Annotated in this window: 34 protein-coding genes and 3 tRNA genes (1 of these 37 running past the window's edge); 21 read left to right on the top strand and 16 right to left on the bottom strand. The window is 73.0% G+C overall.

The window, feature by feature from the left end; all coding sequences use genetic code 11:
- Nucleotides 1–256 precede the first annotated feature (256 nt).
- The 4 genes from ABZT03_RS11655 to ABZT03_RS11640 all read left to right on the top strand — a co-directional run bounded on the left by ABZT03_RS11655 (nt 257) and on the right by ABZT03_RS11640 (nt 3,881).
- The gene (locus ABZT03_RS11655) at nt 257–1,036 is read left to right on the top strand and encodes an HAD-IIA family hydrolase (RefSeq protein ID WP_356036971.1); all 780 of its coding nucleotides are present in this window, start codon (nt 257–259) and stop codon (nt 1,034–1,036) included.
- A gap of 200 nt (nt 1,037–1,236) precedes the next feature.
- Complete coding sequence (locus tag ABZT03_RS11650) at nt 1,237–1,839, top strand: hypothetical protein (RefSeq protein WP_356036968.1); 603 nt, start codon at nt 1,237–1,239, stop codon at nt 1,837–1,839.
- A gap of 6 nt (nt 1,840–1,845) precedes the next feature.
- Complete coding sequence (locus ABZT03_RS11645; RefSeq protein ID WP_356036965.1) at nt 1,846–2,511, top strand: class F sortase; 666 nt, start codon at nt 1,846–1,848, stop codon at nt 2,509–2,511.
- A gap of 293 nt (nt 2,512–2,804) precedes the next feature.
- Nucleotides 2,805–3,881 carry a glycoside hydrolase family 6 protein gene (locus tag ABZT03_RS11640; protein ID WP_356036963.1) on the top strand — a complete coding sequence of 359 codons (1,077 nt, stop codon included), beginning with the start codon at nt 2,805–2,807 and terminating at the stop codon, nt 3,879–3,881.
- Nucleotides 3,882–4,123: 242 nt separating this feature from the next.
- Here ABZT03_RS11640 and ABZT03_RS11635 read toward each other — a convergent pair whose 3' ends face one another.
- The 3 genes from ABZT03_RS11635 to ABZT03_RS11625 form a co-directional block, all read right to left on the bottom strand.
- Nucleotides 4,124–6,061, bottom strand: coding sequence for a kelch motif-containing protein (locus ABZT03_RS11635; RefSeq protein WP_356036960.1), 1,938 nt, complete (start codon nt 6,059–6,061; stop codon nt 4,124–4,126).
- Complete coding sequence (locus ABZT03_RS11630) at nt 6,058–8,088, bottom strand: glycosyltransferase family 2 protein (protein WP_356036957.1); 2,031 nt, start codon at nt 8,086–8,088, stop codon at nt 6,058–6,060. Before ABZT03_RS11630 ends, ABZT03_RS11635 begins: the two co-directional genes overlap by 4 nt.
- Before the next feature lie 489 nt (nt 8,089–8,577).
- Nucleotides 8,578–8,651 (bottom strand) — tRNA-Lys (locus ABZT03_RS11625).
- Nucleotides 8,652–8,842: 191 nt separating this feature from the next.
- On the opposite strand from ABZT03_RS11625, the gene ABZT03_RS11620 reads away from it, so the two are divergent.
- The 5 genes from ABZT03_RS11620 (at nt 8,843) to ABZT03_RS11600 (ending at nt 14,688) form a co-directional block, all read left to right on the top strand.
- Nucleotides 8,843–10,180: a peptidoglycan-binding protein gene (locus ABZT03_RS11620; RefSeq protein ID WP_356036954.1), complete on the top strand. Its 1,338-nt coding sequence runs from the start codon at nt 8,843–8,845 to the stop codon at nt 10,178–10,180.
- A gap of 293 nt (nt 10,181–10,473) precedes the next feature.
- Nucleotides 10,474–11,619: an SPFH domain-containing protein gene (locus tag ABZT03_RS11615; RefSeq protein WP_356036952.1), complete on the top strand. Its 1,146-nt coding sequence runs from the start codon at nt 10,474–10,476 to the stop codon at nt 11,617–11,619.
- 121 nt (nt 11,620–11,740) lie between these two features.
- Nucleotides 11,741–12,346, top strand: a complete 606-nt coding sequence (locus ABZT03_RS11610; protein ID WP_356036949.1) for a lytic polysaccharide monooxygenase — start codon at nt 11,741–11,743, stop codon at nt 12,344–12,346.
- A 153-nt stretch (nt 12,347–12,499) separates the two neighbouring features.
- Nucleotides 12,500–12,964 (top strand): hypothetical protein, encoded by a 465-nt coding sequence (locus ABZT03_RS11605; RefSeq protein WP_356036946.1) that lies wholly within the window; start codon nt 12,500–12,502, stop codon nt 12,962–12,964.
- 77 nt (nt 12,965–13,041) lie between these two features.
- On the top strand, nt 13,042–14,688 hold the full coding sequence (locus tag ABZT03_RS11600) for an AMP-binding protein (RefSeq protein ID WP_356036943.1): 1,647 nt from the start codon (nt 13,042–13,044) through the stop codon (nt 14,686–14,688).
- Nucleotides 14,689–14,770: 82 nt separating this feature from the next.
- Here ABZT03_RS11600 and ABZT03_RS11595 read toward each other — a convergent pair.
- The 3 genes from ABZT03_RS11595 to ABZT03_RS11585 form a co-directional block, all read right to left on the bottom strand.
- Nucleotides 14,771–14,844: transfer RNA gene (locus ABZT03_RS11595), tRNA-Lys, on the bottom strand.
- Between the two features lie 128 nt (nt 14,845–14,972).
- Nucleotides 14,973–15,731, bottom strand: coding sequence for an IclR family transcriptional regulator C-terminal domain-containing protein (locus tag ABZT03_RS11590; RefSeq protein ID WP_356036941.1), 759 nt, complete (start codon nt 15,729–15,731; stop codon nt 14,973–14,975).
- Nucleotides 15,732–16,359: 628 nt separating this feature from the next.
- Entirely contained in the window at nt 16,360–17,319 is a 960-nt protein-coding gene (locus ABZT03_RS11585) for a D-2-hydroxyacid dehydrogenase (protein ID WP_356036938.1), read from the bottom strand.
- A 323-nt stretch (nt 17,320–17,642) separates the two neighbouring features.
- Between ABZT03_RS11585 and ABZT03_RS11580 the strand changes: the two genes are divergently transcribed.
- On the top strand, nt 17,643–18,374 hold the full coding sequence (locus ABZT03_RS11580; protein WP_356036935.1) for a decarboxylase: 732 nt from the start codon (nt 17,643–17,645) through the stop codon (nt 18,372–18,374).
- Nucleotides 18,375–18,549: 175 nt separating this feature from the next.
- Entirely contained in the window at nt 18,550–19,638 is a 1,089-nt protein-coding gene (locus tag ABZT03_RS11575) for an LLM class flavin-dependent oxidoreductase (protein WP_356036932.1), read from the top strand.
- A gap of 12 nt (nt 19,639–19,650) precedes the next feature.
- On the opposite strand, the gene ABZT03_RS11570 is transcribed toward ABZT03_RS11575, so the two are convergent.
- Complete coding sequence (locus ABZT03_RS11570; RefSeq protein ID WP_356036929.1) at nt 19,651–21,504, bottom strand: EAL domain-containing protein; 1,854 nt, start codon at nt 21,502–21,504, stop codon at nt 19,651–19,653.
- Nucleotides 21,505–21,831: 327 nt separating this feature from the next.
- Between ABZT03_RS11570 and ABZT03_RS11565 the strand changes: the two genes are divergently transcribed.
- A complete protein-coding gene (locus tag ABZT03_RS11565) occupies nt 21,832–23,196 on the top strand; it encodes a M6 family metalloprotease domain-containing protein (RefSeq protein WP_356036927.1) in 1,365 nt (454 codons plus the stop codon).
- Nucleotides 23,197–23,268: 72 nt separating this feature from the next.
- Here ABZT03_RS11565 and ABZT03_RS11560 read toward each other — a convergent pair.
- From ABZT03_RS11560 to ABZT03_RS11530, 7 genes are all read right to left on the bottom strand, one after another.
- Nucleotides 23,269–23,342, bottom strand: a tRNA-Lys gene (locus ABZT03_RS11560).
- Complete coding sequence (locus ABZT03_RS11555) at nt 23,333–23,950, bottom strand: bifunctional DNA primase/polymerase (protein WP_356036924.1); 618 nt, start codon at nt 23,948–23,950, stop codon at nt 23,333–23,335. The genes ABZT03_RS11560 and ABZT03_RS11555 overlap by 10 nt, the downstream gene beginning before the upstream one ends.
- Nucleotides 23,951–24,189: 239 nt before the next feature.
- A complete protein-coding gene (locus tag ABZT03_RS11550) occupies nt 24,190–24,558 on the bottom strand; it encodes a hypothetical protein (RefSeq protein WP_356036921.1) in 369 nt (122 codons plus the stop codon).
- Nucleotides 24,559–24,697: 139 nt separating this feature from the next.
- Complete coding sequence (locus ABZT03_RS11545) at nt 24,698–26,038, bottom strand: AAA domain-containing protein (protein ID WP_356036918.1); 1,341 nt, start codon at nt 26,036–26,038, stop codon at nt 24,698–24,700.
- Nucleotides 26,035–27,681 carry a hypothetical protein gene (locus ABZT03_RS11540; protein WP_356036915.1) on the bottom strand — a complete coding sequence of 549 codons (1,647 nt, stop codon included), beginning with the start codon at nt 27,679–27,681 and terminating at the stop codon, nt 26,035–26,037. Before ABZT03_RS11540 ends, ABZT03_RS11545 begins: the two co-directional genes overlap by 4 nt.
- The gene (locus tag ABZT03_RS11535; protein ID WP_356036912.1) at nt 27,672–28,970 is read right to left on the bottom strand and encodes a hypothetical protein; all 1,299 of its coding nucleotides are present in this window, start codon (nt 28,968–28,970) and stop codon (nt 27,672–27,674) included. Before ABZT03_RS11535 ends, ABZT03_RS11540 begins: the two co-directional genes overlap by 10 nt.
- Complete coding sequence (locus tag ABZT03_RS11530; protein WP_356036909.1) at nt 28,867–29,820, bottom strand: phosphatase PAP2 family protein; 954 nt, start codon at nt 29,818–29,820, stop codon at nt 28,867–28,869. Before ABZT03_RS11530 ends, ABZT03_RS11535 begins: the two co-directional genes overlap by 104 nt.
- A 214-nt stretch (nt 29,821–30,034) precedes the next feature.
- Between ABZT03_RS11530 and ABZT03_RS11525 the strand changes: the two genes are divergently transcribed.
- Nucleotides 30,035–30,631 carry a histidine phosphatase family protein gene (locus tag ABZT03_RS11525; protein WP_356036907.1) on the top strand — a complete coding sequence of 199 codons (597 nt, stop codon included), beginning with the start codon at nt 30,035–30,037 and terminating at the stop codon, nt 30,629–30,631.
- Between the two features lie 222 nt (nt 30,632–30,853).
- Here the strand turns inward: ABZT03_RS11525 and ABZT03_RS11520 are convergent, their stop codons facing one another.
- Complete coding sequence (locus tag ABZT03_RS11520; protein WP_356036903.1) at nt 30,854–32,359, bottom strand: tetratricopeptide repeat protein; 1,506 nt, start codon at nt 32,357–32,359, stop codon at nt 30,854–30,856.
- Nucleotides 32,360–32,629: 270 nt separating this feature from the next.
- Between ABZT03_RS11520 and ABZT03_RS11515 the strand changes: the two genes are divergently transcribed.
- Together ABZT03_RS11515 and ABZT03_RS11510 are read left to right on the top strand one after the other, a co-directional pair.
- Entirely contained in the window at nt 32,630–33,049 is a 420-nt protein-coding gene (locus ABZT03_RS11515; protein WP_356036901.1) for a hypothetical protein, read from the top strand.
- Between the two features lie 52 nt (nt 33,050–33,101).
- Complete coding sequence (locus ABZT03_RS11510; protein WP_356036899.1) at nt 33,102–33,971, top strand: fused MFS/spermidine synthase; 870 nt, start codon at nt 33,102–33,104, stop codon at nt 33,969–33,971.
- Nucleotides 33,972–34,011: 40 nt separating this feature from the next.
- On the opposite strand, the gene ABZT03_RS11505 is transcribed toward ABZT03_RS11510, so the two are convergent.
- Nucleotides 34,012–34,557 carry a hypothetical protein gene (locus ABZT03_RS11505; RefSeq protein ID WP_356036897.1) on the bottom strand — a complete coding sequence of 182 codons (546 nt, stop codon included), beginning with the start codon at nt 34,555–34,557 and terminating at the stop codon, nt 34,012–34,014.
- 109 nt (nt 34,558–34,666) lie between these two features.
- On the opposite strand from ABZT03_RS11505, the gene ABZT03_RS11500 reads away from it, so the two are divergent.
- The 6 genes from ABZT03_RS11500 to ABZT03_RS11475 all read left to right on the top strand — a co-directional run.
- Complete coding sequence (locus tag ABZT03_RS11500; RefSeq protein WP_356036895.1) at nt 34,667–35,368, top strand: response regulator transcription factor; 702 nt, start codon at nt 34,667–34,669, stop codon at nt 35,366–35,368.
- A complete protein-coding gene (locus ABZT03_RS11495) occupies nt 35,365–36,762 on the top strand; it encodes a HAMP domain-containing sensor histidine kinase (RefSeq protein ID WP_356036893.1) in 1,398 nt (465 codons plus the stop codon). The genes ABZT03_RS11500 and ABZT03_RS11495 overlap by 4 nt, the downstream gene beginning before the upstream one ends.
- A gap of 138 nt (nt 36,763–36,900) precedes the next feature.
- Complete coding sequence (locus ABZT03_RS11490; RefSeq protein ID WP_356036891.1) at nt 36,901–38,373, top strand: cellulose binding domain-containing protein; 1,473 nt, start codon at nt 36,901–36,903, stop codon at nt 38,371–38,373.
- Nucleotides 38,374–39,168: 795 nt separating this feature from the next.
- Complete coding sequence (locus ABZT03_RS11485) at nt 39,169–40,491, top strand: ABC transporter substrate-binding protein (RefSeq protein ID WP_356036889.1); 1,323 nt, start codon at nt 39,169–39,171, stop codon at nt 40,489–40,491.
- Nucleotides 40,488–41,471, top strand: coding sequence for a sugar ABC transporter permease (locus ABZT03_RS11480; RefSeq protein ID WP_356036887.1), 984 nt, complete (start codon nt 40,488–40,490; stop codon nt 41,469–41,471). Before ABZT03_RS11485 ends, ABZT03_RS11480 begins: the two co-directional genes overlap by 4 nt.
- Nucleotides 41,468–41,779: the 5' portion of a carbohydrate ABC transporter permease gene (locus tag ABZT03_RS11475; RefSeq protein WP_356036885.1), read on the top strand. 582 nt of this gene lie beyond the right edge of the window; the window shows 312 of its 894 coding nt (coding positions 1–312); its start codon is at nt 41,468–41,470; its stop codon lies beyond the right edge, outside the window. Before ABZT03_RS11480 ends, ABZT03_RS11475 begins: the two co-directional genes overlap by 4 nt.

Raw genomic sequence — 41,779 nt, 5'->3', positions numbered from 1 at the left:
CCCCGAACGCGCCGCGGAACTCGGGCTGCGCCCGCTGGGCCGCCTGGTCTCCTGGGCCGTCGTGGGTGTGCCGCCGGAGACGATGGGCATCGGCCGCCCACCCGGGCGCAGGAACGTGGATTGCGCACCCCTGGGCGCTGGACCGTGGAAGCGCACCCCCGGGTTCGCCGCGAGGGGGCATTCCCTCAAGATCCGGCCATGCTTAGGCTGGGGCGACGCGGCACCGCGCACTCGCGTACGGCAGGAGATCCAGCACATGTCAGACCGCAGGCCCATCGAGTCGTGGCTCACCGACATGGACGGTGTGCTCATCCACGAGGGCGTACCGATCCCCGGCGCCGACGCCTTCCTCAAGAAACTGCGTGAGTCCGGGAAGCCGTTCCTGGTCCTCACCAACAACTCGATCTACACCCCGCGTGACCTGCACGCCCGCCTGCGGCGCATGGGCCTGGACGTGCCCGTCGAGTCCATCTGGACCTCCGCGCTGGCCACCGCCCAGTTCCTGGACGACCAGCGGCCCAACGGTTCGGCGTACGTCATCGGCGAGGCCGGTCTGACCACCGCGCTGCACGACATCGGCTACATCCTCACCGACCACGAGCCGGACTACGTCGTCCTCGGCGAGACCCGGACGTACTCCTTCGAGGCCATGACGAAGGCCGTACGGCTGATCCAGGCCGGCGCCCGCTTCATCGCCACCAACCCGGACGAGACGGGACCCTCCACCGAGGGCCCGCTGCCCGCGACCGGCGCGGTGGCCGCGCTGATCACCAAGGCGACCGGCCGGAAGCCGTACTTCGCGGGCAAGCCGAACCCGCTGATGATGCGGACCGGGCTCAACGCGATCGGGGCGCACTCCGAGACCAGCGCGATGATCGGCGACCGCATGGACACCGACGTGCTGGCGGGCATGGAGGCCGGGATGCGGACGTTCCTGGTGCTCACCGGCCTGACCCGGCCCGAGCAGGTCGAGGACTTCCCGTACCGGCCCTCGCAGATCGTGGACTCGATCGCGGACCTCGTCGACCGCGTCTGACCCCGGGCCGCCACCCCTCGGCCCGGCCCCGGGCCTCGGCTTCCGCCCCAGCCCCCGACCCCTCCGTCCTCCCGGCCGAAACCGAGCGCCCGTGGCCGAAACCGCTCGTCTCCGCCGCCACCCGATCGGAGCAGCGGGGGGCGTCAGGGGATGCGGGGCCGGAGTGGGCGGGGGAGCCTCCAAGTGACTGGAGGTTCACGATGGGTTCAATGAAAGTCGCTCTCTGTGCAGGGTTCCTCGCGGCCGTCGCCGTCGCACCGGCGGCGTACGCGCAGGACGGCGGTGTGTCCGTCAGCCCGGCGTCCCCCGCCCCCGGCGGTGACATCGCGATGCGGGTCACCGGCTGCGCGCAGAAGACCGGCATCGCCGTCTCGGCGGCGTTCGTCGCGGACATCCGGCTCACCGACACCGACGGCATGCTCGTCGGCGAGAGCCGCATCCGCTCCACGGTCACCGCGGGCACGTACGACGTGAAGATCCGCTGCGGTGGCGCCGAACACAAGGCCAGGATCACCGTCGGGCACGGCCAGGACCAGGGCCGGGACCAGCGGCGGGACCAGGGGGAGGAGCCGGCCATCGTGGAGCCGCCCGTCCCCTCCGCGCCTTCCGAGCCTTCCGCACCCTCTTCGCCTGTTGCCCCCGTGCACGCGGGCGGCGGCGGCACGGCACCCCGTGTCACCGCCGCGCACGCCCGCTCCGCGGGTGTCGGCACCGGGCACGCGGTGACCGGGCTGGTCCTCGCCGGCGTCGCCGCGGTGGCTGTCGCGCTCCGCAGCGTGCGCCGGAGCCGCGGGACGGGCTGAGGTGCCATGTCCGATCACGAGCGTTCCTCCGGCAGCGGCCGGCTCCTGACCGGCGTCGCCTGGGCGGTCCTGCTGCTCGGGCTGTGGCTGTGGGGCCGGGAGGTGACCGAGGGGCAGGACGGGACGTCGGCTCCCGCCACCGGTGACATGGCGGCGGTCGGGCGGCCGCCGGACGTGCGGCTGCCGCCCGCCGTCCGGCCGCTCGGCGACGCCGTGCCGCAGCGCATCGACATTCCCGACCTCGCCGTCCAGGCGCCGGTGGTCGCCCGCGGTCTCGACGGGCAGGGGGCGGTCGATCCGCCCCCGTTCGACCAGCCCGGGGTCGTCGGCTGGTACGCGGCCGGTGCGAAACCGGGAGCCGTCGGCACCGCGCTGATGGTGGGACACGTCGACACCGAGACGCGGCCCGCGGTCTTCTACAAGATCAGCGCGATGAAGCCGGGCGAACGGGTCCGGGTGGTGCGTGACGACGGCAAGGTCGCCGAGTTCACCGTCGACGACGTCCGGGTCGTCGCCCGCGACCACTTCGACGCCCGTCAGGTGTACGGGCCCGGGAAGGCCGGGCGCGCCGAACTGCGGCTCATCACCTGCGGCGGCACCTTCGACCGGGCGAGCCACAGCTACACGGCGAACGTCATCGTCTCCGCCTACCTCACGGGAACCGCCCTCTAGCCCGGTCCGGTCCGGCCCGGACCGCGCCACAGAGGCCGGCCACACGGGCGCCCGCCCCACGGAGGCCAGCCCCCAGACGCACCCCACAAGGGGCGTGCGACACCTCGTCGCACGCCCCTTCCCGCACGCCTACCCCCTTCTGGCGATGCCCGCCACCTTCCGCACGCCCACCCCTCTCCCGCACGCCCACCCTCGCCCCGGAGATCCGGACGATCCCGTGGGCATGCGTCGCGTATGCCAGGATTGGGACCGGGACCGGTGCACCCAAACCGGTACAGCCGAGGGGGAGTTGGATGCACGGCAGCAGGGGGGCCGCCATGGTTTCGGCGGTGCGGGCGTCCGCGGTGGTGCTGGGGGCGGCACTGCTCGTCACGGGGTGTTTCTCCGGAGGCGGAGGGAGCGGAGGCGGCGGCGCGGGCGCGGACGGGAAGCGGGGAACCGGAGCCGCCACGGGCGGCAGCGGAGGCGCGCGGATCACCCAACAGCCCAAGGAGGCCGACCCGTTCTGGGTCAACCCGGACGGCAACGCGGCCCGGCAGGTGGCGGCCTACGCGAAGGCCGGCCGGGACCGCGACGCCGAGCGGATCAGGAGGATCGCCGAGCAGCCGACGGGGGAGTGGATCGGCGCGGAGAACCCCGAGCGGGAGGCCCGCGGCTTCACCGAGGCCGCCGACCGGGTCGGCCGGACCGCGCTGCTCGTCCTCTACAACATCCCGCACCGCGACTGCGGCCAGTACTCCCGGGGCGGCGCCGCCGACGGGGACGCCTACCGCGCCTGGATCGACGGCGTGGCCGCGGGCGTCGGAGACCGGCCCGTCACGGTGGTCCTCGAACCGGACGCCGTCCTGCACCTGGTCGACGGCTGCACGCCCGACCGGTTCGACGAGGAGCGCTACGCCCTGCTCAAGGACGCCGTCACCCGGCTCAAGGCGCTGAAGAACGCCAAGGTCTACCTCGACGCGGGCAACGCGGGCTGGGGGCACCCCGACCAGATCTTCGGGCCGCTGCGCCGGGCCGGTCTCGACGCGGCCGACGGCTTCGCGGTGAACGTGTCCAACTTCTACTCCACGGAGGAATCCCTCGCGTACGGACGGGAGTTGTCAGCGAAGGTCGGCGGGAAGCACTTTGTGGTCGACACCAGCCGCAACGGCAACGGCCCCTACACGGGCGGGGATCCGGACGAACGCTGGTGCAACCCGCCGGGCCGCGCGCTCGGCGAGACCCCGACGACGAGGACCGCCGACCCGCTGGCGGACGCCTACCTGTGGGTCAAGCGGCCGGGCGAGTCGGACGGCACCTGCAAGGGCGGCCCGAAGGCGGGGGACTGGTGGCCCGCCTACGCCCGAGCTCTGGCCGGGTCCACCGGTTGACGCCCGCCTACGCCCGAGCTCTGGCCGGGTCCACCGGTTGACGCCCGCCTACGCCCGAGCTCTGGCCGGGTCCGGCGGTTGACGCCCGCCTACGCCCGAGCCCTGGCCGGGTCCACCGGTTGACGCCCCACCCCTTTCCGCGCGACCCCCACTCCCGCCCCGCGCCACACGCAGGGGCACGGAACGCGAATGACCGGCCATCCCACCGTCAGGCGGGGTGGCCGGTCACCGTGGGTGTGGGGCTACGGCACCTTCACCCACTGTGCCTTGCTCGGCGTGCCCCGCCCGTCGTCCACGAAGAGCATGTACCACCCCGACGGGACGAGGTTCCTGTTCCGCGGCACCGTGACCGTGATCCGGTCGCCCGAGGTCGTGAAGTCCAGCGCGACGGAGCGCTGGTCGACGTCGGTGACGTGGGTGGACGCGCTCGGCCTGATCAGCCGCGCCTTCCTCACCCCGGACGCGTGCCGTGAGGTGAACGTGCCGGACCCGCCACGGGCGATGGTGCGCGGGCCGCCCGAGAGGTCGGGCCGCGGGCCGTGGAAGAGGTACGGCGGGGTGTAGATCTCGATGCGCTGCTCGAACTCGCCGGGCTTGGTGTCGGCCTTGTCGCCGTAGAGCGAGTCGGAGCCGAAGAACATCACGCGGCCGTCGGGCAGCAGGATCGAGCCCGAGTGGTAGTTGCGGCCCACCGCCGGGTCGGCGACCCGGTCGAAGCTGCCGGTGGACGGCCGGTAGATGCGGGCCTGGAGGATGTCGGAGTCACCGCGTCCGCGGTAGTCCCGCGAGCCGCCCGACACCAGCACGGTGTCGTCGGGCAGTACCGAGGACTGCGGGTACCGGGTGCCCTTCTCCAGCCGGGGGCCGTCGGTGAACGTGGGGTTCTCGGCCTTGAGGTCGATGATCCGCGTCCGGTTGCTGGACAGCCTGGACTCGCCGACCCCGCCGCCGCCGATCACCATGAACCTCTCGTCCTGCGCCGGGGGCAGCAGTACGGTCCCGGACGTCTCCATCCGGTCGGCGTCGCTCAGCCCGGGCAGCTTGGTGAAGCGGTTGCTGTCCACGTCCCAGACACCGGGGTCCCGCCCGATGTCGTCGGGCCCGTACCCGGCGTTGGAACCCGAGTAGAAGACCTTGCCGTTCTGCATGAGGAACAGCGCGGGGTAGGTCGGGAACTGGCGGATCGTGCGGGTGTACGTCCATTTCCGCGTCGTCGGGTCGAAGGTCTCGTTCTTGCCCGGGACGAGCTGGCCGATGTCGTCGAGCCCGGAGACGCTGAGGACGCGGCCGTCGCCCAGGGTGGTGAGCGTCGGGTACCAGCGGGCCTCGTTCATCGGGTCGACCTTGATGTACCGCTCGGCGACCGGGTCGAACTCGAAGGCGTCCCGGATGCCCTGGAAGTCCTTCTTGTCGAGGGCCAGTTTCTGGGCGATGCCGTAGGTGTTGCGGGCGTCGGCCCCCGTCAGGCCGCTGATCCGGTAGTTGTCCTGGGTGCCCGTCTCGTAGCGGGAGCCCTTCCGCTGCGCCTCGACGTAGATACGGCCGAGCCCCGGATCGTTGCGGAGGAACTTCCCGGTCTTCGGGTCGAAGACCTTCTTGGCGCGGGGCACCAGGACCGGGTCCTTCGACAGGAACGTCCTGCCGTTCTCCCGGCCGGTGAAGCGGGTGCCCGCGGGCAGGGTGACGGGCCGGTCCGGGTTCTCGTTGTGCACGATCATCAGGCCGCCGGCCTTGGTGACGTCACCCTTGAGCTTCTCGTACCGCTTGGTGCCACCCGCGATCAGCAGCCTGCCGTCGGCGAGCTGGGTGTGACCGGTGCAGAACAGGTCCTTGGGCGTCGGGACCTTCTTGACGGTCCCCTTGACGGGGTCCCAGATCCGGGTGTCGAACTTCTTCGCGTCGAAGTTGGCCTGCTTGTTGCCCGAGCCCGCGATGAGCAGCACCCGGCCGGTGCGCAGCAGCGCCGCGTGGATGGTGTCCTGGCGGTACTCCTTCGGGAACTCGAGCACGTCCCAGTGGCCGTTGGCCGCCTTGTACTCGGGCTTGTTGATCACGTACGTGTGGTACTTCTCCGTCCCGAAGCGGTAGGCCCACGGCCCGTTCGTCCCGGCCAGCGCGAGCACCACCGCGCCGGCGATCGCGAAACGACGGACCCTGCGGTGTCCGGCGCGATCCCTCATTCCTTACGGCCCCCCACTCCGCCCGCGGCGATCGTCACGGTCGGTTCGCCCGCCGTCCCGTCCGCTGTGGTCCGGCCGGTCCGGTGCGCCGGTCCGTTGTGCTGCTCGGGTCCTGGCTGCGCGTACGGCGAGGTCGCCGGAGCGGAGACCACGGCCGGGGCCGGCACCGCGTCCCGTGGCTGCTCCGGTACCGGGCCGGCCGGCCGCCGCCTCGCCGCCCGCAGCGACCACCGCCAGGCGAGGATGGGCGAGGCGGTGACCAGCAGGGCGAAGGAGGCCCAGGTGAGCATCGCGGGGTGGGCGTGGCCGAGGGCGAGTCCGGCGGCGATCGAGCCGCCGAAGACCCCGACGAAAAACAGGTGGATCCGGAAGGTCCCGAACAGGGTGTCCGGGCTGGCCGAGTCGCCCTTGGGTGTCACCACGAACCGGCTTCTGCGGCGCAGCACGGTGTCCATCAGGGAGCGGGCGTAGATCGGCGCGGACAGGGCCGACATCACCATGCCCGCCACCCCGCCCGACCCCTCCGGCTCGTGCGGGGAGACGTTGTGCCGGCGGTTCCAGACGTAGAGGCCGATCTGGAGCGCGGAGGCGTTGCCGTAGAGCATCAGCCACACCGTCGGGTCGATGTTCACGCCCGAGGCGCCGAGACCCAGGAACAGGGCGCAGCTCAGGGCCGCCAGAATCCAGTTCAGGGCCGACATCGGATAGAAGATGATCATCATCGTGTAGTTGAAGAGCTTGCCGGGCGGCAGCGAGAAGATGCCTTTCCAGTACTGCTTGAGGATCGTCTCGTACGTCCCCCGCGACCAGCGCAGCTGCTGGGTGAAGAAGTCCGTCCAGGCACCCGGCCCCTCACCGACCGCCAGCACGTCCGGCGTGTAGACCGACCGCCACTTCCGGCCGGTGGCCGGGTTCTTCGCGCGGTGCATCTCGAAGCCGGTCGCCATGTCCTCGGTGATCGAGTCGTACAGGCCGCCGATCTGCTTGAGCGCCTTGATCCGTACGGCGTTGGAGGTGCCCACGAACATCGGGCTGCCGTAGCGGTTGCCGGCGCGCTGGATCAGCGCGTGGAAGAGGAACTGCTGCGACTCCGCCGCCTTGGTGATCGGGTTGTCGTAGTTGCCGTACACCTGCGGGCCGATGACGAAGCCGACGTCCGGGTCGCGGAAGAAGCCGAGCATCCGCTCCAGGTAGTTGGGCAGCGGCACGTGGTCGGTGTCGACGGAGGCGAAGTAGTCGTAGTCGTCGCCGTGCGCCTCCAGCCAGGCGTTGTAGTTGCCGTGCTTCGTCCTGGCCCGGTGCGGGCCGCTGGGGCGGTTCCACCGGGCGACGCCCTTGCGGGAGAAGTGGTGCACGCCGAGGCGCTCGCAGACCGCCTTCACCGCGGGGTCGTCGCCCTCGTCGAGGAGCCAGACGTGCAGCAGGCCCCGGTGGCGGACCCGGACGGCCGCCTCCAGGGTCCGCGTGACCATCTCCAGGGGCTCCGTGCCGGGCACGAACGAGGTCAGGAAGGCGACCCTCGTGCCGGTCTGCGGCACCACCGGGACCGGGTCGCGGGCGACCAGGGTGGCGTGTGCGTTCGACAGCACGTTCAGGCAGCGGAAGAACTCGATCAGACCGATCGAGACCAGCATCACGATGTCGAGGGCGGGCAGCCAGCGGAAGGCCGGGTAGTCCCGTTCGGTCCAGTGTTCGGGCTGGAGCAGCCAGCCGAGCAGGACCAGCGAGAGCAGCGGTGCGGCGGCCAGCATCAGGGCGACCCGGACGCGGTGCGGCTCCTGCGAGATCAGGGAGCGGTACCTGACCTTGTACGGCGTGTGCGGATCGGGCTGGGTGAGGGGTCCCGCCAGTCGGCTGTAGTGCTCGTAGTCGTAGGTCGGCGGTGCGGCCGCGGTCCGGTGCGAGGCTCCGGGGTCCGCGGTGTGGTGCGATCCTCCGGTGTCCGCGGTGTGGTGCGAGGTCTTCCCTGGTCGAGCGGTCTGAGCTGGGTCGGAATTCTGCCGGGCGCCCGTCGGCGTCGACGTCATGAGTCATCCCCCCAACACGCGGGTCAACGCGTGTTCGTCGGTTCCTCACGCCTGGTCGGACCCCCCTCGGCCCTCGCAGGCGCGTCCTTGATGGGCCACAGTCGGCACACGGTGCGCACGTGGGGACACGGACTGTGACCAGCGGATCGCGCGACGCCCCCCTCGGCATCCTTCGGCTACGGGGCCCCTCTTCCCCGCATCACCGGCAATCCGCTCGCTGTCCCCCCAACTGCCGCGAATCCACGGCAGCTTGGTGGCCAGGGTTCTACGGCGTCCGTCATGATCGCAAGCTGCGAAACGCGGTGTTTACCGGTGATACGCGCTCATTGTTGCCCGCGTGCGGACCTTGTGGAGTCTTTGTGTTCAGACGGGCGGAGAAGTTACGGAAATGCCTTCTTCTGCCTTTTTCGCGCTCGTAACTGATCACCGCGTCGCGCCGCGCCGAAAAGCAGCAGGCCCCCCGCGTGAACGGGGGGCCTGCTCTGTCTGTGCGCCGCCAGGGACTCGAACCCCGGACCCGCTGATTAAGAGTCAGCTGCTCTAACCAACTGAGCTAGCGGCGCCTGCTGACCTGCACAACTCTACCCGACGTCCGCACGTGCTCCGAACCACCCGCCCCGGCGCCGGCCGGGCCGCCCCCGCCCGCTCGCCGTACATCATTCGGACCGTCAGCATGCGCGTGCGGACCACAGTTGGGAAACTGGCGAATGTGCACACTCGCGTACATTTCCACCCGGATCATGAGGGGCGTCGCATGGAGACTGCGGTATTCGAGGAAGTCGATCCCGCGAGCGACTGCGACTGCCCGGGCTGTGTCCACTGGCGGCGTGTGCTGCCGTACTCCCGCACCGGTCGCACCGGCGGCCACCCCGCGGCCCACCGGGCGGTGATCCTGGCGGCCGCCGCCGCGGCCTCCGCGGGCCTGGGCGTCGGCCAGGCGGCACCGGCCGTGGCCGCCCCGGTCACCACCGGCCGGGCGGCCGTCCCCGCGGACGACGGACCCGACACCCCGCAGGGCCACCAAGCCCCGTTGCACGGTCCGGCGGGTGCTCCGACGAGACCGGGCGGCGCGGTCAAGACGCCGGCGACCACCCGCGCGGAGATCATCGGGCGGGCCATGGCGTGGGTCGCGGCGAAGGTGCCGTACAGCTTGTCGGAGTACTGGTTCGACGGGTACCGGCAGGACTGCTCGGGCTACGTCTCGATGGCCTGGAACCTGCCGGGCAACGAGTGGACGGGCAGCCTCGGCCAGTACGGCGTGCGGATCGCCAAGGACGACCTGCAGCCCGGCGACATCCTGCTCTTCCACAACCTGGACAACCCGGAGGAGGGCTCCCACGTCGTCCTCTTCGGCGGCTGGACGGACTCCACCCGCACCTACTACACCGCCTACGAGCAGACCCGCCCCACCACCCGCCGACAGTCCACCCCCTACGCCTACTGGAGCCACTCCGACGACTACCTCGCCTACCGGTACAAGGGGCTCGAGGGCGGCACGGCGGGCGGGGCCCCGGACACCGCGACGCCCGACCCGAAACCGGGCCCCGGCAAGGCTGCGGCGCCCTACCCGGGAGCGGCCTACTTCGGGCCCGGCGCCCACAACAAGCACGTCACCGAACTCGGCCGGATGCTCGTCGGACGCGGTGCCGGGCCCTACTACACCTCGGGCCCCGGCCCGCGCTGGTCGGACGCCGACCGGCGGGCCACCCAGGCGTTCCAGCGGGCCCAGGGCTGGACGGGCGCGGACGCGGACGGGCTGCCGGGCACCCGCACCTGGAACCTGCTGGCCACCGGTACGGGCCGGAGCCTCGCGCCGGGAGCGGCCGGCCCCGCGGTGCCCTCCTCGCACGGGGTGCCCGGCTATCCGGGGCGGGCGATGTTCCGGCCCGGCGCGGTCAACGACCACGTCACCGATCTCGGCCGGCAACTCGTGAAGAAGGGCTTCGGCAAGTACTACACGACCGGCCCGGGACCCCGCTGGGGCGAGGCGGACCGGCGCAACGTCGAGGCGTTCCAGCGCGCCCAGGGCTGGCGAGGCGGCGCCGCGGACGGCCACCCGGGCCCGGAAACCTGGCGCCGCCTCTTCCTCTGACCGCCCCCCCCACCGGCGGCCGACGCGGGGAACGCGCGAAAGCCCCAGCCCCAACGTCCCCGCACGGGACATCCGGCCGGCTCAAGAAGGGGCGCGGGGAACTGCGCAAAGACCCCAGCCCCAACGGACCCGCACCGGACATCCGGCCGGCTCAAAAAGGGGCGCGGGGAACTGCGCGAACGACCGCAACCGCGACGGACCCGCACCCGAGACCCCACCTCACCTCACCTCACCCCACCTCACCGCAGGGCCCCGCACCGGACACCCGCGAACGCCGAAGGCTGGAGGCAGGAATGAGCACCACCACCCCCCACCCCCCCGAGTCCGAAGGACAGGCTCCCGCCACCCCTCCCGCCCAGGCGGACCCCCCACCCAGGACCGCCCGTCTCATCCAGAACGAGGCGACCACGGAGATCCCCGTCCACCTCCTGTTCCGCGACGAGCCGCTCCCCTCGACCGTGGCCCTCGCGCCCGCGGTCGTGGGGCGAAGGCAGGGCACGGGGGAGCAGCCCCGGCTGCGGCGACCGGCGGTCACGAAGGCGCGCCTGGTGCCGCAGGTCGATCCCGCGCTGGTGGAGCGCCCGGCGCGGGTGCTGCCCGGCGCGGTGGGGGTGCTCGCCGGCGTCTGCGGGCCGGCGGGCTGCGCGGTCACCTCGTGGTGGGCGGGCGAGCTGCCGTCCCTGGTGACGCGCGCGCTGCGGCTGCCGTCGTACGCCGGAGCGGGCCTGGGTCCGGCGCAGTGGGCGGCGTACGCGGGTGCCGTGGCGCTCGGCCTGTTCGGTTTCGGCGGGCTGGCCCGCGGCCGGACCGGACGCGCGTGGGTGCTCGGCCTGTTCGGCCGCTACCGGGGCACGGTCCGTCGCACCGGGTTGATGTGGGTGAACCCGCTGGTGCTGCGCCGCCGGGTCGACGTACGGCTGCGGCACTGGCGCAGTGAGCCGATGCCGGCGGTGGACGGGAACGGGGTCGCGCTGCGGGTGGTGGTCCTGGTGGTCTGGCGGGTGCGGGACACGGCGCGGGCGACACTGGGCGTCGACGACCACGAGACGTATCTGCGGGAGTGCGTGGAGGCGGCGCTCGTCCGGGTGCCGGTGGAGCTGCCGGGGACCGCGCGGGGGTCCGTCGACGCGGCCGGGGAGACGCTGACCAGGCTGGTCACGGCGGACGCGGCGCCGGTCGGGCTCGAGGTGTTCTCGGTGCAGCCGGTCCGGGTCGATTACGCCCCCGAGGTGGCCGCGGCGATGACCCGCCGACGTATCGCCGCGCTGGACGCGCAGCAGCGGGCGACGGTGCTCAGCTCGGTGGTCGACTCGGTCGAGGACACGGTGACCAGGCTGACCATGCGCGGGCTGGTCGAGCTCGACGACTACGAGCGCACGGCGCTGGTGAAGGACCTGACGGTGGCGTTCTGCTCGGGGCGGGGGGAAACGGCGTCCTGACGGCCCGCCGAACACGTCTCCCGATTGGTATGGACATGTTCAAGAGGCCGCAATAATCTGGGACTTGGTCTAGACCTGCACGGCTCACAGAACCTCCCCCACGTTCTCCAGGAGCGGCAGCATGCGCGAAAAGACCAGGTTGTATGCCGCCGTGGTGGGCCTCGCCACCGCCGGAGCCTTCGTGCTCTCCTCCGGTGGTGCCAGCAGCCACGGCTACACCGATCTCCCCATCAGCCGGCAGAAGCTCTGCCAGAACGGCACGGTGACCGACTGCGGTGACATCCAGTGGGAGCCGCAGAGCGTCGAGGGGCCGAAGGGCTTCCCGGCCGGCGGCCCGGCGGACGGCCGGATCTGCTCCGGCAACAACACCCGCTTCGCCCAGCTCGACAGCCCGAAGACACCCTCCGGTGGCGCCTGGCCGACCACCAGGGTGACGGGCGGTCAGAGCTACACCTTCCGCTGGCAGTTCACGGCGATGCACGCGACGACCGACTTCAAGTACTACGTCACCAGGCAGGGCTGGAACCAGAACCACAGTCTCGCCCGCTCCGACCTCAACACGACACCGTTCCTCACGGTGCCGTACAACGGGCAGCGCCCGCCCTCCACGCTCTCCCACAGCGGCACGCTGCCGACCGGGCTCAGCGGTCGTCATGTCGTCGTCGCCGTGTGGACGGTCGCGGACACCGGCAACGCGTTCTACGCCTGCTCCGACGTCACCTTCTGACCGTCGTCCGGCAGGGCCCGCGGACCGACGGCCCGGGCGCGCTCCACGGGCGCCCGGGCCATCGGCACAGTTCTGAGCCTTACTTGAGTCAGTCCGGCACCCCCGGCGGGTAAGTTCCCCTCACCGGACGCACCTGACCTCGGGGGAAGCTCAATGGACGTAATCTTCTATCTCTTGCCCGGTCTGATCATGGCCGGCGCCCTCTTCGCCGCGTACCGCGTGGTCCGCCGCTGGCTCCAGGTGCGCGGCGCCTGGAACAGCGGGCTCACCGCCGAGGGGCACTGTCTGCGGACCTTCACGACGACCTACGGCGGCGGCGGCGACACCTCCGTGCGCACCGCGCTGCACCACGTCTACGAGTTCACCGCGCGCGACGGCCGGGTGGTCCGGTTCGAGGAGGAGGACGGCCCGGCGACCGTGGTGGAGGGAGACTACGTGACGGTCTACTACACCGACGGCCGTGACGTGGTGGCCACGGCGCACGAGCCGAGGCGGGGCAAGCAGGCGGCGGCCACCTTCGGCATCCTGGCGTTCCTCGGCGTCATCGTCGTGTTCTGCGTGGGCTTCATGGTCCAGTACGCGGAGGTCTTCGGAACCTCGGACGCCTCCGGCTTCTGAGAGTCGCCGCCCGGACGGGGTGGAACGGGCGGCACGCCTCTCCCTATCTGACGGTACGTCAACTACCGTGCGCGCTCATGGAGTCCACGAGGCGTCGTACGACCGTCGCGGAGTTGGTCGGACAGGGGTGGGGCGACCACCGGCCGGGGTTGTGGTCGGAGGAGGGGACCCTCACCCGGCACCAGGTCACGGCCGGGGCGGCGGCCCGTGCCGCCCTGCTGGCGGACCTGCTGCCCCCGGACGCCGAACCGAACTTCGGCGTCCTCCTCGACAACACCCCCGAATTTCCCCTGTGGTTGAGCGCCGCCGCCCTCGCCGGGGCCGCGGTCGCCGGGATCAACCCCACCCGCCGGGGGCCCGAACTGGCCCGTGACATCCTGCACACCGAGTGCCGCGTCCTGGTCACCGAACCGGCCCACCTGCCGCTCCTCGCCCACCTCGAACTGCCGGGCGTACGCATGCTGGTGACCGGAACCGAGGAGTACGACGACCTCCTCGCCCCCTACGCTGGCGCCGAACCGGACGTCTCCCGGGCCGCGCCGGGCGACCGGCTGCTTCTCTACTTCACCTCCGGCTCCACCGGCGCCCCCAAGGCCGCGATCTGCACCCAGGGCCGCCTGGCCGCCGCCGGCCGCTCGCTCGCCGACCAGTTCGGGGTGCGCGCCGACGACGTGCACTACATCTGCATGCCGTTGTTCCACGGCAACGCGGTGATCGCCGACTGGGCGCCCGCTCTCACGGCGGGCGCCGGCATCGCGCTGCGGCGGCGCTTCTCGGCCTCACGTTTCCTGACGGACGTACGGGCCTACCGGGCGACGTACTTCACCTACGTGGGCCGGGCGGTGCAGTACATCCTGGCCACCGAGCCACGCCCCGACGACCGGGACCACCCGCTCCGCCTCGGCTTCGGCACCGAGGCGGGCGCGGTGGACGCGGCCGCCTTCCGGCGCCGGTTCGGGGTGCGGCTGGTGGAGGGGTACGGCTCCTCGGAGGGCGGGGCGGCGATCCAGTGGACGCCCGGCACACCGGCCGGCGCGGTCGGCCGGGCGACACCCGGCCTGGTGGTGCTCGACCCGGCGACCGGGGCGGAGTGCCCGCCCGCCGCGTTCGACGGGAGCGGGCGGCTGCTCAACGGCGACGAGGCCATCGGCGAGCTGGTGAACCGCGGCCCCAACCCCTTCGAGGGCTACTGGCGCAACCCCGAGGCGGACGCGGCCCGCCGCCGCGACGGCTGCTACTGGACCGGCGACCTCTTCTACCGGGACGCCGACGGCTACCTCCACTTCGCCGGCCGCGCCGACGACCGGCTGCGCGTCGACAGCGAGAACCTGGCTGCCGCGGTGATCGAGAACATCCTCGCCCGCTACGACGGCGCGGCCGCCGTCGCCGTCTACGCGGTGCCGGACCCGGTGGCCGGCGACCAGGTGATGGCGACGCTCGCCGGGACCTTCGCCCCGCTGGAGTTCGCCGAGTTCCTGCTCGCCCAGCCGGATCTGGGGACGAAGATGGCACCCCGGTTCGTCCGGGTCGTCGAGCGGATGCCGGTGACCGCCACGAACAAGATCCACCGCGCGGGCCTCCGGCGGGAGGGCTTCCGCTGCGCCGACCCGGTGTGGTGGCGGCCACCCGGGGAGTCCGCCTACCGGAGGCTGACCGGGCAGGACGCGGAGAAGCTGGTGACGCGGTACCGGGAACGGGGGCGCGAGGACCTGCTGGGCAGGTAGGCGACCCCTCGCGGCGGTGTCCCGGACACGACGAAGGCGGGCCCTCTCGCGTCACCCGCGACCGGACCCGCCCTCTTCACTGTGCGCCGCCAGGGACTCGAACCCCGGACCCGCTGATTAAGAGTCAGCTGCTCTAACCAACTGAGCTAGCGGCGCATGACCCTCGCCGTCCGCTTCACGCGGTCGGCGACGGAAAAATACTACCTGCTGTACGGGGGTGCCTCCGACCATTTCCCGAGGGGTCCCGGGGGGTGCCCCCGGGACCCCCGGGACCCCGTACGGCCCTAGATCGCCAGTGACAGGAGGACCGGTGCCGCGCTGCGGTTGAGGGCGTCGGCTGCCTGGCGCAGCCGGTGGGCGTGCTCGACCGGGAGGGACAGCGCCAGGCAGCCGACCGCGGAGCCGGCCGTGATCGGGACGGCCGCGCAGACCGTGCCGATCGCGTACTCCTGGAGGTCCAGGTGGGGCACGGTGGGCGGCTGGGACTCCAGGCGGGACAGCAGCAGCCGGTCGCTGGTGATGGTGCGCGAGGTGAGGCGCGCCATCTTGTGCCGGGAGAGGTGGTCGCGGCGGCCGTTGTGGTCGAGCTGGCCCAGGAGGCTCTTGCCGACCGCGGTGGCGTGGGCGGAGTGCCGGAAGTCGACCCACTCGTTGACCGAGGGGGCGGCGGGGCCGTCGGCGTACTGCGAGATGGTGACCTCTCCGTCGACGTACCGGCTGATGTAGACGGCGGCGCCGAGCGAGTCGCGCAGCCGGTCGAGGGTGGTCTGGAGCTTGTCGCGCAGCGCCGTGTCCCGGTCGTGCGCGGAACCCAGGCGGGTGAGGGCGTCGCCGGTGACGTACGCCCCGTCGGCGCCCTGCTCGACGTAGCGTTCCCGGCGCAGCATCCGCAGGAGCGCGGTCAGTCGCTCCGGGCTGAGGCCGGTGTGCCGGGCGAGGCCGGCGTCGGTGACTCCGGTGGTGTGCCGTGCCACGGTCTCCAGGACGCGCAGTGCGTCCTGGGCCGAGTGGTACGGCGCGGTCGGCTCGTGCTTCAGCGCCACGGTGTTTCCCCCTGCGCTCGCTTCTTGGGCCGTGATCCGGACAGCGGATCAGTTCCACGATAACGGCCAAAAGGCTGGTTCGGAGCGGGTGTTGACGAGATTCCGACCTCCTCAGCAGCGACGTCGGCACTCTGGCACATGCCAGGGTCATGACCCAGGCGACCGACCTCGCGTCTTGGCGCCTTCACTTCCTGTAGCCATGGGATCGCGATCCCGGAATTCCCGGCTGGCCGCGAGCCGCGAGCCGCGAGCCGCGAGCCGCGAGCCGTGAGCCGCGGGCCGTGAGCCGCGAGGTGCGGACCGGCGGCGGCCGGTGGGCCGGCCGCGCGGGTGGCCCCGGGTCCGCCCGGCGGGCTCCGGGCGGCTCGGTGCGCCGGGGAGTCGGCGCGTCGGCGTCGTGCCCCAGCGCCCCGCCCCACCGCCCCGCCCCAGGGCTCCGGTGGCCTACGGTCGTCGACCCGGCCGGTGGCGCCTGCTTCGGTCCGGCGCACCTCGGGGCGGCCTGCCGCACCCCCGGTCGGTTCGTGCCCCGCAGGCCGCCCGGCCGCCTGCAAACCTGTGTCGGCCTGTGCTCGCGGCCGCCGGGCCGGCTCCGCATCCAGGTCGGCCGGGGGCCGGCGGTGCCCGTTCAGCGCCCCCGTACGTAGCCGCGTTGTTTGTCGACCGTGTTCGGGAGGGGGCGGCCCGCCTCCCAACGGTCGTAGAAGTCGACGAACTGCGCGCCCAGTTCGTCTCGCCAGCCGACCGTGTCGCCACTCATGTGGGGGGACACCAGCAGGTTGGGGACCTGCCACAAAGGACTGTCGGGCGGCAGGGGTTCGGTGGCGAAGACGTCCAGCGCCGCGCCCGCGATCCAGCGCCGGGTGAGCGCGTCCACGAGCGCCTCCTCGACGACGAGCTGTCCCCGGCCCACGTTGACGAAGCGGGCCGAGGGCTGCATGACTCCGAACCGGTGCCGGTCGAACATGCCGCGGGTCGCCTCGGTGAGCGGCGCGGCGGCGATCACCCAGTCGGCGCGGGCCATCAGACGGTCCAGGTCCTCGGGGCCGTGGATGCCGGTGGCCGGGGCGCGTCCCACCAGGGCCGTCCGCAGGTCCAGCGCCCGGAGCGTGCGGGCGATCGCGCGCCCGACGGGGCCGGACCCGACGACGACCGCGCGGGTGCCGGCCACCCGCTGCGACTCGCGGTGGCGCCAGGTCCCCTCCCGCTGGAGGTCCCACGTCCTCGGCAGGTCCTTGGCCATCGCGAGGACCAGACCGGCGACGTACTCGGCGACGGGCTGGTCGAAGATGCCGCGCGCGTTGGTCACCACGGTGTCGGCGGCGGTCAGTTCCGGGCACAGCAGGTGGTCGACGCCCGCGCTCGCCGTGTGCACCCAGCGCGGCCGGCGGCCCTCGCCGGGCCAGGCCGCGCGGACGGCGTGCGAGGTGAAGTCCCACACGAGCAGCACGTCCGCCCGTGGCAGCCGGGCGGCCAGTGTCGACTCGTCGGCGTGCTCGATCCGGGCCCGGCCGGTGAGCCGGCCGAGGCGGGGGAGCGGGTCGGCGTCCAGGACGAGAACCGTGGGGAGGGGAGCGGGATCGGCCATACGGAACCGTATCTCCAGGTGGCGGGCCCTCTGGCGGGCGGCGCGGAGCGACCACGTTGGCACCCGGACCTCCGGCCGTCAACACACGCGTGCGTACGTTCCGTTGCCCACCGGCTGCCCACCGTGAGCCCAGGGGCCGAGTACCGGGGCTGTCGGACGCCGGCCCCGACAGGACACCGGGAAGGGGGCGCGGCGCCGCGCCGACTGGGTACCCGAGTCGTGGGGCCGTGCCGGGCGCCGCTCGATCCGGCGTCGCGACCCGGCCCCGTACTGCCGGAAGTGCCAGAAGTGCCGGACGAAGAACAGCAGCGGGAAGGCTGGACATGACAGCACTCGGACTCCTCTACCCGGGCCACGCCGCGGAGGACGACTACCAGCGCATCGAACAGCTCCTGGCCAGCGACATCCGGATGGACGTGGTCCACACCGACCTGGGTGAGGACGCGCTCGGGGTGGACGCGCTGCGCGAGACGGGGGCACCACAGCGGCTGGCGGCGGGCGTCGAGCGACTGCGGATGTCGGGCGCCGAGGCCGTCGTGTGGGCCAGTACGAGCGGCAGCTTCGTCCACGGCTGGGAGGGCGCGCAGGACCAGGTGCGCGCCCTCGCCCTGGCGGCCGGCCTGCCCGCCTCCTCCACCGCGCTCGGCTTCGTGCACGCGGCGCGGGAGCTCGGGGCGCGGCGGGTCGCGGTCGGGGCGACCTACCCCGACGACGTGTCGGCCCTGTTCGCGGAGTTCCTGCGGGCGGGCGGAGTCGAGGCGGTCTCCGTGCACGGCGCCGGGACCTCCTCCGCGGCGCGGGCCGGGGCATGGGGCGAGGCCGAGCTGTTCGCGCTGGCGCGGGCCGCCGACCGTGAGGACGCGGAGGCGGTCCTCCTCCCGGACGCGGCCCTGCACACGGCGGCCCACCTCCCCGCCCTGGAGAAGGAGGTGGGCAAGCCGGTCCTCACCGCGAACCAGGTCACGGTGTGGGAGGGGCTGCGCCTGGCGGACCGGCGGGTGAACGCGCCGGCGATGGGCGCGCTGTTCACCCGCGAACCGCTCGTGCAGGCGTGAGACCCGCCGGGGCCCGGAGCGCGAACTCCGGGCCCCGGTGGGCTCGGCCCGGTGGGCTCGCGGAGGCGGCCCCCCGGCACCGCACGCCGCCGTCCCGCTCCCGGGAATAAAGCGGAGTCACCCTCCTGTTAAGCGGCGAGGACCGCACACGCCCGAGCAGCAGGAGGCATCCACCGTGACCGCAGACGAGATCCGGGGCACCGCCCACGGCAGCGCCCCCACCCCCCTCTCCGTCCTGGACCTGGTCACCGTCGGCGCGGGCCGCACCGCCGGCGACGCCCTCCGCACCAGCGTCGCGCTGTCCCGCCTCGCGGAGTCCCGCGGCTTCCACCGCTACTGGGTCGCCGAGCACCATTCCATGCCGGGTGTCGCCTCCTCCTCCCCGGCCGTGATCCTGGCCCACCTCGCCGCCCACACCGACCGCATCCGCCTCGGCTCCGGCGGCGTCATGCTGCCCAACCACGCGCCGCTCGTCATCGCCGAGCAGTTCGGCACCCTGGAGGCCATGGCCCCGGGCCGCGTCGACCTCGGCCTCGGCCGCGCCCCCGGCACCGACGGCGCCACCGCCGCCGCCCTGCGCCGCTCCGAGCGCCTGGACGAGCAGGCCGACGACTTCCCGCAGCAGCTCGCGGAACTCGTCCGCTTCCTGGACGACGACTTCCCCGACGGCCACCCCTACCGCCGTGTCCACGCCGTCCCCGGCCCTATCCAGGCGACCTCGCCCGGCGGTGTCCAGTCCCCGCACCGGCCGCCCGTCTGGCTGCTCGGCTCCTCCGGTTTCAGCGCCCGCCTCGCCGGAGTCCTCGGCCTGCCGTTCGCCTTCGCGCACCACTTCTCCGCGCAGAACACCGTCCCGGCCCTGGACCTGTACCGGGAGTCGTTCAAGCCGTCCGCCGTCCTCGACGAGCCGTACGCCCTCATCGGGGTCTCCGCGCTCGCCACCGAGGACGAGCGGGAGGCTCGCCGCCAGGTCCTCGCCGCCTCCCTGAACATGGTCCGCCTGCGCACCGGCCGGCCGGGCCTGGTCCCCACGCCTGAAGAGGCCGAGGCGTACGAATTCAGCCCGATGGAGCGGGAGTTCATCAACTCCTGGAACGCCAACGTCGTCCACGGCACCCCCGACGAGGTGCGCTCCGGCCTCGACGACCTGCACAAGCGCACGGGTGCCGACGAGTTGATGATCACCTCCCACGCGCACGACGGCGACCTGCGGCTGCGCTCGTACGAACTGATCGCGGACGCCTACGGCCTGCCCGCCCTCTGAGCCCGCCGGGGGTCAGACCTGCGGGCAGGCCCGCACGCCCAGCAGTCCGGAGATACGATCCGGCGGCACCGGTCGCGAGTACAGCCACCCCTGACCGGTGTCGCAGCCGATCCGGCGCAGCCGTGAGGCCTGCGCCGACGTCTCCACGCACTCCGCGGTCACCGTCAGCCCCAGCCGGTGGGCCAGCTGGATCATCGCCTCGACGATGACCTCGTCGGCCGGGTTCGGCGCGACACCCGACCCCTCGTACTGGAAACCCCGGACGAAGGACCCGTCCAACTTCAGTACGGACACCGGCAGTCGGCTGAGGTAGGCGAGGTTCGAGTAGCCGGTGCCGAAGTCGTCGATCGCGATCCGCACGCCCATGTCGCTGAGTGCCTGAAGCGCCTGCAACGGCCGGCCCGCCGAGCCCATCACCGCGGACTCCGTCAGCTCCAGTTGCAGCAGATGCGGCGCGAGGCCCGTCTCCTCCAGGATCTCCGCCACGTCCGCGACCAGGTCGGAGTCCCACACCTGGCGGACCGCCACGTTCACGCTGACGAAGATCGGCGGCTCGTCGGGGTGGTCCACCTGCCAACTGCGGGCCTGGCGACAGGCGGTGGCCAGGACCCAGCGGCCCAGCGGCACGATCGAGCCGTCCTCCTCGGCCAGTGCGATGAACCGATTCGGCGTCAGCATCCCGAACTGCGGGTGCCGCCAGCGCACCAGCGCCTCCACCCCGCGCAGCCGGCCGTCCTCCATGCCCACGAGCGGCTGGTACTCCAGGGCGAACTCGCCGCGCTCGATGGCCGGTCGGAGCGTGGAGACCAGCGCCTGACGGGTCATACGGTGGGCGTTGCGCTCCGGATCGAACAGCGTCCAGCGGGACTTGCCGTCGGCCTTCGCCCAGTACAGCGTCGTGTCGGCGGCCTGCATCAGACCCGTGGCGCTGGTGCCGGCCGCGTGCCGTTCCACCACCCCGATCGACGCCGACAACGACAGCCGCTGCCCGGCGATGTCGAACGGCGCCTGGAGCGACCTCAGTACGGCGTCGGCGAGGTCGGCGAGCTGCTCGGTGCCCGTCGAGTCCTCGACCAGCAGGGCGAACTCGTCGCCGCCCAGCCGGGCGACCAGCGGGGCGCTCGTGCGGGCGTGGCCCGCCTCGTCGGCGCAGCGGGTGAGGCGTTCGGCCACGGCGGCCAGCAGCCGGTCGCCGACCCGGTGCCCGAGCGTGTCGTTGACGGCCTTGAACCCGTCCAGGTCCAGGTAGCAGAGCCCGATGCGGCCGGTGCCGCTCTCCTCGTACGACTCCGCCTCCAGGGCGGCCGAGAGGCGCTCGAAGAACAGGGTGCGGTTGGGCAGTCGCGTCACCGGGTCGTGCATCTGCAAGTGCCGTAGCCGCGCCTGGAGTTCACGGCGGCCGCTGATGTCGGCGACGGACAGCAGGACGCCCTGCTCCTCGTCCGGCAGGGGGGCCACGGTGACCTGCACCCACAGGGAGTGCCCGTCGGGATGCTTGAGCCGGCGGGTGCAGCGCAGTTTGGCCTGGCGGCCGCGCAGCATCTCGCGGTAGGCGTGCCAGGTGCGGGCGTCGGAGGCCAGGTCGACCAGGTCGGCGGCCACGCACCCGGTGAGGGTGTCCGCGCCGGTGCCGAGCAGGGTGCCGAAGGCGGTGTTGGCGCTGACCACCAGGCCGTCCCGGCCGACCACCGCCATCGCCAGCGGGGCGGCGGAGAAGGCCGACCGGAAGCGCGCCGGTGAGGCCGGTGCGGCGGAGGGCGCCGGTGGGGCGGACTCCGTACCTGATGGTGGCTCTACGTGACTCTCTGTGACGGCCGGCCGGATGAGGTCTGCCGCGGGCGTCGGCCCTTCGGACGTTCCGCTCACCGCTCACTCCCGCAGTGCACTCGGTCTTCGGATGGATCTCGTCGGGTTGGCCGGCCGGGTGGGGGATCGGCCGCCCGGGCCGTGTCCGTGCAGGAAAGCTCAGGAAAGTGTGCCGATCATAGAGGTTGGCCCCCGGGCCTTCCAGCCACTGTCCAGTGTCGCCGAAGCGGCGGCCGTTCTGACAGATCGTTTCTGCCCGCAGCTGGACGGGTTCTTCGGCCCTCCGACCAGTTGTGACGTTCCGTGAGCGTTTCGGGGGTGTCGTTTCCGACGGTCAGGGCGTCCTCTCACTCTTCTGGTGCAGACAAACAGGACGTAGTACTACAAATGCACACAGGCTGGGTGGCGGTGTCCCGCGAACCGCTCCCGGAGGTCCACGTGCCGCGTCAGCTCCCTCTCAGGGCTCTCACCCGTGAGGCCGTCGAGCGGTTGGGCCGAGTGGGTGCCCGGCCCCGACTGCGCAGCACCGCGGCCGTGTTCACCACCATGTCGGCGCTGGCCGCCACCTCGATCCTGACCGGCCCGTCGGTCGCCGAGCCGTTCGCCTCGTCACCGTGCGCCCTGCGGCGGACGACCGCCCACCACTCGGAGGGGCTGGACACCTGGAACGCGGCCTATCCGCGGCCGGCCCGCGCCCTGGACGCGGTGATGGTCTTCCTGTCCTTCCCGGACGCGGCCCCGCGCACCACCCCCGCCGAACTGGCCGCCGACCACTTCCCGGCCACCAGCCGCTTCTTCGCCCACGCCTCCTACGGCAAGTTCACCCTGCGCCCGCACCCGCAGCGGCGGTGGATCCGGATGCCCCGGCCCTCGACCTCGTACGCCATACGGCGGGACTGGAGCCCCGTCCACCGGGCCGCCTACCTGCGCGACGCGCTCGCCGCGGCCGACCCGTACGTCGACTTCTCGCGCTACGAGGTCGTCTACTTCGTCGCCGACCCGGACGCGCCCGGCGTGGACTCGGACGCCACGAAGGTGGTGAACCTGGACACCCCGCTGCAGGCGGACGGCACGGACATCCGGCGGGTCGTCACGGTGTTCGAGAAGCACCCGCCGGACCGGCTCGTGCTGGCCCACGAGACCGGGCACGTCTTCGACCTGCCCGACCTGTACCACCGGCCGGTGGACGGCAAGGGCGACTGGGACACCTACGTCGGCGACTGGGACCTGATGGGCAGCCAGTTCGGCCTGGCACCCGACCTGTTCGCCTGGCACAAGTGGAGACTGGGCTGGCTGGAACCCCGTCAGGTCGCCTGTGTACGGGGACCCGGCCCCACGCTGCTGACGCTGGAACCGCTGGGCGAGCGGCCCGGCGTCCCGGTCGTGGGCACCGCCGGGGCGCCGGCCTTCGGCCCGGGGCGCGGCCTCAAACTCGCGGTGGTGCGGACCGGCCCCGACAGTGTCCTCGCCTTCGAGGCGCGCGGGCCGGTGGGCGACGACGCAGCCGCCTGCCGGCCGGGCATCCTCGTCTACCGGGTGCGCGCCGGGGAGGACTCCGGCGGCGGACCGGTCCAGGTGATCGATGCCCACCCGCGCACCGAGGCGTGCTGGGAGAACTCCGTCTACCCGCCGCTCGCGGACGCGCCCGTCGCGCTCGGCGAGACCTTCACCGTGCCGGGCGACGGTGTCCGCGTGACGGTGGCGGGCCGGACGCCCTCGGGAGCGTGGACGGTGAGCATCACACCCCGCTGAGACACGACCGCGCGACAACGCGGAAGGCGGGGACGGTTCGCGTTACCGCGAACCGTCCCCGCCTTCGTCATGTGCGCCGCCAGGGACTCGAACCCCGGACCCGCTGATTAAGAGTCAGCTGCTCTAACCAACTGAGCTAGCGGCGCCTGCTGACGTCGTAGACCTTAGCATCCTGATCGGCGGGAGGAAAAATCGAAATCCGCACCGCCGCGCGGGCCGCCCCGACGGCCGCCCACAGCAGGATCTCCGGGCCCGGCAGCCAGGGACGACACGTGTCCGGGGCCACCAGCCAGCGGCCGTCGAGCCGGGTCCGGGAGCCGGTGGCGACCAGGGGCGGCGGCACGGTCACCGCGTCGCCGGTGCCGTGGCACAGCAGGGCCGGGATCGCGCCCGTGCGGGCGGACTCACCGTCCGGGGTGCCCCACTCCTCCCAGCGCATCAGGGACGGCAGCCGCTGCGCCGTGCCCGGCGCGGCGAACAGCAGCATCCGCCCCCGGTCCACCGCGACCGGCCCCGACCCCGGGCCCTCGCCCCACAGCCGGTCGACCATGCGGCGCCCGAACACCACGGGCGCGCTGACCACGTCGAAGACCGCGCCGCAGGGGAGCACGACCGGCGCCTCCGGCCGTTCCGCCCACAGCGACAGCGTGCTGCGGGGATGGGTTCCCGCCGACGCGAGCCAGGCGGCACCGTCCGGGGTGACCCCCGAGGTGTCGGAGCGGTCGGCGAACGACTCGACGCGTGTGCGGCTCATGCCGACAACATCTACCGGCAGTGAGCACACGGTTCCCGAGGGTTGCGGGAAACCGGGACAGGGGAGGGTGGAAGGGAGTATCTTGCCCGCCTGGCATATGCCATATGGGGATTGCCCGAGGGGTCGGACTCCCGGCGGCCCGGTAGGGGCAAACCCGCTGCGGGCTTTCCCGGTGCGGGTACGGGCTTGTGCGGCACGGGGGTTATCCCGGTACGGGTGCGGCGCCCGCAGTCCTGGGCTCACACGGGGTCGACGTGCCCCGTGCCCTCGACGGCGCCGCTCAGCAGATCCCGGCCGAACTCGACCATCCGCTTCGCGTAGTCCTCGGTCCACTCGGCCCGCTCGGCGATGTCCGCCGGGGTCAGCCGGTCGAAACGGCGGGGGTCCGCCAGCTGCGCCGCGGCGATCGCCTGGAACTCGACCGCGCGGTCGGTCGCCGCGCGGAAGGCGTGTGTCAGCTCCGTCGCCCGGGTCAGCAGCGCCCGCGGGTCGTCGATCGACTCCAGGTCGAAGAAGTGCTCCGGGTCGTCGGCCACCTGGGTGGGCTCGAAGAGCAGGGGCGCGGGGCGTAGCCGCGGTTCGTTCCGACGCGGCGTGGGCTCCGCCATGTCTTCTCCTCCTCGTGTGTTGCCGGTGGCCCGTCTGCGGAGCGGACCACCGTCCATTGTCCCGCGTCCGCGCAAGGGCACCCGGGACGCTCCGGCACTCTCAAGCCCGCGGGCCCCCGGAATTGTTCCCCGGCCGGGGTCAGGGCCGCCACACCACCCGGTGCTCCGCCAGCCTGGCCAGCACGGAGTGGTTGGCCTCCCAGCCGTCCGGGAACTTCACGACCGTGCCCAGCTGCACCGGCTCGGTCGACGGATAGTCGTCCAGCAGCTCGCTCACCCCGGCCCGGCACACCACGATGCACGCGTGCCGGTGGCGGGAGGCCAGGACACACAGCCGGCCCGTCTCCAGGTGGAAGGCGGTGGCGTCGGGGCGGCCGGAGAGGGGATGCAGGACGACCGTGACGTCGTACTCGCGGCCCTGGAGGCGGTTGGCGGTGTCCACGGTGACGTCGGCGACACCGAGTTCGGCCAGGGCCGCCCGGACCGCCGCGGCCTGGTCCCGGTGCGCGGTGCCGACCGCGATCCGGCCTGCGGTCAGGGGAGCGGGGTCGGTGGAGCGTTCCGAGGTGGCCGCGCCACCCCTCTCCAGCAGGCGCCGTACGACCGTCGCCACCGCCCGGACCGCCTCCGGGTCGGTCCGCGGGGTGTGCCGCGCGGGCAGTTCCAGCAGGCCCCAGCCCGCCTCGGCGGCCTCGTCGATCACGCGGTCGGGGCCGGAGCCGTCCGAGGGGACGGCGAAGGCGAGCCGCCGGTCGTCGTGGGAGGTGCCGCTGCGGAACGGCGTGTACGGGTAGAAGGCGTCCGAGACCAGGGGCGCCGCCGACGCGGGCAGGCGCCAGGACACCGGCAGCCGGTGCTGCGGCAGCTCGGGGTTGTGCGCCAGCAGGGTGGTCACGGCGGAGGCCGAGGGGTCGTACGACAGGCCCGCCCACTGCTCGGCGCCGACGATCGAGAACGGGTCCAGCTGGCCCGGGTCGCCCACGAACAGGGCGTGTTCGAACAGACCGGCGACGGCGAGCAGGGCGTCCGAGCGCATCTGGTACGCCTCGTCGACGATCGCGTGCCGCCACGGCTCGTCGACCTTGACGTGCGCCCACTTCGCGGCCGTGGAGACGACAACCGGGAGCCCGGCGAGGTCGGCCGCCTTGGCCGAGGCACGGACCGCGGGCAGCGTGTCGAGCACCTTGTCGTAGGCGTCGGCGTCGCTGCTGTGCAGGCGGCCCACCGGCAGGTCGGGACTCTTCTCGGCGAGGCGGACGACCAGGTCGTCGACCTGGGCGTTGGTCTGGGCGACGACCATCAACGGGCGCCCCGCCTCGGCGAGTTCCAGAGCGGCGCGCACCACGAGCGTGGACTTCCCGGCGCCCGGCGGGGAGTCCACCACCACGCCCCGGTGGGCGCCGTGCAGGGTGTCGCGGAGGATCGCGTCGGTGGCCCGGCCGGCCTCCGTCCCGGGATCGAAAGCGGTCCGGGCGGTCACAGGACGTCCTCCGGGGTCGGCGGGTCGGCGGGTTCCGGTACGGCCGCGGCCTCGCCCGGCGGGCCGCCGTGCGTCCACGGGGTCTGCTCCGGGTCGGGCAGCTTCGCCCCGCCGCGCTGCTCGTGCTCGAAGAGCGTGAAGCAGACCGGGTCGCCCTTCTCGGGCACCGACCCCGTCTCGGGCTCCTTGCCGCGGCCCATCTTGTCGACGATCCGCAGCACCAGGAGGACCGTGTCGTCGGCCCGCTCCCCGGGACCGCCGGGTCCTTCCCCGGTGCCCTCCGCGGGCTCCAGGCCGACGAACTCGGCCGCCTGCGGCTTGCCGCCCAGCGAGCGGAACACCTTGGCGCGCTCGGCGAGGTGCGGCCGGTCCTGCGTGCGCACGGTCACCAGCGGGCGCGGGCTGGGCCGCTTGCTCTCGCTGTACGCCATGACGACATCGGTGACCTCCCCCGCGAACGCCTCCCCGGCCAGCCGCCGCCCGGCCATCACCAGCGGATCGTCCAGCGCCTCCTGGGCCTCCAGTCGGGCCTGCTCGCGCTCGCGCGTGGCCAGCTTGTTCGCCGCGGTGACCGCGTCGTCGCGGCGCGGCTGCGGCGGCTCCCCGGCGACGACCCGGTCGCGGTGGCCGGTGAACGACCAGCGGTCGCGCGTCCACCGCTCCTCGACGTGCGCCCCCTGCGGCAGCTCCCGCAGCAGGTCGAGGCCGTGCCAGACCGCGTCCCAGGTGGGCCGGGTACGGCTTTCGACCAGGTCGCGGATCGCGCGCTCGGCGGCGGTCAGCGCGCCGAACCGGTCGTCCGCCTCCAGACCGTCCTCGGCGGCGGCCAGCGCGGTGCGGGCACGGTCGTAGCGCTCGATGGCGGGGGCGAGCAGCCTGTTGTCGAACGCCGGGTCGGTGGCGGGCCCCGCGGGCGGGCACAGCAACTGGCCCCGCGCGTCCCGGGCCAGCTCGGCCTCGCGGGCGGCCTCCGCGCCCGACCGTCCCTCCGGCGGGTCGATCCAGGCGAGCAGCGCGCCCAGGTGCTGGTCCTCCAGCGTGGACTGGCCCGTCGCCCAGTGCCGCGACAGCAGGTCCGTCATGGCCACGAGCAGCGAAGAGCCGGGCACCCGGGCCCGCTCCCCGAAGTGGGTCAGCCACCGGCCCAGCAACGGCACGCGGGGCGGCGCGGGATGCGGCGCCTCCGGGTCCTCGTCCGCCGTACGCCGGAAGCGCGTGGAGCGTCCGAGCAGGCGGACCAGCTCGATGCCCGCGCGGCTCGGAAGAATCAACTGGGGTGCGTCCGCGCAGAGTTCGACCTCGACCTTGACCCTCTTGCCGGTCTCCGGATCCGTCTCGCTGCGCTCGGCGGCCTCGACGACACCGGCGTAGGCGTCGACATGGGGCAGGACGACGTCGGCCAGCTCGGCCAGGAACGCGAACCGCAGGTCGCGGTCGCGCGGCTGCGGTACGACCAGCAGGTGCGGCGCGTCCCGGTCGGTGCCGACCAGCGCGCCCAGCGGGGCGCCCGCCTCACCGGCGGTGATGAGCGGCACGAGGACCAGGGGCCGGTCGGACAGACGGCGGTGCCGGACGGTGGCGGCGGGCTGGGCGCGGCCCGTGCTGACGGCCTCGAGACGGGCCAGGGTGGAGATCAGCGACATCCGGCGGCCTCCTTGCCGAGCACGGCCGACTGGTCCGCACGCGCGCGGTGACCGCCGACTCCGCAGTCCGCGAGGGGCTGTGGCCCGCCGAGGGCCTCCGCCCGGAGCCTGGCCGCCCGGCGCAGGGCGGCCACCGCCGGATCGTCCGGGTCGCCCGCCTCGCCGCGGGCCGCCGCCAGGACGTCCTCGACGGTGGTCAGGCCGCCCAGTTCCGCGCGGACCGGACGGCCGAGCGTGGTGACCGCGCCGGCCGCGCGGGAGCGCTCGCGGCAGTGGAAGGCGAGCTCGCACGCGGACAGGCACTCGGGCGCGTAGGTGGCCGGGACCGACTCGACGGCCGCGGTCAGTTCGGCGGCGGGCAGGCCGGGGGCGAAGCAGGTGCCCTCGGGGAGCAGGTCGGCGATGTCCTGGATGCGGGTGAGGCGGGCCAGCTGCCGGCCGGTGACCGCGCGCTGCTTGCGCACGTCGACGGCGGACGCGGTGGCCAGGTTGGAGAAGTCCTTGGGGCAGACCAGCAGGACGCGATGGCGCACGCGCGGGGCGACGCCTTCCCCCGCCTCCTCGCCGCCGGCGGGTCCGGCCGGTGCCGCGCCGAGGCGGGCGGCGGCCTCCTCCAGCGCGAGCACGTACACCGCGGCCTGCCGGGCGGCCGCGCCGACCTTCGAGGGGTCCGCCGACCCGTCCAGCATCGGGAAGGACTTGATCTCCACGACCGTCCAGCTGCCGTCCGGGTGCACCACCACCGCGTCCGGTTCGAGGAAGGCGGGGGAGCCGGCCACGTCGAGGGCGAGCATCGGGTGGTCGAGCAGGGTCCAGCCGCCGGACCGGGTCGCCTCGCGCAGCGCCAGCGCCGTACGCGCGCTGCGGCCCTCGGGGCCGATCGCGGCGAGGTCGGGCACCTCCGCCTCCACCGGGGGCGGCGCGCCCGGGTCGAGCCGCTCGTGCACCAGCCGCAGCAGCTCGGCGCCGCCGTCCGCCTTGACCCGTGCCTCGAAGGCGTTGCCCCGGGTGAGGGCGAACTGCGACTGTCCGAAGGCGGACGGCGAACCGAGCGCGCTGGCCAGATCCGCCTTGTCGACCCCGGCGCCGTCGAGGATGGCGCGCCGGTTGCAGCCCGGGTTCGCCGCCAGGGCCGCGAGGGCGCGGGCGTCCAGCGCCTTGGCCGGTACGTCGGGACCGCGCAGGTCAGCGAGCCGCTGCCGGAGCCTCGTCCCCCGCGTCCGTGGGAGAGGGACCCGGCTCGGCTCCGGAACCGATCCGTGACTCGCGCTGCCGTGGAATTCGCTCACTCGCGGAAGTCTGGCATCCGGCACTGACAATCGGGGCCACCGTGTCGTGTGAGCTCGCCGCGACCAGTGAGCCGCCGGTCTCGAACCGCGTCCTGACCCGGGCGGCGCCCCGCAGCACGTACGGCGCGAGCAGCAGGCCGACCCCCATGGCCGCCGCGCCCGCGACCGCGTCGAGGAAGTAGTGGTTCGCGGTGCCCATCACCACGACCGTGGTCAGCAGCGGGTAGGCGACGCCCAGGACCTTCGTGGTACGTGTCCCGCCGTAGCGCCACAGCATGACCCCGCACCACAGGGCCCAGCCCACGTGCAGGCTGGGCATGGCCGCGTACTGGTTCGTCATGCCGCCCATGCCGCGCGGCGCGCTGGCCTCGCCGCCCCACCAGCCGTACGAGCTGTACTGGGCCATCGTGTCGACGAACCCGTGGCCCGCGGAGAGCAGACGCGGCGGGCAGGTCGGCAGCAGCGTGAAGCCGATCAGGCCGATGAACGTCGACGTCATCAGCCAGGTGCGGGCCGTGCGGTAGTGCGCGGCACGCGAGCGGAACAGCCAGACCAGGATCGCGGGCGTGACGAGGTAGTGCAGCGAGGCGTACCAGAAGTCGGCCGGCACGCCGAGCCAGCTCTCCCGCGTGAACAGGCGGTTGAGCGGGTGCTCGGCGTTGAGGTGCAGGACCTTCTCGACCCGCAGGATGGTCAGCCCGTGGTCGACGGCACTGGTCACGTCCCCGCGCGCGAGGAGCCGGCCGGCCGAGTAGCAGGCGTAGACGAGGACGATCAGCGGCAGTTCGGTCCACCAGCGCAGGGGGGGTCGTGGGCCTGCCTCGATGCCCGGTGTCTCGGTCTGCGGCATCCGATCGCCCTCCCCCTTCGTCCCTGCGGCCTCCGGTAGTCCGGCCGTGCCACTTTACGGCGCATGTGCCCGCCCCTGACGGGGCACCCCCGTGTGATTCCCCACGGGTGCCCCGGCCCTCGAAGACGCAGGGATCGGCCGCCGGGTTGCCCCGGCCAAGGGTGCGCGATGATGGAGGCGTCCCGTCTGTCCTTCCTCGAAAGGTCCCTCTCGCATGGCACCGCGCATCCTGCTGGCCCGGCACGGACAGACGCAGTGGTCGCTGTCCGGCAAGCACACCGGCAGGACCGACGTGCCCCTTCTGGAGGAGGGACGCCAGGGTGCCAAGCTGCTCGGCGAGCGGCTGCACCGGGCGCCGTTCGAGGGCCTGGCCGGCGCCGAGGTGCGTACCAGCCCGCTGGCACGCGCGCGGGAGACCTGCGAACTCGCCGGGTTCGGTGAGCGCGCGCGCCCGTGGGACACGCTGATGGAGTGGGACTACGGCGCGTACGAGGGCATGACCCCCGCGGACATCCAGGATGTCCGTCCCGGCTGGCTGATCTGGCGGGACGGCGTCCCGCGGGGCGAGTCGCTCGCCGAGGTGACCGCGCGGGCCGACGAGGTGGTCGCGTGGGCGCGGGAGGCCGACCGGGACGTGCTGGTGTTCGCCCACGGCCACATACTCCGGTCCATCGGCGCCCGCTGGCTGGGCCTGCCGATCGACTTCGCCGCACGCATCCGACTCAACCCGACGTCCCTGTCCGTCCTGGGCTGGGCCTACGGCGAACCGGCGATCGAAAGCTGGAACGACCTGGGGCACCTGGCGGGGTAGCACGCGCGTCGGTCGGGCGGGGGCGAGGGGGCGCGCCCGCCGGGGTGACCGGCCGGTCACCGAATCTCCGCCGTCCGCGGTGACGCCACGCGTGGGGACGACGTGCTCTGCCGGTCGGCCCGCCGGTCGCGGGCCGGTCGCGGGGGCGCGACCGGGTGGCCCGCTTGCCCGGGTAGCCCGCCCGCCGGGTGGTCCGACCCTCGTGAGAGCCCCGGCCCCGTTTCACGCCGTGCGTGGGGATGACGCGTGGCGTTCCAGGAAACCTGACACCCCCGATGCCCGGCGGTGCGGGCGCAGGACGCGTGCGGTGCCCGCCAGCATCGCCTGGATGCGGGAGGACTGCACCTCGCCCAGCAGGTCCAGGACGCGCATGCCCGCCGCCGCGGACTCGTCGGGGCGGCCGCCCCGGGCCAGGTCGTCCGCCAGTTCCGCGGTGTACAGCGCGATGTTGCGGGTGAAGTGCGGGTCCTGGAGATGGGCCGCGCGGCGCGCGTGCCGGGCCGCTCGCTGCCAGTCGCCGAGGGTCGACCAGCACTGGGCCTCCAGTGCCTCCAGTTCGGCCTCGCCGAAGAAGCTCATCCACTCGGGGTCGGCCTCCGAGGAGCCCCGCTCGAAGTACGCCTGCGCGCGGGCGAGGGCCTGCTCGCAGCCGGCGCGGTCGGCGAGCCCGGCCCAGCCTCCCGCCTCCCGCAGCGCGAGCAGCGACATCAGACGCGGGGAGCCCAGCGAGCGGGCGACGCGCTGGGCGGCCTGGGCCGCGCGCACCGCCTCCCGCGGCCGGCCCGCGTCGCGGGCGAGGAACGCCGTGTTGCAGAAGGCGTGCGCCTCCAGGGCGTCGTCGTCGGTCATCCGGGCGGTCGCGAGCGCCTCCGCGTAGTGCGAGCGGGCGTCGTCGAACCGGCCCGAGTCGTGGGCCAGCCAGCCCACCGAGATGGCGAGTTCACCGGCGCCGGAGTGGAGCCGGTCGGCGGTCGACTGCCGGGTGGCGCCCGCGTCGAGCAGCGCGTACGCGGCGCGCAGCGGGGCCGCCGCGCGCCGGTAGAGGCCGTCCGCGCCGTGCCGGTCGTCGAGCAGCCGGATCCGGCGGACGGCTTCCTCGAGGGCTTGGGTCTCGCTCGCCCCGACCCGGCGGAGGGGGCGTCCCGCGGCGGCGGCCTCGTGGGCGGGCCCGAGGGGGCCCAGTGAGGCGGCGGCCACCGTGGCGCCCCCGCCGGTCATGAATGCGCGACGCAGCACGTCGCTCTCCTCGTGGATCTCGTGACGCTCGTGGATCTGGTACGGGTCGTAGGGCTGGTACGGGTCCTGCGGGTCCCGCGCGCCCCGGGGGGCCGGCGGGTTCCCCGTCTCATACGGCTCACGGGCCCCCCGCGTCTCATCGGTGACGGACGCCGGGGGTGCCGCGGGCGCGGCGGGCGGGCCCTCGGCGGCGCGTCCCCGGCGCCCGCGGACGGACGAGCGGGGGGCGAAGCCCAGGTCGGCGAGCGTGCGGCCGGGAAACATGTGCAGGAACACCCGTTCGTACGCGTAGTTGGGGCAGCGGATCTCGCCGGCCTCGACGCGGCCGACGTAGCGCGCGTCGCAACTGACCCCCTCGCCGATCTCGCGGGCGGCCCGTCGTACCGCCGCGGCGAACTCGCCCGGGGAGCGCTGGCCGCGCAACTGCCGGAAGACGAGGTTCGGCCGCGGTGGGATGGGGGAGTGGGACGAGGTCACCATGGACGACGTCATGGCCGGGTCCTCTCGTGCGAACCGTCGAACCATGCCGGATCCCGGGCGAGTTGTCCGTGTGTCTCCCGATGTCCGGCGCGCAAAACGTACCCGCTGTGCCGGACCCGCCACGCAGGGTTTAGCTACAAAAGGGATATCTCATCCACGATCCGCCATGAACTGCCATCCTTTGCGGCGGACTTCCGCCGTAGCCGTTGACGCGCCGACGCGTTGAACCCGGTGGGCCGGGAGCCACCCGACTCGCGGTCCGCTCGTCCGAGGAGGGGTTGCGTGGTGGAGACCGGGATGGAGACCCGTCAGAACTTCGATTCCCGTCCGTGGCCCGCCGCGCCCTCGGGTGCGGCCGCCGCGTGCGATCTCGTCACCGTGCCGACGCGCCAGGGGCTGGAGGCGGTCGACATCCTGCGGCGCGGGGCGGGCGACGCGGTGGGGCCCGTCCTGCACGACGGCGGATGCGACACGCTGGGCTTCCTGGTGCCGCCGGGCACCGCGGCCGCCTGGGACGTGCCGGGCAGCACCTGCACCGAGACCGACGGGCGCGGGCTCAGCCTCAACCCCCGGCCCCCCGTCGAGGGCTCGGCCTGGCTGCTGCCGCCCGGTGAGGCGGACCTCGCGACCGATCCGGCGGTGCTGCGCGCGGCGCTCGGCGAGGCCGCGCGGCTGATCGCGGCGGCGGACAACTGTCGGTGACCCCGCCCGAGCCCGCTGGGCCGACCTCCGCCCGCCCCCTGATAATGGCCCCATGGGAAAGTCCAGGAACCCCCGGCGCGGAGGTGGGGCCGCCGAAGCCGTCGTCGAGGCCGTCGACGGCGGGCTCGCCGAGCTCATACCCGACCGCGACCGGGCGCGGGCCTGGACGCTGCTGATCGACGGGGCACCGCAGTCCCACGTGGACCTGGCCGACCCGGCGTACCTCTCCTTCGAGTACCAGCGCCGCCTCGGGCACGTCATCGACCTCGTCGCGCCGCCCGGAAAGCCGGTGCACGCCGTGCATCTCGGCGGCGGCGCGCTCACCCTGGCCCGTTATGTCGCCGCCACCCGCCCCCGCTCCACCCAGCAGGTCGTCGAGCGGGACGCGCCCCTGGTGCAACTGGTGCGCCGGGAGCTGCCGTTGGACCCGAACGCGCGGATCAGGGTGCGGTCCGCCGACGCCCGTGAGGGACTCGCCAAGGTGCCCGACGGATGGGCCGACCTCGTCATCGCCGACGTGTTCAGCGGCACCCGCACCCCGGCCCACCTGACCTCCACGGAGTTCCTCGACGAGGTCCGCCGTGCCCTGAAGCCCGGTGGAAGCTACGCCGCGAACCTCGCCGACGGGCCGCCGCTGGCGCACCTGCGCGGCCAGGTCGCCACCGCGGCCGCCCGGTTCGCCGAACTCGCCCTGGTCGCCGACCCGACCGTGCTGCGCGGCAAGCGCTTCGGCAACGCCGTCCTGGTCGCCTGCGACCAGCCGCTGCCGGTCGCCGAACTCACCCGCCGGGCCGCCTCCGACCCCCACCCCGCCCGGGTCGAACACGGCTCCGCGCTGCGGGACTTCACCGGCGGGGCGGTGGCGGTCACGGACGCGGCGGCGGTGGCCTCCCCGGCCCCGCCGCCGTCCGTGTTCAGGTGACGGCGGCCACCGGCGGCCCCGCGGGCTCCGGCCGGGTTGCTCAGTAGGTGCCGATCTCCACTCGCGGCGGCCCGTCGTGCCAGGTGCAGAACACCGACACCCGGTCCGCGCCCGAGGCGAACTCCACCCTGATCCACGACTCCGTCTTCCACACCTGCATCGACCAGCCCGCGCCCGGCGTGGCCGACACCAGGGTCGCGGACGTCTCGCCGAGGTCGAAGACCGCGCGCCCACCGTCGGTGTCGTAGCCCTTGACCCGGCCCGACGCCGTCGCGGAGCCGGCGGGGGCGCCGGTGCTCGCGGAGCCGCCCGGCGTCGGGGTGGACTGCGCGGCGGTCCTGCCGGGCCGGTGCGACGGGCTCTTCGACGCGTCCTTCGCGGAACTCCGCGACGGAGCGGGCCGGTCGGTGGAGGAGGCCAGCGGTCTCGACTCCTGGGTGGTGGCGTCGGCCGCCGCGATCGGCAGGGCGCGCGGCGGGTCGTAGGCCGTGCCCGCCATGACCGTGTGGACGCCCCACCACGACAGCGTGACCGCCGCGCCCGTGGCGAGCGACCAAGCCAGTACGTGTACGAGTCCTCTGCGCATCGCGGCCATACTGCCTCACCCGCACCACGGGTGCCCACCGGTTGTCCACGGATGCGGAGTTGTCCACAGGCCCCGGCCGGGCCCCCGCGCATGGCGTACGGTGCGGCGCATGGCAAGTGTGCTCGTGGTCGAGGACGACCAGTTCGTGCGCTCGGCGCTCATCCGGCACCTGACCGACGCCGCACACACCGTGCGCAGCGTCGGTACGGCGCTGGAGGCGCTGCGCGAGGTCGCCCAGCTCCGTTTCGACGTGGTCATCCTGGACCTCGGACTGCCCGATCTCGACGGCTCCGAGGCCCTGAAGATGCTGCGCGGGATCACCGACGTCCCGGTGATCATCGCCACCGCGCGGGACGACGAGACGGAGATCGTCCGCCTGCTCAACGCCGGAGCGGACGACTACCTCACCAAGCCGTTCTCCGTCGAGCACCTGTCGGCCCGGATGGCGGCGGTCCTTCGGCGGTCGCGCGCCGCCGGGGAGGCCGCGCCGTCCACCGTGATCCGGGTCGGCGGCCTGAGCGTCGACCCGCTGCGCCGCCAGGCCGAACTGGACGGCGCGCGACTGGACCTGACCCGCCGCGAGTTCGACCTGCTCGCCTTCCTGGCCGGCCGCCCCGGTGTCGTCGTCCCGCGCAGGGAACTGCTCGCCGAGGTGTGGCAGCAGTCCTACGGCGACGACCAGACCATAGACGTCCATCTCTCCTGGCTGCGGCGGAAGCTGGGCGAGACGGCCGCGGCGCCGCGCTACCTGCACACCCTCCGCGGGGTCGGCGTGAAGCTGGAGCCGCCCGGGGCGGAGCCGTCGCGATGAGATGGGCACTGGTCAAGGTCTGCCTCGCGGTCACCACGATGGTCGTGGTCGCCTTCGCGGTGCCGCTCGGGCTCGTCATCAAGGAGATGGCCCGGGACCGCGCGTTCTCCAACGCCGAGCGGCAGGCCGCCGCCGTCGCCCCCGCACTGTCCATCACCACCGACCGCGACCAGCTGGAGCGGGTCGTGGCCTCGGCGGGCTCGGACGCCGGGATGGCCGTGCACATACCGGCGGGCGGCACGTCGGCCGCCGTGGACATCGGCCGGCGGCGTGCAGCCGGCAAGGACATCGCCACCGTGCGCCGACTGGGCCGCGCCTCCACCAGCGAGGTCCCGGGCGGTTCCACGCTGCTCCAGCCGGTCGCGCTGAGCTCCGGCGAGATCGCCGTCGTCGAGGTCTACGTCCCCGAGGCGGAGGTCAGCAACGGCGTCGGCACGGCCTGGGCGGTGCTCGCCGCCGTCGGGGCCGCGCTCGTCGTCGGCTCGGTCGCGGTCGCCGACCGGCTGGGCGTACGGATGGTGCAGCCGGCGCAGCGGCTCGTGGAGAGCGCGCACGAACTGGGGGAGGGGCAACTGGGCGCCCGGGTGCCCGAGGAGGGCCCGACCGAACTGCGGCTGGCGGCCGTCGCGTTCAACTCCATGGCCGACCAGGTCGTACAACTGCTGGCGAACGAGAGGGAGCTGGCGGCGGATCTGTCCCACCGGCTGCGCACCCCGCTGACCGTGCTGCGGCTGAACGCGGCCTCGCTCGGGCAGGGTCCGGCCGCCGACCAGACGCGGTCGGCGGTGGCGCAGCTGGAGCGCGAGGTCGACACCATCATCCGTACGGCCCGGGAGGCCAAGCCGCAGACCGCGGCCGCCGGTCCGGGCGCCGGCTGCGACGCGGCCGAGGTGGTCCGGGAGCGGATGGGTTTCTGGTCGGCGCTCGCCGAGGACGAGGGACGCAAGTGGCGGGTGGCCGGGGCGGACCGGCCGGTGCGCATCCCCGTGGCCCGCGCCGACCTGGCCGCCGGGCTCGACGCGCTGCTCGGCAACGTCTTCCGGCACACCCCGGAGGGCACGGCCTTCGCGGTGGACGTGCACAACGGGGAGGACGCGGTGATCGTCCTGGTGTCGGACGCCGGTCCCGGTATCCGCGACCCCGAGGCGGCCATGGCGCGCGGACGGGGCTCCGGCAGCGACGGCTCGACCGGGCTCGGCCTCGACATCGTGCGCCGGCTCGCCGAGGCGACCGGCGGGGACGTGCGGATCGGGTCCTCGGTGCTCGGCGGCACCGAGGTGCGGATCTGGATCCAGCTGGACGGCCGGGAGCCGGAGCGGCGGGGTCACCGCGTGCGGCGCCGCCGGCGCGGCAGATTGGTCTCTACCTTTAACCGTCCCCGATCCCTTCCTTAAGCGCAGCCTAAGATCCCCGGGTGCCGCCCGGATCGGGTCTTTTGCCCGGTTTCCGCTCGCTAGCGTGCTGCCCGCACCCCACCCCCCGGACGGTCCCCGTCCGCCCGGGACCCCGTGAACAGCGAAGGCAGGCACCCGATGAGCACGCACCGGCGCAGGATCAGTGGCAGGAACAAGGCGATAGGCGGCGTCGTCGCCGCGGCCGTGGTGGGCGGCGGCGCGCTCCTGCTGACCGGTACCGCGCAGGCCGCCGGCGTCGGCGCCGCCTACACCAGGACCAGCGACTGGTCGACCGGCTACACCGGCCAGTACGTCGTCACGAACAACAGCGGCGGGGCGGAGAGCACCTGGACCCTGGAGTTCGACCTGCCCGCCGGCGCGAAGCTCAGCTCCCTGTGGAACGGCGAGTCGAGTGTCAGCGGGCAGCACGTCACCGTGAAGCCGCCCAAGTGGGACACCGACGGGCTGGCCGCCGGCGAGGCCGTCACCGTCGGCTTCGTCGTCAACGGCACCGGGGACCCGGCCGGCTGTCTCATCGGCGGCGTGAAGTGCTCCGCCGACGACGGGGCCACGCCCGAGCCGAGCGGCCGCCCGACGAAGACCGCCACCCCGACGGCGACCCCCACCGCGCCCGCCACCCCGACCCCCACGCGGACCACCGGCCCGACCGCCACCCCCACCGCGTCCCCGTCGCAGACCACCGGCACCGGCACCCCGGCCGCCGCCGGCTTCGCACCGTACGTCGACACCTCTCTCTACCCGGCCTTCGACCTGCTCGCGAACGCCGAGGCCACCGGGGTGAAGAACTACAACCTCGCCTTCGTCACCGACGGCGGCGGCTGCACCCCGAAGTGGGGCGGCGTCACCGACCTCGCGAGCGACGGTGTGGCCGCGCAGATCGGGGCGCTGCGCGCCAAGGGCGGCGACGTGCGGGTGTCCTTCGGCGGCGCGTCCGGCTCGGAACTGGCGACGACCTGTTCGTCGGCGGACGCACTGGCGGCGGCGTACGGCAAGGCGGTGGACGCCTTCAAGCTCACCAAGGTCGACTTCGACGTCGAGGGCGGCGCGTTGCCCGACGCGGCCGCGAACACCCGCCGGGCGCAGGCCGTCGCCAAGCTCCAGCAGCAGCACCCGGGCCTGGACGTGTCCTTCACCCTGCCGGTGATGCCGGAGGGGCTCACCCAGGACGGGGTGAGCCTGCTGAGCAACGCCAAGGCGAACGGCGTGAAGATCGACGCGGTCAACATCATGGCGATGGACTACGGCCCCGCGTACAGCGGTGACATGGGCGACTACGCCGTGCAGGCCGCCACCGCCACGCAGGCCCAGGTGAAGAGCGTGCTGGGGCTGTCCGACAGCGCAGCCTGGCGGGCGGTCGCCGTCACTCCCATGATCGGCGTCAACGACGTGGCCACGGAGACCTTCAAGGTCGACGACGCCGCGCAGCTCGTCACCTTCGCGAAGAGCAAGGGGATCGGCTGGCTGTCGATGTGGTCCGCGACCCGGGACAAGCAGTGCCCGGGCGGCGCGAAGAACTCCGCGGACGCCACCTGCAGCTCGGTCGTCCAGGACACGAACGCCTTCTCCAAGGCGTTCGCGGCCTTCAAGTAACCCGGCGCCACCCAGCACCACCCAGCACCACCCAGCACCACCCGGCACCGCGTCGGCGCCACCCGGCACCGCGTAGGCGCCAGGTCGGCGCCACCCGGCACCGCGTAGGCGCCACCCGGCACCGCGTCGGCGCCACCCGGCACCGCGTAGGCGCCAGGTCGGCGCCAATCGGTACCACGCCGGCCCCGCAGCACGCCGGCACCACCCCGACGGCGGCCCGCCGGAGGGCCGGGGAGAGCCCCTTCCCGGCCCTCAGGCGGTCCGATCGCCGCCCCGTTCACCCTCGGGCCCGCCAGGACGCCCCCCACCGTCTCCGGCGGGCCTGAGGGCCTCCACCGCCCCCAATGGTCGGATCTCCGGGTCCTCCCGGGGCCGGGCCGTCTCCGCCGCCCGTCGGCGGGCCGGAGCCGCCCCCCTCGTCGCGCACCGCCCCGCACCGCCTTCCGGCGGCCCACGGCCGCCTCCGCGAGGCTCCGGCGGACGGGTCGGGGCCGCTCCCGGCAGGCCGGGTTTTCGAGCCGCTCCGGAGGTGCCGTTAAACTCTCCGTTCACCGCTTCCGTGCACGTCAGCGACGCGCAAGGCGCACCGCCACCCGGCCGTGCGCCTTCTGTCTTTGCCAGGACCGGAACGGTGATGTCGATTACGTTTCGACAACTGGAGGCATGACCTCTTGACGCATGACGGACATACGAGTGTTATTGCGCCACCGTGTTCGGTCACGTTGGTTTCTGGTCGGTTACGACGACTGCAAGCGCGACGCATCCGACCGAACCCTGTTTCGTCAGGAGCCGTTCATGTCCGATCTCTCCCCCTCCGGCCTCTCCGGCCTGTCCCGTCTCGCCCCCAGCCGCCGCAGTCTGCTGCGCGGCATCGGCGGCGCGGCGGTCCTCGGCGCCGGCATACCCCTGCTGAGCGCCTGTGGCGACAGCGGCTCGGCCAGCGACCCGAAGACCGTCTCCCTCGGGTCCAACTCCTCCGACGCGGTGCCGAAGAAGGCGTTCGCCGAGATCTACGCGGCCTTCACGAAGCAGTCCGGCATCAAGGTCGATGTGAACACGAAGGACCACAACACCTTCCAGGAGCAGATCAACTCCTACCTCCAGGGCACACCGGACGACGTCTTCACGTGGTTCGCCGGCTACCGGATGCAGTTCTTCGCGGCCAAGAAGCTCGCCACCCCCATCGACGACGTGTGGGCGAAGATCGGTGACAACTTCCCCGACGCGATGAAGCAGCTCAGCAAGGGCGAGGACGGCAAGTACTACTTCGTGCCGCTGTACACGTACCCGTGGGCGGTCTTCTACCGCAAGAGCGTCTTCAAGCAGCACGGTTACACCGTCCCCACCACCTGGGACCAGCTGGTCGCCCTGTCGAAGCAGATGAAGAAGGACGGCCTCGTGCCGATCGCCTTCGGCGACAAGGACGCCTGGCCGGCGATGGGCACCTTCGACCAGATCAACTTCCGCCTCAACGGCTACGACTTCCACAAGTCCCTGATGGCGGGCAAGGAGTCGTGGACCGACGCCAAGGTGAAGGCGGTCTTCGACCACTGGGCCGAGCTCCTCCCGTACCACCAGGACGGCTTCATGGGCCGCACCTGGCAGGACGCGGCGCAGACGCTGGTGTCGAAGAAGGCCGGCATGTACGTGCTGGGCACCTTCGTGGCGCAGCAGTTCACCAACAAGGCCGACGTGGACGACCTTGACTTCTTCGCCTTCCCGGAGATGAACTCCGCCTACGGCCAGGACACCGTCGAGGCGCCCACCGACGGCTTCATGCTCAGCAAGAGCCCGAAGAACAAGTCGGGTTCGGCGAAGCTCCTGGAGTACCTGGGCACCCCGGAGGCCGAGGCCGTCTACCTGAAGGCCGACTCCAGTGTGGTCGCCGCCTCCAGCAAGGCCGACACGTCCTCCTACACGGCGCTGCAGAAGAAGGCGTACACCATGATCAGTGAGGCGAAGAGCCTCACCCAGTTCATGGACCGCGACAGCCGTCCGGACTTCACCTCGACGGTGATGCAGCCCTCCCTGCAGAAGTTCCTCCAGAACCCCAAGGACGTCGACAGCCTGCTCGCGTCCATCGAGCGCCAGAAGAAGACGATCTTCGCTTCCTCATGACCACCGACATCCCCACGCAGAAGTCCCCGGAGGCGGCCGAGGTGCCGCCTCCGGGCACCGCCATCAAGAAGAAGCGTGTTCCGCGCGGGCACCGACGCCTGCTCACCCGCCGGGACCGCATCACGCTCGGCCTGATGGCCGGCGTGCCGACGATCCTGCACGTGGCGCTCGTCTGGCTGACCGCCCTCGCCTCGATCGCCCTCGCCTTCACGACCTGGGACGGCATCGGCTTCGACTCCATCAAGTGGGTCGGGCTGGACAACTTCCGGGACCTGTTCAGCAACAACCCGCAGTTCTGGCCGGCGCTGCAGCACAACGTCATCTGGTTCGTCGTGCTGATCGTGATCCCGACGCCGTTCGGTCTGTTCCTGGCCGTGCAGCTGGACAAGAAGATCCGGTTCAGCCGGGTCTACCAGACCGCCTTCTTCCTGCCGGTCGTGGTGTCGCTGGCGGTCACCGGGTTCGTCTGGCAGCTGATCTACAACCCCGACACCGGTCTGATCAACAGCCTCATCGGGGCCAACAAGCCCGGCCACTACATCGACTGGATCGGTGACCCGCACCTCAACCTGTGGGCCGTGCTGATCGCCGCGTCCTGGCGGCACACCGGCTACATGATGATCCTGTACCTGGCCGGTCTCAAGGGCGTCGACCCCTCCCTGCGAGAGGCGTCCTCGCTGGACGGCGCGAACGAGTGGCAGACGTTCAAGAACGTGATCTTCCCGACGCTGCGGCCCACCAACACCGTCGTCCTGGTGGTCACCATCATCGAGGCGCTGCGCGCCTTCGACCTGGTGTTCGTCTTCAACAAGGGCGCCCAGGGCACCGAGTTGCTGTCGATCCTGATCACCAACAACATTATCGGTGAGTCCAGCCGGATCGGATACGGGTCGGCGATCGCCGTCGTCCTGCTGGTCATCTCGCTCGTCGTGATCATCCCGTACCTGGTGGCCACCTTCCGGAAGGAGCGGCGCGCATGAGCACCCCCACCGTCGCGCTCGGCGCGAAGCAGCGCACCCCCCTCCGCCCGGCGCGGGTCGTGCTGCACGTGTTCCTCGTCGTCACGTCGCTCGTCTGGCTCGCCCCGCTGCTGTGGGCGGTGTTCGCCGCGCTGCGGCCGTACTCCGAGACCAGCGACAAGGGATACGTGTCCTGGCCGGACAAGTTGAGCCTCGACAACTTCACGAACGCGTTCAAGCAGTCCGACATGCTGCACTACTTCGGCAACACGCTGATCATCGCGGTCCCGGCCGTGCTGCTGACGCTGCTGCTGTCGTCGATGGTCGCG

This window comes from Streptomyces sp. NPDC005574 (assembly GCF_040605435.1).
Classification (GTDB): Bacteria; Actinomycetota; Actinomycetes; order Streptomycetales; family Streptomycetaceae; genus Streptomyces.
This window is presented reverse-complemented; position numbering and strand designations above follow the sequence as displayed.

Excerpts from the sequence above, each read along its gene's own strand:
- ABZT03_RS11635 (WP_356036960.1), bottom strand. The coding sequence starts at position 6,061 with ATGAGGGATCGCGCCGGACACCGCAGGGTCCGTCGTTTCGCGATCGCC.
- ABZT03_RS11505 (WP_356036897.1), bottom strand. The coding sequence starts at position 34,557 with ATGCGCAGAGGACTCGTACACGTACTGGCTTGGTCGCTCGCCACGGGC.
- ABZT03_RS11490 (WP_356036891.1), top strand. The coding sequence starts at position 36,901 with ATGAGCACGCACCGGCGCAGGATCAGTGGCAGGAACAAGGCGATAGGC.
- ABZT03_RS11655 (WP_356036971.1), top strand. The coding sequence starts at position 257 with ATGTCAGACCGCAGGCCCATCGAGTCGTGGCTCACCGACATGGACGGT.
- ABZT03_RS11500 (WP_356036895.1), top strand. The coding sequence starts at position 34,667 with ATGGCAAGTGTGCTCGTGGTCGAGGACGACCAGTTCGTGCGCTCGGCG.
- ABZT03_RS11520 (WP_356036903.1), bottom strand. The coding sequence starts at position 32,359 with ATGACGTCGTCCATGGTGACCTCGTCCCACTCCCCCATCCCACCGCGG.
- ABZT03_RS11640 (WP_356036963.1), top strand. The coding sequence starts at position 2,805 with ATGCACGGCAGCAGGGGGGCCGCCATGGTTTCGGCGGTGCGGGCGTCC.
- ABZT03_RS11605 (WP_356036946.1), top strand. The coding sequence starts at position 12,500 with ATGGACGTAATCTTCTATCTCTTGCCCGGTCTGATCATGGCCGGCGCC.
- ABZT03_RS11600 (WP_356036943.1), top strand. The coding sequence starts at position 13,042 with ATGGAGTCCACGAGGCGTCGTACGACCGTCGCGGAGTTGGTCGGACAG.
- ABZT03_RS11485 (WP_356036889.1), top strand. The coding sequence starts at position 39,169 with ATGTCCGATCTCTCCCCCTCCGGCCTCTCCGGCCTGTCCCGTCTCGCC.
- ABZT03_RS11585 (WP_356036938.1), bottom strand. The coding sequence starts at position 17,319 with ATGGCCGATCCCGCTCCCCTCCCCACGGTTCTCGTCCTGGACGCCGAC.
- ABZT03_RS11580 (WP_356036935.1), top strand. The coding sequence starts at position 17,643 with ATGACAGCACTCGGACTCCTCTACCCGGGCCACGCCGCGGAGGACGAC.
- ABZT03_RS11645 (WP_356036965.1), top strand. The coding sequence starts at position 1,846 with ATGTCCGATCACGAGCGTTCCTCCGGCAGCGGCCGGCTCCTGACCGGC.
- ABZT03_RS11540 (WP_356036915.1), bottom strand. The coding sequence starts at position 27,681 with ATGTCGCTGATCTCCACCCTGGCCCGTCTCGAGGCCGTCAGCACGGGC.
- ABZT03_RS11650 (WP_356036968.1), top strand. The coding sequence starts at position 1,237 with ATGGGTTCAATGAAAGTCGCTCTCTGTGCAGGGTTCCTCGCGGCCGTC.
- ABZT03_RS11565 (WP_356036927.1), top strand. The coding sequence starts at position 21,832 with ATGCACACAGGCTGGGTGGCGGTGTCCCGCGAACCGCTCCCGGAGGTC.
- ABZT03_RS11525 (WP_356036907.1), top strand. The coding sequence starts at position 30,035 with ATGGCACCGCGCATCCTGCTGGCCCGGCACGGACAGACGCAGTGGTCG.
- ABZT03_RS11510 (WP_356036899.1), top strand. The coding sequence starts at position 33,102 with ATGGGAAAGTCCAGGAACCCCCGGCGCGGAGGTGGGGCCGCCGAAGCC.
- ABZT03_RS11495 (WP_356036893.1), top strand. The coding sequence starts at position 35,365 with ATGAGATGGGCACTGGTCAAGGTCTGCCTCGCGGTCACCACGATGGTC.
- ABZT03_RS11550 (WP_356036921.1), bottom strand. The coding sequence starts at position 24,558 with ATGGCGGAGCCCACGCCGCGTCGGAACGAACCGCGGCTACGCCCCGCG.
- ABZT03_RS11555 (WP_356036924.1), bottom strand. The coding sequence starts at position 23,950 with ATGAGCCGCACACGCGTCGAGTCGTTCGCCGACCGCTCCGACACCTCG.
- ABZT03_RS11620 (WP_356036954.1), top strand. The coding sequence starts at position 8,843 with ATGGAGACTGCGGTATTCGAGGAAGTCGATCCCGCGAGCGACTGCGAC.
- ABZT03_RS11630 (WP_356036957.1), bottom strand. The coding sequence starts at position 8,088 with ATGACGTCGACGCCGACGGGCGCCCGGCAGAATTCCGACCCAGCTCAG.
- ABZT03_RS11530 (WP_356036909.1), bottom strand. The coding sequence starts at position 29,820 with ATGCCGCAGACCGAGACACCGGGCATCGAGGCAGGCCCACGACCCCCC.
- ABZT03_RS11480 (WP_356036887.1), top strand. The coding sequence starts at position 40,488 with ATGACCACCGACATCCCCACGCAGAAGTCCCCGGAGGCGGCCGAGGTG.
- ABZT03_RS11610 (WP_356036949.1), top strand. The coding sequence starts at position 11,741 with ATGCGCGAAAAGACCAGGTTGTATGCCGCCGTGGTGGGCCTCGCCACC.
- ABZT03_RS11615 (WP_356036952.1), top strand. The coding sequence starts at position 10,474 with ATGAGCACCACCACCCCCCACCCCCCCGAGTCCGAAGGACAGGCTCCC.